Source organism: Lapillicoccus sp., assembly GCF_046595215.1.
Taxonomy (GTDB): Bacteria; Actinomycetota; Actinomycetes; order Actinomycetales; family Dermatophilaceae; genus Lapillicoccus.
This window is the reverse complement of record NZ_JBKJPP010000129.1, coordinates 1-48,251: the sequence shown is the minus strand read 5'-3', so window position 1 is coordinate 48,251 and position 48,251 is coordinate 1. Positions and strand designations below refer to the sequence as shown.

At 70.2% G+C, this 48,251-nt stretch carries 50 protein-coding genes, 1 pseudogene and 1 other annotated feature; of the genes and pseudogenes, 20 read left to right on the top strand and 31 right to left on the bottom strand.

All coding sequences use genetic code 11. The features are described from left to right. Positions 1 to 48 precede the first annotated feature (48 nt). The 3 genes from ACLL9L_RS11360 to ACLL9L_RS11350 all read left to right on the top strand — a co-directional run bounded on the left by ACLL9L_RS11360 (position 49) and on the right by ACLL9L_RS11350 (position 3,202). Positions 49 to 1,338, top strand: a complete 1,290-nt coding sequence (locus ACLL9L_RS11360; protein WP_411284770.1) for a thymidine phosphorylase — start codon at positions 49 to 51, stop codon at positions 1,336 to 1,338. A 303-nt stretch (positions 1,339 to 1,641) separates the two neighbouring features. Beyond that, positions 1,642 to 2,010, top strand: coding sequence for a cupin domain-containing protein (locus ACLL9L_RS11355; RefSeq protein ID WP_411284769.1), 369 nt, complete (start codon positions 1,642 to 1,644; stop codon positions 2,008 to 2,010). Positions 2,011 to 2,038: 28 nt separating this feature from the next. After that, the gene (locus ACLL9L_RS11350; RefSeq protein WP_411284768.1) at positions 2,039 to 3,202 is read left to right on the top strand and encodes an adenosine deaminase; all 1,164 of its coding nucleotides are present in this window, start codon (positions 2,039 to 2,041) and stop codon (positions 3,200 to 3,202) included. Here ACLL9L_RS11350 and ACLL9L_RS11345 read toward each other — a convergent pair. Beyond that, on the bottom strand, positions 3,195 to 4,010 hold the full coding sequence (locus ACLL9L_RS11345; RefSeq protein WP_411284767.1) for an RDD family protein: 816 nt from the start codon (positions 4,008 to 4,010) through the stop codon (positions 3,195 to 3,197). The two genes, ACLL9L_RS11350 and ACLL9L_RS11345, sit on opposite strands and share 8 nt — an antisense overlap. Positions 4,011 to 4,106: 96 nt before the next feature. Here ACLL9L_RS11345 and ACLL9L_RS11340 point away from each other — a divergent pair, with 96 nt between their 5' ends. Then, a complete protein-coding gene (locus ACLL9L_RS11340; RefSeq protein ID WP_411284766.1) occupies positions 4,107 to 5,105 on the top strand; it encodes a stage II sporulation protein M in 999 nt (332 codons plus the stop codon). A gap of 3 nt (positions 5,106 to 5,108) precedes the next feature. Here the strand turns inward: ACLL9L_RS11340 and ACLL9L_RS11335 are convergent, their stop codons facing one another. The 6 genes from ACLL9L_RS11335 to ACLL9L_RS11310 form a co-directional block, all read right to left on the bottom strand. Next, positions 5,109 to 5,801 (bottom strand): aspartate/glutamate racemase family protein, encoded by a 693-nt coding sequence (locus tag ACLL9L_RS11335; protein WP_411284765.1) that lies wholly within the window; start codon positions 5,799 to 5,801, stop codon positions 5,109 to 5,111. Between the two features lie 4 nt (positions 5,802 to 5,805). Continuing rightward, positions 5,806 to 7,098: a DUF58 domain-containing protein gene (locus ACLL9L_RS11330; RefSeq protein ID WP_411284764.1), complete on the bottom strand. Its 1,293-nt coding sequence runs from the start codon at positions 7,096 to 7,098 to the stop codon at positions 5,806 to 5,808. 127 nt (positions 7,099 to 7,225) lie between these two features. Next, positions 7,226 to 8,257 (bottom strand): AAA family ATPase, encoded by a 1,032-nt coding sequence (locus ACLL9L_RS11325; protein ID WP_411284763.1) that lies wholly within the window; start codon positions 8,255 to 8,257, stop codon positions 7,226 to 7,228. Beyond that, complete coding sequence (locus ACLL9L_RS11320) at positions 8,254 to 9,465, bottom strand: DUF4350 domain-containing protein (protein ID WP_411284762.1); 1,212 nt, start codon at positions 9,463 to 9,465, stop codon at positions 8,254 to 8,256. The genes ACLL9L_RS11325 and ACLL9L_RS11320 overlap by 4 nt, the downstream gene beginning before the upstream one ends. After that, entirely contained in the window at positions 9,462 to 10,364 is a 903-nt protein-coding gene (locus ACLL9L_RS11315) for a DUF4129 domain-containing protein (RefSeq protein ID WP_411284761.1), read from the bottom strand. The genes ACLL9L_RS11320 and ACLL9L_RS11315 overlap by 4 nt, the downstream gene beginning before the upstream one ends. Beyond that, a complete protein-coding gene (locus ACLL9L_RS11310; protein ID WP_411284760.1) occupies positions 10,361 to 11,521 on the bottom strand; it encodes a hypothetical protein in 1,161 nt (386 codons plus the stop codon). Before ACLL9L_RS11310 ends, ACLL9L_RS11315 begins: the two co-directional genes overlap by 4 nt. Positions 11,522 to 11,718: 197 nt before the next feature. On the opposite strand from ACLL9L_RS11310, the gene ACLL9L_RS11305 reads away from it, so the two are divergent. Further along, on the top strand, positions 11,719 to 11,880 hold the full coding sequence (locus ACLL9L_RS11305) for a hypothetical protein (protein ID WP_411284759.1): 162 nt from the start codon (positions 11,719 to 11,721) through the stop codon (positions 11,878 to 11,880). A gap of 54 nt (positions 11,881 to 11,934) precedes the next feature. Beyond that, positions 11,935 to 12,441, top strand: a complete 507-nt coding sequence (locus ACLL9L_RS11300) for a DinB family protein (RefSeq protein ID WP_411284758.1) — start codon at positions 11,935 to 11,937, stop codon at positions 12,439 to 12,441. Between the two features lie 384 nt (positions 12,442 to 12,825). Here the strand turns inward: ACLL9L_RS11300 and ACLL9L_RS11295 are convergent, their stop codons facing one another. From ACLL9L_RS11295 to deoC, 5 genes are all read right to left on the bottom strand, one after another. After that, positions 12,826 to 13,257 carry a hypothetical protein gene (locus ACLL9L_RS11295; protein ID WP_411284757.1) on the bottom strand — a complete coding sequence of 144 codons (432 nt, stop codon included), beginning with the start codon at positions 13,255 to 13,257 and terminating at the stop codon, positions 12,826 to 12,828. 152 nt (positions 13,258 to 13,409) lie between these two features. After that, entirely contained in the window at positions 13,410 to 14,021 is a 612-nt protein-coding gene (locus ACLL9L_RS11290; protein WP_411284756.1) for a uridine kinase, read from the bottom strand. Continuing rightward, the gene (locus ACLL9L_RS11285) at positions 14,018 to 14,950 is read right to left on the bottom strand and encodes an aldehyde dehydrogenase family protein (RefSeq protein WP_411284755.1); all 933 of its coding nucleotides are present in this window, start codon (positions 14,948 to 14,950) and stop codon (positions 14,018 to 14,020) included. The genes ACLL9L_RS11290 and ACLL9L_RS11285 overlap by 4 nt, the downstream gene beginning before the upstream one ends. Further along, positions 14,947 to 16,407 (bottom strand): aldehyde dehydrogenase family protein, encoded by a 1,461-nt coding sequence (locus tag ACLL9L_RS11280; protein WP_411284754.1) that lies wholly within the window; start codon positions 16,405 to 16,407, stop codon positions 14,947 to 14,949. Before ACLL9L_RS11280 ends, ACLL9L_RS11285 begins: the two co-directional genes overlap by 4 nt. Positions 16,408 to 16,419: 12 nt before the next feature. Then, positions 16,420 to 17,412 (bottom strand): deoxyribose-phosphate aldolase, encoded by a 993-nt coding sequence (deoC, locus tag ACLL9L_RS11275; protein ID WP_411284753.1) that lies wholly within the window; start codon positions 17,410 to 17,412, stop codon positions 16,420 to 16,422. A 124-nt stretch (positions 17,413 to 17,536) separates the two neighbouring features. On the opposite strand from deoC, the gene ACLL9L_RS11270 reads away from it, so the two are divergent. From ACLL9L_RS11270 to ACLL9L_RS11250, 5 genes are all read left to right on the top strand, one after another. Beyond that, positions 17,537 to 18,154, top strand: coding sequence for a PH domain-containing protein (locus ACLL9L_RS11270; protein ID WP_411284752.1), 618 nt, complete (start codon positions 17,537 to 17,539; stop codon positions 18,152 to 18,154). A gap of 660 nt (positions 18,155 to 18,814) precedes the next feature. Next, positions 18,815 to 19,063, top strand: coding sequence for a transposase family protein (locus ACLL9L_RS11265; RefSeq protein WP_411284751.1), 249 nt, complete (start codon positions 18,815 to 18,817; stop codon positions 19,061 to 19,063). 228 nt (positions 19,064 to 19,291) lie between these two features. Next, positions 19,292 to 19,498, top strand: coding sequence for a hypothetical protein (locus ACLL9L_RS11260; RefSeq protein ID WP_411284750.1), 207 nt, complete (start codon positions 19,292 to 19,294; stop codon positions 19,496 to 19,498). 939 nt (positions 19,499 to 20,437) lie between these two features. Next, positions 20,438 to 21,142 (top strand): hypothetical protein, encoded by a 705-nt coding sequence (locus ACLL9L_RS11255; protein ID WP_411284749.1) that lies wholly within the window; start codon positions 20,438 to 20,440, stop codon positions 21,140 to 21,142. A gap of 98 nt (positions 21,143 to 21,240) precedes the next feature. Beyond that, entirely contained in the window at positions 21,241 to 21,741 is a 501-nt protein-coding gene (locus ACLL9L_RS11250) for a signal peptidase I (RefSeq protein WP_411284748.1), read from the top strand. 86 nt (positions 21,742 to 21,827) lie between these two features. Here ACLL9L_RS11250 and ACLL9L_RS11245 read toward each other — a convergent pair. After that, positions 21,828 to 23,098 (bottom strand): IS3 family transposase gene (locus tag ACLL9L_RS11245; RefSeq protein ID WP_411284747.1). Its coding sequence is split into 2 segments (ribosomal slippage): positions 21,828 to 22,816 and positions 22,816 to 23,098, totalling 1,272 coding nucleotides; the frame shifts between segments, so codons are not numbered across the junction. Beyond that, positions 22,686 to 22,817 (bottom strand) — a sequence feature (AL1L pseudoknot). Its footprint overlaps the gene before it by 132 nt. Before the next feature lie 707 nt (positions 23,099 to 23,805). On the opposite strand from ACLL9L_RS11245, the gene ACLL9L_RS11240 reads away from it, so the two are divergent. Further along, entirely contained in the window at positions 23,806 to 25,350 is a 1,545-nt protein-coding gene (locus ACLL9L_RS11240; RefSeq protein WP_411284746.1) for a sensor histidine kinase, read from the top strand. Between the two features lie 23 nt (positions 25,351 to 25,373). Beyond that, positions 25,374 to 26,111 carry a response regulator gene (locus ACLL9L_RS11235; RefSeq protein ID WP_411284745.1) on the top strand — a complete coding sequence of 246 codons (738 nt, stop codon included), beginning with the start codon at positions 25,374 to 25,376 and terminating at the stop codon, positions 26,109 to 26,111. An 810-nt stretch (positions 26,112 to 26,921) separates the two neighbouring features. Here the strand turns inward: ACLL9L_RS11235 and ACLL9L_RS11230 are convergent. The 6 genes from ACLL9L_RS11230 to ACLL9L_RS11205 all read right to left on the bottom strand — a co-directional run bounded on the left by ACLL9L_RS11230 (position 26,922) and on the right by ACLL9L_RS11205 (position 31,898). Then, positions 26,922 to 27,116: a contact-dependent growth inhibition system immunity protein gene (locus ACLL9L_RS11230; protein WP_411284771.1), complete on the bottom strand. Its 195-nt coding sequence runs from the start codon at positions 27,114 to 27,116 to the stop codon at positions 26,922 to 26,924. A gap of 1 nt (position 27,117) precedes the next feature. After that, positions 27,118 to 27,384 (bottom strand): putative T7SS-secreted protein, encoded by a 267-nt coding sequence (locus ACLL9L_RS11225; RefSeq protein WP_411284744.1) that lies wholly within the window; start codon positions 27,382 to 27,384, stop codon positions 27,118 to 27,120. Between the two features lie 899 nt (positions 27,385 to 28,283). Continuing rightward, positions 28,284 to 28,673 carry a type II toxin-antitoxin system VapC family toxin gene (locus tag ACLL9L_RS11220; protein ID WP_411284743.1) on the bottom strand — a complete coding sequence of 130 codons (390 nt, stop codon included), beginning with the start codon at positions 28,671 to 28,673 and terminating at the stop codon, positions 28,284 to 28,286. 3 nt (positions 28,674 to 28,676) lie between these two features. Continuing rightward, a complete protein-coding gene (locus ACLL9L_RS11215; protein ID WP_411284742.1) occupies positions 28,677 to 28,910 on the bottom strand; it encodes a type II toxin-antitoxin system VapB family antitoxin in 234 nt (77 codons plus the stop codon). A 583-nt stretch (positions 28,911 to 29,493) separates the two neighbouring features. After that, positions 29,494 to 30,624 carry an alkaline phosphatase family protein gene (locus ACLL9L_RS11210; protein ID WP_411284741.1) on the bottom strand — a complete coding sequence of 377 codons (1,131 nt, stop codon included), beginning with the start codon at positions 30,622 to 30,624 and terminating at the stop codon, positions 29,494 to 29,496. Beyond that, positions 30,621 to 31,898: an alkaline phosphatase family protein gene (locus ACLL9L_RS11205; RefSeq protein ID WP_411284740.1), complete on the bottom strand. Its 1,278-nt coding sequence runs from the start codon at positions 31,896 to 31,898 to the stop codon at positions 30,621 to 30,623. Before ACLL9L_RS11205 ends, ACLL9L_RS11210 begins: the two co-directional genes overlap by 4 nt. A gap of 346 nt (positions 31,899 to 32,244) precedes the next feature. Between ACLL9L_RS11205 and ACLL9L_RS11200 the strand changes: the two genes are divergently transcribed. After that, entirely contained in the window at positions 32,245 to 32,520 is a 276-nt protein-coding gene (locus ACLL9L_RS11200; RefSeq protein ID WP_411284739.1) for an alkaline phosphatase family protein, read from the top strand. Positions 32,521 to 32,581: 61 nt separating this feature from the next. On the opposite strand, the gene ACLL9L_RS11195 is transcribed toward ACLL9L_RS11200, so the two are convergent. The 8 genes and pseudogenes from ACLL9L_RS11195 to ACLL9L_RS11160 all read right to left on the bottom strand — a co-directional run bounded on the left by ACLL9L_RS11195 (position 32,582) and on the right by ACLL9L_RS11160 (position 40,057). Then, on the bottom strand, positions 32,582 to 32,884 hold the full coding sequence (locus ACLL9L_RS11195) for a hypothetical protein (protein ID WP_411284738.1): 303 nt from the start codon (positions 32,882 to 32,884) through the stop codon (positions 32,582 to 32,584). Positions 32,885 to 32,953: 69 nt separating this feature from the next. Further along, positions 32,954 to 33,199, bottom strand: a pseudogene (locus ACLL9L_RS11190) (putative T7SS-secreted protein); the annotation flags it as partial. Positions 33,200 to 33,413: 214 nt separating this feature from the next. Then, a complete protein-coding gene (locus tag ACLL9L_RS11185) occupies positions 33,414 to 35,120 on the bottom strand; it encodes a phospho-sugar mutase (RefSeq protein ID WP_411284737.1) in 1,707 nt (568 codons plus the stop codon). A gap of 10 nt (positions 35,121 to 35,130) precedes the next feature. Next, positions 35,131 to 35,979 carry a purine-nucleoside phosphorylase gene (locus tag ACLL9L_RS11180; protein WP_411284736.1) on the bottom strand — a complete coding sequence of 283 codons (849 nt, stop codon included), beginning with the start codon at positions 35,977 to 35,979 and terminating at the stop codon, positions 35,131 to 35,133. Between the two features lie 9 nt (positions 35,980 to 35,988). After that, the gene (locus ACLL9L_RS11175; RefSeq protein WP_411284735.1) at positions 35,989 to 37,155 is read right to left on the bottom strand and encodes an ABC transporter ATP-binding protein; all 1,167 of its coding nucleotides are present in this window, start codon (positions 37,153 to 37,155) and stop codon (positions 35,989 to 35,991) included. Further along, entirely contained in the window at positions 37,142 to 38,023 is an 882-nt protein-coding gene (locus ACLL9L_RS11170) for an ABC transporter permease (RefSeq protein ID WP_411284734.1), read from the bottom strand. Before ACLL9L_RS11170 ends, ACLL9L_RS11175 begins: the two co-directional genes overlap by 14 nt. Further along, a complete protein-coding gene (locus ACLL9L_RS11165) occupies positions 38,020 to 38,859 on the bottom strand; it encodes an ABC transporter permease (RefSeq protein ID WP_411284733.1) in 840 nt (279 codons plus the stop codon). Before ACLL9L_RS11165 ends, ACLL9L_RS11170 begins: the two co-directional genes overlap by 4 nt. A gap of 40 nt (positions 38,860 to 38,899) precedes the next feature. After that, positions 38,900 to 40,057, bottom strand: coding sequence for an ABC transporter substrate-binding protein (locus tag ACLL9L_RS11160; RefSeq protein ID WP_411284732.1), 1,158 nt, complete (start codon positions 40,055 to 40,057; stop codon positions 38,900 to 38,902). 215 nt (positions 40,058 to 40,272) lie between these two features. Between ACLL9L_RS11160 and ACLL9L_RS11155 the strand changes: the two genes are divergently transcribed. Further along, positions 40,273 to 41,652: an NAD(P)H-quinone dehydrogenase gene (locus tag ACLL9L_RS11155; RefSeq protein WP_411284731.1), complete on the top strand. Its 1,380-nt coding sequence runs from the start codon at positions 40,273 to 40,275 to the stop codon at positions 41,650 to 41,652. A 38-nt stretch (positions 41,653 to 41,690) separates the two neighbouring features. On the opposite strand, the gene ACLL9L_RS11150 is transcribed toward ACLL9L_RS11155, so the two are convergent. Continuing rightward, positions 41,691 to 41,978 carry a hypothetical protein gene (locus ACLL9L_RS11150; protein WP_411284730.1) on the bottom strand — a complete coding sequence of 96 codons (288 nt, stop codon included), beginning with the start codon at positions 41,976 to 41,978 and terminating at the stop codon, positions 41,691 to 41,693. Between the two features lie 174 nt (positions 41,979 to 42,152). Between ACLL9L_RS11150 and ACLL9L_RS11145 the strand changes: the two genes are divergently transcribed. Then, positions 42,153 to 42,476, top strand: a complete 324-nt coding sequence (locus ACLL9L_RS11145; protein WP_411284729.1) for an antitoxin — start codon at positions 42,153 to 42,155, stop codon at positions 42,474 to 42,476. A 93-nt stretch (positions 42,477 to 42,569) separates the two neighbouring features. Here ACLL9L_RS11145 and ACLL9L_RS11140 read toward each other — a convergent pair whose 3' ends face one another. Then, positions 42,570 to 44,348: an acetyl/propionyl/methylcrotonyl-CoA carboxylase subunit alpha gene (locus ACLL9L_RS11140; protein WP_411284728.1), complete on the bottom strand. Its 1,779-nt coding sequence runs from the start codon at positions 44,346 to 44,348 to the stop codon at positions 42,570 to 42,572. Between the two features lie 151 nt (positions 44,349 to 44,499). On the opposite strand from ACLL9L_RS11140, the gene ACLL9L_RS11135 reads away from it, so the two are divergent. The 4 genes from ACLL9L_RS11135 to ACLL9L_RS11120 all read left to right on the top strand — a co-directional run bounded on the left by ACLL9L_RS11135 (position 44,500) and on the right by ACLL9L_RS11120 (position 46,949). Continuing rightward, positions 44,500 to 45,345 (top strand): aldo/keto reductase, encoded by an 846-nt coding sequence (locus tag ACLL9L_RS11135; RefSeq protein WP_411284727.1) that lies wholly within the window; start codon positions 44,500 to 44,502, stop codon positions 45,343 to 45,345. Between the two features lie 75 nt (positions 45,346 to 45,420). Beyond that, the gene (locus tag ACLL9L_RS11130; RefSeq protein WP_411284726.1) at positions 45,421 to 45,681 is read left to right on the top strand and encodes a type II toxin-antitoxin system Phd/YefM family antitoxin; all 261 of its coding nucleotides are present in this window, start codon (positions 45,421 to 45,423) and stop codon (positions 45,679 to 45,681) included. After that, positions 45,678 to 46,079 carry a type II toxin-antitoxin system VapC family toxin gene (locus ACLL9L_RS11125; RefSeq protein ID WP_411284725.1) on the top strand — a complete coding sequence of 134 codons (402 nt, stop codon included), beginning with the start codon at positions 45,678 to 45,680 and terminating at the stop codon, positions 46,077 to 46,079. The genes ACLL9L_RS11130 and ACLL9L_RS11125 overlap by 4 nt, the downstream gene beginning before the upstream one ends. A 21-nt stretch (positions 46,080 to 46,100) precedes the next feature. Continuing rightward, positions 46,101 to 46,949, top strand: a complete 849-nt coding sequence (locus ACLL9L_RS11120; protein WP_411284724.1) for a tryptophan 2,3-dioxygenase — start codon at positions 46,101 to 46,103, stop codon at positions 46,947 to 46,949. 104 nt (positions 46,950 to 47,053) lie between these two features. On the opposite strand, the gene ACLL9L_RS11115 is transcribed toward ACLL9L_RS11120, so the two are convergent. Further along, a complete protein-coding gene (locus tag ACLL9L_RS11115) occupies positions 47,054 to 47,524 on the bottom strand; it encodes a SufE family protein (RefSeq protein WP_411284723.1) in 471 nt (156 codons plus the stop codon). A 13-nt stretch (positions 47,525 to 47,537) separates the two neighbouring features. Further along, positions 47,538 to 48,251 (bottom strand): sulfurtransferase (locus ACLL9L_RS11110; protein ID WP_411284722.1); only part of this gene is annotated, 714 nt, incomplete at its 5' end.

Here is a 48,251-nt window from a genome sequence, read left to right as displayed (position 1 = left end):
CCGACTGACGCCGTTGGCGACATCGGAGACGTCGGCCATCATGGGACCATGAGCGAAGCCTTTGATGCCGTCGACGTCATCGTCTCCAAGCGGGAGCGCGGTGAGCTGTCGGACGCGCAGATCGACTGGGTCGTCGACGCCTACACGCGAGGCGTCGTCGCCGACGAGCAGATGTCGGCGCTCGCCATGGCCATCCTCCTCAACGGGATGAGTCGTCGCGAGATCGCGCGCTGGACGGCGGCCATGATCGCCTCCGGCGAGCGGATGGACTTCTCCTCCCTGTCGCGCCCGACCGCTGACAAGCACTCGACGGGCGGCGTCGGCGACAAGATCACCCTCCCGCTCGTCCCGCTCGTCGCCGCCTGCGGGGTCGCGGTGCCGCAGCTGTCGGGGCGCGGCCTCGGGCACACCGGCGGGACCCTCGACAAGCTCGAGTCCATCCCTGGGTGGCGCGCCACCCTGAGCACCACCGAGATGGTCGCCCAGCTCGAAGACGTCGGGGCGGTCATCTGCGCCGCGGGGGACAGGCTGGCGCCGGCGGACAAGAAGCTCTACGCGCTGCGCGACGTCACCGGCACGGTCGAGGCGATCCCGCTCATCGCGAGCTCGATCATGAGCAAGAAGATCGCCGAGGGCACCGGGTCGCTCGTCCTCGACGTCAAGGTCGGCTCGGGCGCCTTCATGAAGGACGTCCACCAGGCCCGTGAGCTGGCCGAGACGATGGTGGCGCTCGGCACCGACGCGGGTGTCACGACGGTTGCGCTGCTCACGAACATGCAGACCCCGCTCGGTCTGACAGCCGGCAACGCCCTCGAGGTGCGGGAGTCGGTCGAGGTCCTCGCCGGCGGGGGCCCCGAGGACGTCGTCGAACTGACCCTCACCCTGGCCCGCGAGATGCTGGCCGCCGTCGGGCGCACCGGGGTCGACCCCGCCGAGGCACTGCGGGACGGTCGGGCGATGGACGTCTGGAAGCAGATGATCCGCGCCCAGGGCGGCGATCCCGACGCCGCGCTGCCCGTGGCCCGGCATACCCATGAGGTCCGCGTTCCCGCCGACGGCGTGCTGACCCAGCTCGACGCGCTCAAGGTCGGGGTCGCCGCCTGGCGGCTCGGAGCCGGTCGGGCCCGCAAGGAGGACCCGGTGCAGGCCGGCGCCGGGATCGAGATGCACGCCAAGCCGGGCGCCTCGGTCCGTGCGGGCGAGCGGTTGCTGACCCTGCACACCGACACGCCCGACAAGTTCGACCGGGCGATCGAGGCCCTCGACGGGGCGTTCTACATCGCCCCGGACGGCTCGCGTCCCGACCTCCTCCCGCTGGTCATCGACCGGATCGAGTGACCGGTGCCGGTGAGGACTGCGGGGCCGACCAGACGTGGAGCGAGACCGGCTGGAGGAGTCGTGGGGCCGGAGGGCTGACGGGGGTGTCCCGCGCACTATGCGCTGCCCACCACGGTGGGCAGGGCATAGTGCGTGAGCTGGGTCAGTTGGGTGAACGCCCCTGGCACCCCCTGCGCTGCCCACCACAGGGGGCACGGGCATAGTGCCCGAGTGGGGCGGTTGCGACCCAGGCATGGAGGGCGCGGTCGGGCACGGTTGAGGGCGTGGTCGGGCGAGGGGACCGGGCCTCGTTAGTCTGGCTGCGTGCCCCTCCTCATCTCCACGCCCACTCGCATCCCGATCCCCGGCGGCAAGGTCATCGACGAGCACGTGGGGGCGGTCAACACCCCCACGACCGGCCTCGACACCTCGGTCTCCGTCGCCCACATGGTGGCGCCGCCCGGCTGGAGTGAGCCCTTCCAGACCCCCGAGTTCGGCGAGATCACCCTCGTTGTGAAGGGCACGGTAGTCGTGGAGCACGACGGCGGCCGACTCGAGGTCCACGCCGGCCAGTCGGTCATCACGACCGGCGGTGAGCGGATCCGCTACTCGTGCGGAGCGGACGGCGCCGAGTACGTCGCAGTCTGTCTGCCCGCCTTCAGCCCGGACACCGTGCACCGCGACGCCGAGTGAGATGACGACCGTGAGTGAGATGACGACCATGAGCCCCGCCCCGACCGGGCCCCCGACGGACGACACCCTGCGACGCGCGCCCAAGGCGGTGCTCCACGACCACCTCGACGGCGGACTTCGCCCCCAGACGATCCTCGAGATCGCGGATACTGTTGGATACCGAGGGCTTCCGGCGCACGACGCCAACGCCCTCGGTGTCTGGTTTCGTAACAGCGCGGACTCGGGGTCGCTGCCGCGCTACCTCGAGACCTTTGACCAGACCCTCGCCGTCATGCAGACCGAGGAGGGACTCTTCCGCGTCGCCAGCGAGAGCGTGCAGGACCTGGCTGCGGACGGCGTCGTCTATGCCGAGAGCCGCTACGCCCCGGAGCAGCACCTCGTCACGGGTCTGGGCCTCGAGCAGGTCATCGAGGCGGTCAACGCCGGTCTGCGCGAGGGCGAGCGCCTGGCGGCCGAGGCCGGGTCACCGATCCGGGTCACCGGGCTGCTCACGGCAATGCGGCACGCCGCGAAGAGCCGGGAGATCGCCGAGCTCGCCGTGCGCTACCGCGACGAGGGGGTGTCCGGCTTCGACATCGCCGGCGCCGAGGCGGGCCACCCGCCCACCCGGCACCTCGACGCGTTCGAGTACCTCCGCCGCGAGAATGCCCACTTCACCATCCACGCGGGCGAGGCGTTCGGGCTGAAGAGCATCTGGGAGGCCATCCAGTGGTGCGGCGCCGACCGGCTCGGCCATGGGGTGCGCATCGTCGACGACGTCACCATCGCCGGTCTGCCCTTCACCGAGTGGGTCGATCACGCCGCCGCGTCGGGCACGACCTTCGACGACGTCGACCTGGGCACCGTCCACCTCGGTCTGCTCGCGGCCTACGTCCGCGACACCCGCATTCCGCTCGAGATGTGCCCGAGCAGCAACCTTCAGACCGGGGCAGCGCAATCCATTGCGCTGCACCCCATCTCGCTGCTCAAGCGGCTCCGCTTCCGGGTGACCCTCAACACCGACAACCGGCTGATGAGCGGCACGACGATGACCCGTGAGGCGTCCGGGCTCGTCGCGGACGCGGGCTGGACGCTCGAGGACCTCAGGTGGGTGACGATCAACGCCCTCAAGTCGTCGTTCCTTCCTTTCGACCAGCGGCTCGCCCTCATCGACGAGGTGGTCAAGCCCGGGTATGCCGATCTCCTCAGGTGAGGTGGTCGGGCACGGCCAGCCGCCGGCGCAGCGCGGCGTCCCGGGCCATCCGCTCCGCGTCCCGACGCCGACGGTCGGCGACCACCGCCGCCAGGACGTACTCCGGGTGGTTGCCCGGGGGCGGCGGCGGTGAGACGTAGAGGCTGACCTCGTCGAGCAGGTGGCGGCCCATCTCCTCGCGCGCTCGTGGCGTCATGGTGAAGGCCGCCGGGAGGAAGGTGCGCACCGCCATGGCCAGCTGGTCGGGGATCTGGCTGATGTCGGCGGACACCGCCCAGGTCGCGAGGTGCGGCGGCATCGCCACGGGTGCGGGCAGCCGGGCCAGGACCCGGTCGCGCACGACGTAGGTGCCGGCCACCACGTCCCCGAGGCGCTTGCCCCTCGGGTTGATCGTGGAGGTGATGACGGCGGGGATGCCCCAGAAGAGATAGACCTCCACGACCCCGAGCAGACCCCGAGCGAGCGCGTGGCGGAACGTGATCGGCCCGGCGTCGTCTCGTACCGTGCGCAGGCCGGCGGCCAGCTTGCCGACGCTGCGGCCGCGGGTCAGGGTCTCGACGGTGACGGGGTAGGCGACCCAGGCGAGGACGAAGCAGACGAGCAGGACCGCGGTGTGGAGCGCGTCGTCGAGCTGGCCGGAGAGCGACTCGCCGGCGTAGACCACCACCCACGTCACGAGCCAGACGATGACGTAGTCCAGCAGTCCGGAGAGGATCCTCGGCCCGATGGAGGCCGGCGGCAGGTCGAGGGCCACGGCCTCGCCGGTGACGAGGTCGTCCTCGCCGACACCTATCGTCGCGCTGCTCATCCCCACCCCTTCCCTCGACCGACCACGCTCCGGAGCCTAGCTCCACGGCATACCGAGCTCCACGGCATACCGAGCTCCACGGCATACAGTGACGGCGTGGATCTCGACGCCTATGTCCTAGCGCACCAGCACGAGTGGGCGCGCCTGGACGAGCTGTCGGGCCGGCGTGGGCGGCTCAGCGGCGCGGAGGGCGACGAGCTGCTCGACCTCTACCAGCGGGTCGCGACGCACCTGTCCGAGATCCGGTCCCGCTCTCCCGAGCCGACGCTCGTGGCCCACCTGTCCTCGTTGCTCGCCAGGGCGCGGCTGCGCTCGGTCGGCACGCGGACGCTCAGCTGGGACGACGTCGTCCGGTTCTTCACCGACACCTTCCCGGCGGCGCTCTACCGCACCCGGCGATGGTGGATCGCGACGATGGTCGCCAACCTCGTCCTGGCCTGGGTCATGGGGTGGTGGTTCGTCGCCAACCCGCAGTTCGAGTCCGCCCTCATCTCCCCGCAGGAGGTCGACCGGCTCGTCAACAGCGACTTCGCGAGCTACTACAGCGAGTACGCGGCGGGCAGCTTCGCCTTCAAGGTCTGGACGAACAATGCCTGGATCACGGCCCTCTGCATCGCGCTCGGGGTGCTCGGGCTGCCGGTGATCTACCTCCTCTTCACGAACATCGTCAACCTCTCCCTGATCGGGGGTCTGATGTGGGCCCACGACCGGGCCGGCCTGTTCTTCGGACTGATCCTGCCGCACGGGCTGCTCGAGCTGACAGCCGTCTTCGTCGCGGCGGGCGTCGGCCTCAAGATCTTCTGGGGCTGGATCGAGCCGGGCCCGCGCACCCGGATGGACGCCATCGCGCAGGAGGGCCGGGCGGCGATGTCGGTCGCGATGGGGCTGGCCCTCGTCCTGCTCGTGACAGGCATCATCGAGGCCTTCGTCACGCCCTCGCCGCTGCCCACGTGGGCCCGGGTCGGGGTCGGGTTCGTGGCCGAGGGCGCCTTCTTCGCCTACGTCTTCACGGTGGGCCGGTGGGCGGTGCAGCGCGGCGAGACCGGTGACGTCGCACGCCGCGACCAGGGTGACCTCGCCCCGGTCGTCGGCTGAGGTTCAGCCTCCCGTGGCGAGGGTCAGCGCGGCCTCGACGTGGATGCGTGTCGTCGCGAAGAGCGGCACACAGGCGTCGGCCGGGCCGATGAGCAGCTCGATCTCGGTGCAGCCGAGGATGACACCCTCGGCGCCGGCGGCGACGAGCCGCTCGATCACCTCGACGTAGGTGCGCCGCGACTGCTCCCGCACGACGCCGACACAGAGCTCCTCGTAGATGATCCGGTGCACCTCGGCGCGGTCGCTGGCGTGGGGGACGAGGACCTCGAGGCCGTGCGACTCCAGTCGGTCGCGATAGAAGTCCTGCTCCATCGTGTAGGCCGTGGCCAGCAGTCCCACCGTGACCACCCCGGCCGCACGGACGACCTCGGCGGTGGCGTCCCCGAGGTGCACCAGCGGGATGCTGACGGCAGCCTGCACCTGGTCGGCGACCTTGTGCATCGTGTTGGTGCAGATCAGCAGCAGCTCGGCGCCGCCGGCCTCGAGCCCTTGCGCTGCCCGGGCGAGGAGCTCCCCGGCGTCGGCCCAGCGGCCCTCGGCCTGCAGGTGCTCGATCTCGGCGAAGTCCACCGAGTGCAGCAGGCAGCGCGCCGAGTGCAGGCCACCTGAGCGCTGCCTGGTCAGCTCGTTGGCAAGGCGGTAGTACTGCGCGCTCGACTCCCAGCTCATGCCGCCGAGCATCCCGATCAGCTTCACCCGGTCACAGTAGGCCCTGGCTCTTGAGCAGGAGGTAGTGGTCGGCGAGCCGGGGCGGCAGGTCCTCGGGAGGGGCGTCGACCACGGTCACGCCGAGCCGCCCGAGGACGGCGGCCGTGCGTTGGCGCAGGGCGAGCGTTCGCTCGGCGGCCGCCGCGTCGAACACCTCGGCCGTCGTGCCCCGCCGCGCCGCCATGGCGGTCAGGGCGGGGTCGCTCACGGACGCGAGGACGACGCGGTGGTGGGTGGTCAAGGTCGCGAGCGTCGGCAGCAGCGACTCCTCGATGGCGGCCGGCTCCAGAGCCGTGAGCAGGACGACGAGGGCGCGGCGCCGGCTGGTGTCGGCGATGGCGGCCGCGAGGGTCGGCCAGGACGCCTCGAGCAGCGCCGGCTCGAGGGGGGCCATCGCCTGCACGAGGTCGCCCAGCAGTGTCGTGCGGCTGGCGGCGGTGACCCGGGCCCGCACCCAGCGGTCGCCCGCGATGAGGTCGACCCGGTCGCCGGCGCGGGACGCGAGCGCCGCCAGCAGCAGGGCGGCGTCCATCTCGCTGTCGAGCCGGGGCATGTCCTCGACCCGGCCGGCGGACGTGCGGGACGTGTCGAGGACGAGGATGACGCGCCGGTCGCGTTCGGGCTGCCAGGTCCGTACGACGGCGTGCTGGCGCCGGGCCGTGGCGCGCCAGTCGATGGACCGCACGTCGTCACCCTCGACGTAGTCGCGCAACGAGTCGAACTCGGTGCCCTGGCCCCTTACCCGCACGGCGGAGCGGCCGTCCAGCTGGCGCAGGGCCGCCAGCCGGGACGGCAGGTGCTTGCGACTGTGGAAAGGGGGCAGGGCCCGGATCGCGCCACCGACATCGACCGACCGCTGCCGGGCGCCCAGTCCGAGGGGCCCGTAGCTGCGTACCGTCACCCGGTCCGCCAGCCGGTCACCGCGCCGGGTGGGGGACAGCGCCGTGGTGAGGCGACGGCGCTCACCTGCCTCGATGCGGACCCGGTGCCGGTCGGTGGCTGCGCCCGCAGAGGGCTGCCACGCGTCACGGACGACCCCCCGCAGGGTCCGACGTCCCGAGTTCGTCACGAGCAGGGCGGTCGAGCCCGTCGCGCCGAGTCGCACCTGGGCGCTGGTCTCACGCTCGAGGACGAGGCGCCTCGGGCTGACCGCGAGGAGGAGGTCGAGCGCCGTCAGGGCGAGGCAGAGTCCAACCCAGGCCAGGACGGTCTGGCGGGTCGGTTGCAGGACCACCGCGACGAGGCCGGCGAGCAGCAGCAGCGGCAGCCGCCCGCTCACCGCCACGGGAGCACCCCCGGGCCACGGCGTGTATCCGGCAGGTCGGCTGCCGGGGCGACCGGAGTGCCGGACGCAAGGTGGTGGTGGGGTCCCGGGGGGAGGTTGAGGAGGTGGGGGGAGGGCATCGGGGACCTCAGCGGGGCACCGGAACCGAGCCGATGGAGCTGGCCAGGACCGACGCGACGTTGACTCCCTCGAGCTCGGCCTCCGGGCGCAGCGTGAGCCGGTGGGCGAGGGTGGCCTGGGCGAGGGCCTTGACGTCGTCGGGGGTGACGAAGGCGCGTCCGTTCATCCAGGCCCAGGCGCGGGCCGTCGCGAGCAGCGCCGTCGCACCCCGGGGGCTGACCCCCAGCGAGAGCGAGGGCGCGCCCCGCGTCGCGCGGGCGATGTCGACGATGTAGCCGGCCACCTCCGGGGCGACGCCGACCCGCTTGACCGCCTCGACACCGGCCGTGAGGTCGTCGGGGCCGGCGACGGCGCGGATGCCGGCGGCGTCGAGGTCGCGGGGGTCGAAGCCGCGGGCGTGCCGTTGCACCACCTCGAGCTCGTCGTCGCGGCCCGGCACCTGCAGCACGACCTTGAGCAGAAAGCGGTCGAGTTGCGCCTCGGGCAGCGGATAGGTGCCGTCGTACTCCACGGGGTTCTGGGTCGCGGCGACCATGAAGGGCTGGGGCAGGAGCCGGGCCCGGCCCTCGACCGAGACCTGACGCTCCTCCATCGCCTCCAGGAGGGAGGCCTGCGTCTTGGGGGGAGTGCGGTTGATCTCGTCGGCCAGCAGGAGGTTGGTGAAGACCGGCCCCTCGCGGAAGGCGAAGTCCGACGTCTTCGCGTCGAAGATCAGCGAGCCGGTGATGTCACCCGGCATGAGGTCGGGAGTGAACTGCACCCGCTTGGTGTCGATGGCCAGGGCCTTCGCGAGGGTGCGCACGAGGAGGGTCTTGGCGACGCCGGGGACGCCCTCCAGGAGGATGTGGCCTCGGGACAGCAGGCAGATGATGATGCCCGAGACGGCCGCGTCCTGGCCCACGACCGCCTTGCCCACCTCGCTCCGGACGGCGAGCAGCGCCTGTCGGGCACGGTCCGACTGCGAGTCGGCGTCCGCAGACGGCTGCTGGCCGACCGGGGGCTGCTGGCCGACCGGGGGCTGGGGCATCGGGTCGGTCATGTGCGGCGTACCTCTTTCTCCAAGGCCGCGAGCTGGGCGGCGAGACCGAGCAGGTGCCTGTCGGCGGACGGGGGTGGACCGTGCAGGAGGAGGTCGACCTCCTCGGGGCGGCGGCCACTGGCGGCGGCCACGGCGAGCATCAGCGTCTCGGGGGAACCGGTGACCGGCAACCCGAGGTAGCCCGCCGCCCGGCGTCGCGTCGCGTCCTGCAGCACGAGGGCAGCCCGGCTGGCGTCCCTCGCGCGGCGGTAGATCCGGCCGCGGCTCTCGGTGGTCTCGACGGCGCGGACCACCACGGGGAGCGGTTCTCGCACCAGCCGGCCCAGGCGCCGGCCCCGCCAGAGGAGTACGAACAGCACGGCGATTGTCACGAGCAGGAGCCCGGGTCCGAGCCACGGCGGCAGGAGGTCGGAGGCCCGGGAACGGTCGGTCACCGGGACGTCCGATATCGACGGCACATACCAGACGAGACGGGGAGACTGCCCGAGGGTGCGCAGCACGATGGCGGCGTTGTCGGCGTCGTCGAACTCCTCGTTGGTGAGGGCGCTCGTGCTGCCGAACAGGACCAGAGGTGCGTGACGTGACGAGGCTGGCAGGGCGAGGTAGACCGAGTGGCCGTCATGCGTGAGGCAGGCGGCGGCCGGCAACGAGGCGAGCAGCCGGAACTCGCTCTGGGAGTGGGAGACCCGCTCTCCGGCGCGCACGTCGGTGGTCGTGCAACCAGTGCCGGTGGTGGCGAAGTCGTCGGAGCTGCGCCGACGTTGCTTGACGTCGATGTCGGGGCTGAGGTAGCGCACCACCCACGGGTCGGGGTTGACGACGACCAGGCGTCTGGCCCCGAGGGTGGCTGTGGCCAGGCGGTCGATCGTCTCCTCGGCGAGGTCGCCGGTGGTGGCCACGAGGACCGTGGTCCCGGCGTCCGCCCCGGCCCGCTCGAGCTCGGTCTGGCCTCGGGCCACGGTCACCGCGACACCGTGATCGGCGAGGACCCGCGCCAGGGCCTGGGCTCCGGTGGGGGAGGGGTTGCGTGGGTCGAGAGCCTCTCTGGTGGCCGGACCCGGCGACTGCCAGGTCATCACGACGGCGATGAGGGCCACCACGGCTGCGATGACGACCCACCTCAGCCGGCGACGTCGCGTCGCCGGCCCCGTGTGCGCCGCCTCCGCTTCGTCGACCGTCGATCGGTCCCACAGCGTCGTCGTCGTCATCCGCGGGTCCCGGTGGTCCACAGCGACTGCGCGGCGTCCGGATCGGGGTCCACCGGGGAGTCCCCGACGCGAGCAGCCCGCGACGACGTAGCGGGCGCCGACGCAGCCAGCAGCGACGCCGAGGGCGTCCGGATCAGCTCGGGTCGCGCCCGTCGCAGGGTCTCCTCGGTCGAGCGCACGCTCTCGGCGTCCGCGCGAGCCGCGCGCCGCCCACCGTAGGCCACGGCGTCGAACAGGTCCGTCGAGGCGTGCACGGCGCTGGTGTGGGCCGGGAACACGGCGGCCAGCTGGTCCCCGATCTCGTGAGCGGTCAGCGCCGGGGCGTCGGTCAGGAGTGTCCGGTCGTCGGCGTCCCGGGCGATGGCGCGGGTGTAGTCGAGCACAGCATCGTCCCAACGGTTCTCGGCCATCGCGGCCGCTCCCCGGACGCGCAGCTGCTGCGCGGTGAGGGCGGAGCTGCCGAGCACGGTCCGACGATCCTTGACCGTGGCGGCCTCGACCCGGACCTTGGTCAGGAGGTAGCCGATGCCGACGGCGGCGGCAACGACCACGAGCGCGATGACGAACGGCGGCAGGCTCACCCCACCCGTCCCCTGGCCGTCCTGCAGGTCGGCGAGCCGCTGGCCGAGCCAGCGCATGAGCCGTTCGAAGAGCGAGCGCGTGTCGCGGTAGCCATCCTTGGCGAGCTCGTCGGCGGCCCACCGGCGTGCCTCGTCGCCGGACGGGTCGAGGTCCGCCGGGACGGCCGTGCCCGACACGGACATGGCGTTGAGGGCGGTCCCGACCCGGGCGCCGAGCTCGGCTCCGAGGGCGTTCCCCGAGACGTTTTCGAAGGCGTTCCCGAAGACATTCGCGAGGGCGTTCGATAGGGCGTTCGCTGGGGCCGACAGTGCCCTCACCGCGGGCCTCCCAGGCGCGTGCTGGCCGCCCGAAGCAGGACGAGGTCGAACCCCTCCTTGCGCATCCGTTGGTCGATGTAGAGCAGCGTGCTGGCACCCGCGACGAACGGGATGACGACCGAGGCGGCCAGGACGGTCGAGAGGTTGATGGCCAGCCCCCCGACGAGGTCGTCCACGGACGGCGTGAGGTCGGCCGTGAGCCGCAGCAGCGCGCCGACGAGGTTGAGGGGCAGGTCGATGACGACGAAGACAACGAGGGCGAGGGCTGCGACGACGAACGCCGTGCCGCTGACCCGCCAGAACGATCCCGCCGACAGGGCCCAGCCGCGACGCAGGGCACTGCGGACCCCGAGCCTCTCGAGCACGAGGGCCGGCGCGGCCAGGGCCGTGCGGGTCGCGACGAACACCGACCAGGCCACGACAGCCAGGCCGAGCGCCACCCCCACGACGACCAGCAAAAGGCCCGGGGCGTCGGCGAGACCGGCCACGAGGATGACGAGGAGGACGACGGGAAGGGCAAGGGCTGAGATGACGAGCAGCTGCAGGCCGATGAGGGGGAGCAGCCGAGGTCGGGCGGTTGCCCAGAGCTCCCCGAGCTGCGGCCGACGACCGAGGGTGGCTTCCGCGACGGAGTGGGCGAGCAGTCCGGAGAGGAGCGAGGCAGCCAGCCCGACCCCGACGGCCGTGAGAAGGGTCGTGGCGCTCGTCGCGTCGATGAGCGAGTCGAGGCCCAGGGCGGAGTACCACGACCCGCTCAGGGCCAACCCGGAGACCAGGAGCGAAGGGACGATGGCGATCGCGAGGACGACCAGCGCGAGACCCCATACCGGGCCGGGGTTGCGCCGGAAGTGCTTGACCGCTGCGTCGAGCAGGTCGCCGGTGGACATCGGGCGCAGGGAGATGATCCCCGGTTTGTGGGCGGTGGCCGCGAGCACGTGGCTCGCCGCCCGACTTACCGACGGGCGGCGCTGGTATGCCGTGGTGCCGGCGTCTGCGCCCGGCGCGGCGAGGGCACCGGGGAAGGACTCACCCGGCATACCCGCAGCGCCGTGGGGTGGGGCCTGCGGGTGGTCGAGCCCGCCGGGCGGCAGGTAGGTCGGGCGACGCTGACGTGGCTCCTCGCCGGGCGCGCCGGGAGGTGGGCCGAACCCGCTCACGGCCGACACTCCCGAGTCCACCGTGCCGACACGACCCCCCCTGACCTCGCTCTCTCTCACCGTGCGGCAAAGGTATCAGCGCGACCGCAGCGCACGACGCCTCGTCCGGTTCATGATGAGCCCTGACCGCCGGACCCCGTGCCGTGGTGGCGCGACAGGCCGCTTCGAGCGGTCACCGCCCGCAGGACTGGGTGCGGGTGGAACATGGTCGCGACACGCCGCTCGTCCACATCAGCAACGAGGACGGCGGTGGCTGGACGACCGTCGCGATCGACCGGCCGACGCGGGAGTGGTCGGTGGCCCAGCGGGACACCCAACGGGACGCGGCGACCGCTGCCCTCAGCGGACCCTACGAGTGAGGACGTGCAGCAGCTACGTGATCGGCTGTGGCACCCGGCTGGTAAGCAGGGCCCATGAATGACGAACGCGTGGACCCTCCGGTCGTGGCTGAAGAGCGGGCGATGCTGCGGGCCTGGCTCGACTGGCACCGCTCGACACTGGCCTTCAGGTGCCAGGGCCTGACCGAGGAACAGTTGCGGCGCCAGTCGATGCCGCCTTCGACGCTGTCGCTGCTCGGATTGGTCCGGCACCTGGCCGAGGTCGAGCGGACATGGTTCCGCCGGGTCATCGCCGGTGAGGACATCCCGCTGGTGTGGTCGGACCGGTTCGACTTCCAGGAGGCCTACGACGCGACGACCGCCGACATGGGCGAGGCGTTCGCGTATTGGGAGGCGGAGGTGACGGCCGCGCGGGTGGTCGAGGGCGCGGCGGAGTCGCTGGACGTCACGGGCTACCAGGACAAGTGGGACGAGTGGGTGTCGCTGCGGTGGGTCTTCATGCAGATGATCCACGAGTACGCCCGGCACAACGGGCACGCCGACTTTCTTCGGGAGGGCGTCGACGGGCAGACCGGGGCCTGATCCCCGGCCCCCGGGCGCCAGACTTCGCCGGCGGTGCTTCCGCTCTGAGGGAGAAGCATCCGACAGACGACCGCCCCCACGGCGATCGAGGCGGCTCACGCCGGTCAGGCACACAGCCGCCACCTTTGCAGCGGTCGCGGTCGTCAGGGCCGAGGTCCACGGTGACAACGGCGGCGTCTCCGCCCCCGAGGTCGCTCGACGCTCGGTGTCTGCAGCCGTCTGCGGTCGGACTGAGTCCGAGCTTGATGCCGACGAGGAGCATGGGCAGCGCGGCCACGACGAAGCTGGGCCGTAGGTCGACCTGCACGAGCAGGCCCATCCCGGCGATGGACGCCGGCTCGAGCGCGACGCGGGGGCCCCGCCCCCACAATCCGGTCGGAGCGGTCACGGTGCGGACTCCGCACCTGCTGTCGCCGAGTCGGTGGGCGACCCGCGCAGCCGCCGGACATCCTGAGACGTTGATCCGGAGCTGGCCGATGAGCGCATCGCCGCGGCCAGACCATCCGCGCTGTGACGCCGCGCCGGCTCGGCCAGCGCTTGCTGGGCAGCGCACTGCGCGACCTGGAGCCAGTCCGGCACGGACCCCGTCGGTGACGCCTGGGCACCGCTCGGATCGACACCACCTGCATCGCCCGTGCACTCCGTCGACGCTGCCAGCGCGGCTGCGCTCCCCCGGCCGGGTGCCGACTTCCAGGACGCCAGGTCGCCGGAGACCTCGCCCAACGCCACGCCGGAGACGGAACCACCGGGCCGGGTCCAAGGCGTTGCTGGGCCGCCCACCTGACCCGCGTCCTCGTGCTCCGGCTGCTGCTCCATGACGACAACGCCAGGACCGAGCACTGACACCCCCTCGGAGGTCGCCGCCGAACGTCGTTGTCCACCTTAGGTGTTCACGTCGTGGCACTATCCACAACGATCAGTCGGGCCCGCCGGACGGGCTGGTGAGGTCGCCATACCGGCCTGCGGGTTCAGCCCCGCGAGAGCCGCTCCTCGGCGCGAGCGGGTGACGTGCGCGTGGCCCCCAGCCGTTCCATCCGGGCGACCACCGCGGGCTCCGCCCGGCACCGGGCCAGGCCGCGCCGCACGAGGATGTGCGGCGCCTTGCGTCGTTCTGACAGGTCGCGGGCGAGCCTGCGGGCGAGGGTGATCCACCGGTTGTGACGGATGCACCAGGCCGAGTGGAGCAGGCCCTCGTCGCGCAGCCGGTGGATGATCTCGGCTCCGAAGATGCCCTCGGCGACCACGAGCTGCCCGACGCCGGCGCGCACCCGGGCGCTCCCCGTGGCCCGGGACGCCCCGATGTCGTAGACGGGCACCTCCGCCCGACCACCCGAGACCAGCGCCCGCAGGGCGTCCACCGCCGAGTCCCCGTCCCACGACCTCGGGTCGTCCCAGTCGACGAGGTGGGTGTGGCCGAGGTCGGTCTTGGGCAGGGACGGGTCGTCCCCGTCGCGGTAGAAGTCGTCGAGCCGCACGACCAGCCACCCGTGGGCACGGTGCAGGCGTGCCGCGAGCCGCGACTTCCCCGAGCCCGACGGTCCGGCGAGGATCACGACCCGGGCCAGGTCGGGGGTGCTCACCGGCCCTTGGGGTGCCAGACGGTCTTGGTCTCGAGGTGGGCCCGGAGCCGGCCGAGGTCGGGCGTCACCGTCCAGTCCGGCTCGACGGCTGCGGCACCGGTGCCGGACGGGCGCAGGACCCGCTTGAGGTTGCCCGCGGCTTCGCGCTCCAGGTCGCCCCAGACCACGCCGTCGGCGCCGGCGGCCCCGGCCAGGTCGATGGCGTTGACGTCGCGGTGCGACGCCAGCCACGGCGCTACCTCGCCCGTGCGCGCGGTGATGATGTTGACGACGCCGCCGGGGACGTCGCTCGTCGCGAGGCTCTCGGCCAGGGTGATCGCCGGGACGGGGCGCTCCTCGCTCGCCAGGACGACTGCGGTGTTGCCCGAGACGATGACCGGGGCGAGGACCGAGACGAGGCCGAGCAGCGACGACGCCTGGGGCGCGAGCACCGCCACGACGCCGGTCGGCTCCGGGGCTGAGATGTTGAAGTACGGTCCGGCGACGGGGTTGAGGCCGCCGAGGACCTGGGCGATCTTGTCGGACCACCCTGCATACCAGACCCAGCGGTCGATGGCCGCGGCGACAGAGGCGCGGGCCCGGGCCGGGGTGAGCCCCTCGGCGGCGGCGACCTCGGAGGCGAACTGGTCGAAGCGGCCCTCCATCACCTCGGCGACGCGGTAGAGCACCTGACCCCGGTTGTATGCCGTGGCGCCGGCCCAGCCGGCGAGGGCACCCCGGGCGACGACGACGGCGTCGCGGGCGTCCTTGCGCGAGCCCTGGGCGGCATTGGCCAGGAATCGCCCCCGGGTGTCGGAGACGACGTAGGAGCGCCCGGACTCGCTGCGGGGGAAGGCCCCGCCGATGTAGAGCTTGACGGTCCTGCGCACGTCGAGGCGCGCGTCGGTGCCGGACCGCGTCGAGGTGGCGCGGGTCGAGGTGGGAGTCACTGTCCGGCTCCGGTCGTGACATAGGACTCGAGTCCGTGGAGGCCGCCCTCGCGGCCGTATCCGGACTCCTTGTAGCCGCCGAACGGCGACGTCGGGTCGAACTTGTTGAAGGTATTGGCCCAGACGACGCCGGCCCGCAGCTGGTCTGCCATCCACAGGATCCGCGAGCCCTTGTCGCTCCACACCCCGGCGCTGAGACCGTAGGGCGTGTTGTTGGCCTTCGCCACCGCCTCCTGTGGGGTCCGGAAGGTCAGCACCGACAGGACCGGCCCGAAGACCTCCTCCTGCGCGATCCGGTGGGTCTGGGCGACGTTCGTGAAGACCGTTGGGGGGAACCAGAATCCGCGGCCCGGCAGGTCGCAGGGCGGGCTCCAGCGCTCGGCGCCCTCGGCCTCACCGATGTCGGACAGCTCACGGATGCGGGCCAGCTGGGCTGCCGAGTTGATCGCTCCGAGGTCGGTGTTCTTGTCCATCGGATCCCCGACCCGGATGGTGGCGAGGCGGCGCTTGAGCTTGCTGACGACCTCGTCGTGCGCCGACTCCTGCACCAGCAAACGGGATCCGGCGCAACAGACGTGGCCCTGGTTGAAGAAGATGCCGTTGACGATGCCCTCGACGGCCTGGTCGATCGGGGCGTCGTCGAAGACGATGTTGGCCGCTTTGCCGCCCAGCTCGAGGGTGGCCCGTGTGCGGGTGCCGGCAATGGACCTCGCGATGGCCCGGCCGACGTCGGTCGACCCCGTGAAGGCGACCTTGTCGATGCCGGCGTGCTCCACGAGCGCCCGGCCGGTCTCGCCCGCGCCGGTGACGATGTTGACGACGCCCGGTGGGAGGTCGGCCTGCTGGCACACCTCGGCGAAGAGCAACGCGGTCAGCGGCGTCGTCTCGGCCGGCTTGAGGACGACGGTGTTGCCGCACGCGAGCGCCGGGGCGATCTTCCAGGCCAGCATGAGCAGCGGGAAGTTCCACGGGATCACCTGCCCGACGACGCCCACCGGTCGCGGCGGCCCGCCCCCGGCGGGTGCCAGCCCGGCATACTCCAGCTTGTCGGCCCATCCCGCGTGGTAGAAGAAATGCGCTGCTGCCAGGGGGATGTCGACGTCGCGGGACTCCTTGATCGGCTTGCCGTTGTCGAGGGTCTCGAGCACCGCAAACTCGCGGGCGCGTTCCTGCATGATGCGGGCGATGCGGAAGAGGTACTTGCCACGGTCGGTCCCGGACATCCGGCCCCACACCCCGCGGTATGCCGTGCGGGCGGCCCTGACCGCGCGGTCGACGTCGGCGGCGCTCGCCTGGGTGATGTCGGCGAGGACCTCCTCGGTGGCGGGGCTGATGGTCTTGAAGCTCGTCCCGGCGCTGCCCTCGACGAACTGGCCGCCGATGAACAGACCGTAGGAGGAGTGGATGTCGACGACGGTCCGCGACTCGGGAGCGGGGGCGTACTCGAACGTGGCCATGGTGGTGGTTCCTCAGTCGATCGTGACGTAGTCAGGGCCGGAGTAGGCACCGGTAGTGAGCTTGTGCCGTTGCAGCAGCAGGTCGTTGAGCAGGCCCGACGCCCCGAAGCGGAACCAGTCGGGGTCGAGCCACGCGTCGCCGGCGACCTCGTTGACCATGACGAGGTACTTCAATGCGTCCTTGGTCGTGCGGATGCCACCGGCCGGCTTGACGCCGACCTGGGTGCCGGTGAGCTCCTGCCAGTCGCGGACCGCCTCGAGCATGATCATCGTGACCGGCAGCGTCGCGGCGGGGGCGATCTTGCCGGTGGACGTCTTGATGAAGTCACCCCCCGCCAGCATCGAGAGGTGGGACGCGCGGCGGACGTTGTCGTAGGTCACGAGCTCGCCGGTCTCCATGATGACCTTGAGGTGCGCGTCGGGGGCGTCGTCGCGGCGGCACGCCTGCTTGACGGCGACGATCTGGTCGAAGACGCGCAGGTAGTCACCGCAGAGGAAGGCCCCCCGGTCGATGACCATGTCGATCTCGTCAGCGCCGGCGGCGACGGCGGCGCGGGTGTCGGCGAGCTTGACCGGCATACTCGCGCGTCCTGAGGGGAAGGCCGTGGCGACGGCGGCCACGTGGATCCCGCTGTCTCCCAACGCTTGTCTGGCAGTCCCGACCATGTCGCCGTAGACACAGACCGCAGCGGGACGAGGGGTGGTCGGGTCGTGCGGGTCGGGGACGAGCGCCTTGGCGCAGAGCGACCTGATCTTGCCGGGCGTGTCGGAGCCCTCAAGCGTCGTGAGGTCGATCATCGAGATCGCCATGTCGATGGCCCAGGCCTTGGCGGTCGTCTTGATCGAGCGGGTGCCGAGAGACGCGGCCCGGCCCTCGCACCCGACCTGGTCGACCCCCGGGAGTCCGTGGAGCCAGGTCGTCAACGCCCTGTTCGTGAGGCGCCCGACGCCGAGGAGGTCGCGGGCGAGCGCCGCGGCGTCGCCCTTGACGGCTGGTGAGGTCACCACGGGAGTCTACGGGCAACGGCGCGGGGGACGGGTGCTGCTCCGGGGCCGTCGGTGCGTGAGAAGATGGCCCATCCGGCCCGGTGAACCCGGGCGTGTCAGCCGTTCTGGAGACGTCCACCGCATGGCCCGTTCTGCTCCCGCGCCAGAGGCTCTGCGCACCCTGCGCCAGCGGGGGTCCATCGCCCTGGGGACCGTCGCCATTGTCGCCTGCGTCGGCATGGCCCTCGCCTCGATCGTCAGCGGTGAGCCGTCGTTGGTCCTCATCGGTCTGATGCTCCTCGGTGCGGCCATGGGCTGGGTCCTGCTCGTGCGCCCGTGCGTCGTCATCACCCTGCACGGGATCCACCTCGACAACCCGATCCGCCGGACCGTCATCCCGTGGTCGCAGGTGCAGGACGTCTCGGCGCGCTGGAACCTCGAGGTCTACTCCGGTGACCACGCCTACCCCGCGTGGGCCATCGCCTCGCACATCGAACGGCCGGCAAGCCAGGGCATGCTGGGTTTCGGCGCCCTGGGGCGCGCGTCGCAGCAGGATGTCGCGCCTGCGCCGAAGGAAGGCACGACGGTCGGCAGCGCCTCCAGACTGCTCGAGTCGGCCATGGACGAGTGGCGCGAGCTCGCAGCCGAGGGACGCCCTGAGGCACAGACCGGGGGGACGCTGACCCGGACCTGGCAGCCGCTCGACATCGCGGCGCTGGCAGTGCCGATCCTGCTCGTCGTCGTCGGCATCCTCCGCTGACCCGCCTCTGGAGAACAGCACCGATGCGCAACCAGTGTGAGGGATACGATCGTTGACGTGAGCAGCTCCGACGAATTGCTCTCTCCCGGTGTGAACAGGTCCATCGTCTCGGCCTACCTGCATGACCGTCGTCAAGCGACGCTGCCGACACTGATGCGGCTCCTCAAAAGCGGCAGGTTGCGAGCTGCGCATATAGCTGGTGCCCTACGACGATCATGACGACGTCCTGGGCGAACTGGAGCAGCATCGCCCCTCAGCGGAGCGCGAGGCGTGGGATCGCCATCAGGTGGCCGGGTGGCGAAGGATCGCGACGCCGTCCCCGGCGCGCTGCGAGAGCGGAAGAGAGCCACGGCGAAGGCGTGAACGGCGCGCACTTTGACCCGCTGATGATCGTCCAGGCGCTCAACCATCGCGGCGTCGAGTATGTCGTCGACGGAGGCTACGCCGGCGAACTGCACGCACGCCGCGGAGCCTCCGACCCGCGACATCGACGTCACTCCGCGAGCCACGCCGGCGAACCTCGGACGGCTCTCCCAGGCGCTCACCGATCCTGACGCGCCGATCCGCAAGCGGGGGGCTCCCCGGGGCCTCGGCAAAGCCGGCTTGTAGGGCGCTGACCAGCGGTTTGTGGTGGGGCGGGTGTGACGGACGTGGCGTGAGGTGCTGTCGAGCGAGCGTGGGAGTCGCGGTGACGATGGAGATCTCACTCAACCCTCGACACCGCGGTCCCACGCCGCCGTGCCACCTTGTCTCATCCCTGGACTGTCTCGTTCGCTGCCGAGCGAGGTGTTCGCTGCCGTCCCCGACCCGCGGGACCCGCGCGGGGTCCGCCACCCCCTCTCGAGGGTGCTCGTGATCGCCCAGGCCGCCGTCGCTGCGGGCGCCCGGACCCTACTGGGGGATCAGTGAGTGGGCGGCCGCTACCAACCGAGAAGCGTTGACCCGCCTCGGGATCGACGCCCACGTGAACCTGCCGTCGGAGTCCACGATCAGGCGCACTCTCGCCGCGGTCGACGGCGACGACCTCGACGAACGGATGGCAGTCTGGATGGCCACCGGGTCGGGCACCTCGCCGGGCGCACCGTTCTCGCCGTCGACGGAAAGTCCCTGCGTGGCGGGACACCCAAGGGCGCGGTCATGCCTCACCTGCTGGCCGCGCTGCACCACGGCAACGGCGTCCTGGCGGGACAGCGCGCTGTCGCCACGAAGAGCAATGAGATCCCCGCCCTCCCGCTGCTGCTGGCCGGGTTCGACCTGGAGCAGGTCGTGGTCACCGCGGACGCCCTGCACTGCCAACGCGGCACCGCGACCTACATCACCAGCGTGGAGGGCACTACGTGCTGACCGTCAAGAACAACCAGCGTCGCGACCTGGATCCAAGGACACTGGTTGCGGCCCAAGTCGTCCAGGTCCGCCGCACCCCGAACCCTCAACGGCCACAGGACAACTGAAATCGTGTACGCGATCTGTTCCCTCCCACCGTGAGCACCAGCCACGGACGCCGGGTGGCGGTCTTCGTCGAAGACGACGTCGCGGACGCAGTGCAGGACGTTCTCGATGGGAGGTCGCGGGGGACCTGGGTCCACGGCAAAGGCCTTGAGCTGGGCACGCAGCCGAGGCGCTGGGGAAGTCGAGCCAGGTCGAGGCGGGTCCGACGCACCGTCAAGAGCGTGACCCAGCTACGCACCGATTCCGGACCACACGTCATGGCCACCTGCGCGACACCGCCATCAGCCTCCTGCGCCTGACCGGCTGGACCAGCATCGCCGCCGGCCCACGACATCACACCCGCGACAGCCAACGACCCGTCGAGCCCCTCGCCACCCCATGAACCGACTTTGCCGAGGCTACGGTCACACCTCTCGTATAGCCCGACGGGCAGCGTTCCAACGGCGTTGCCGTGGTCGTCGTCCTCACTGGCTGACGGGACTCTGTAGGTGTCCGTTTCCTTGGTAGCCAGCTGGTTGGATGCCATCAGTCCTGTCGTTCATCATTGACCGAGGCGCCCGCGACCTAGCCTTGGCACGCCGTAGGGCAGCAACTCCGGGCTATCCGCGCCATCCCGGGCTTTGCCAGCAGCGTCGGGTCGCTGGTGCTTAAGCGTCCGTTCTCGACGCGGCCGGCGAGCTGGCGGACGATTCATCTGCCCAACGGGATCATCAATTTTTGCACTGAGGTTCATCAATTTTGGTGATGATCGCGATGACTCGGCCAAGGATCGTTCTCTTTGGCGGAGGCGCTCGCAGCCGCACCGGCATTACATGTTTAGGAAGCAGACTCCTCATGGCACGTTCCCGCAAGTTCCTTGCCGGCGCAGTCGGCGTGGCGGCTCTCGCGCTCGCCGCCGCTGGCGTAGGCACCACAGGTGCCTACTTCAGCGACTCTCACCCAGGGTCGATCAACGCGTCGACTGGTGCCGTCATAGTCAACCCAACTAGCAGCCTGGATTTGAACTTCACCAAGTTGCTTCCAGGGGAGTTCACGAAGCAGGCCGTGTCCTACACGGCAGCCGGCAGCGGTACCGAAGACATCTGGCTCGTATTCCCGACGCTTCCGACGAGCGATACGGCCTTCCTCAACGGGCAAAAGGGAACTCTCGGCGAGAAGCCCGCTCTGGGTCGCTACGGCCACTTCGCCGTCATGCAGGGCAACAACACGTTGTTCACCTCGTACAACCTGACGACCGCTGCCAATCCCGGTGGCACCGACTCTTGCGGAGTTGACACCAACGGCCACGGCGGAAACGCCGAACAGGCTACCAGCGCTACCACCGGCTACCCCCCCTACTGCCCCGTCCCGAACGCCATCAAGCTCGGCGACAACCTGAGCTATGGCCAAACAGGAGCTGCCGATATCACCTTCGGCTACACCAAGTTGCTCCGGGCTGACACGGCCCAGAACCAGGGACCGGTGGTAATTGCCCCGTTCAGGCTTGTGGCGACGCAACACGGCATCCTACCGAATGACGTGAACAACGTCACGCGCTAGGTATCGAACAGTTTCGTTTCGCATCTAGTCCGCCGACCGGTGGTGGGCCGCGGAATAACGTGGCCCACCACCGGTTCGTGGTGAGGGGAATGTCAGCTATGTCGGTCGTCCGCAAGACCAGCCTGTTGCTCGTGACGGTGTTGATCGCGGCGATGGCGACCGCCGGGGTCCTGGCCTGGACCGGCGGCTATCACCTCTACATCGTGAATACCGGATCTATGGCCCCCGCCCTCGTGGCTGGTGACGCAGTGCTGGACGGCCCGCCGAAGGGCGCGTACCGGCCGGGCGAGATCATCACGTTCCGCCACTCGAGCCTGACCACTGATCTGGTGACCCACCGCGTTGCCGAGCTTGAACCGGGGCTCATCCATACCAAGGGCGATGCGAACCGTACTCCAGACGCTTGGGACATCCGCCCCGACCAGGTCCAGGGCGTTGTCGCCATGCGACTACCCGGCCTGGGATACGTCCTGATCTTCCTCAAGAAGCCCATCGGCATCGCCTCCATCTTCGTTGGCGGGCTGGCACTCTTGTTGATCTGGCGACTGGTCGTTCCCGCCAAGAATGCCACCAAGGAATCCGACGCCCTCGTATCTTGACTGGTGAACCCAACGCAGCACGAGGCGGTTTGAAGCCTCCCCCCGCAGGGCGGCTCCGAAGGGCCAACTGAAGCGCCCCGGGTTTGCTAGACGGTCAGTTCTGCCGCGAGCGGCTGCTCGGCGGCGTGGTTGTGACGGTAGTACTCAGCCTCGGCCTCTGCTGGAGTGGCGTACTTTAAGGACGAGTGGATCCTTGTGTGGTTGAACCAGTCGACCCAGCCGAGTGTCGCGAGCTCGAGGTCGTCCGCGCCGCGCCAGGGCCCCTCCCAGTAGACGAGTTCGGCCTTGTAGAGCCCGTTGACCGTCTCGGCCAGGGCGTTGTCATCGCTGTCCGCGACAGTCACGATGGAGGCCTGCAGGCCTGCCTCGACGAGCCGGTCGGTGTACCGGATCGAGGTGTACCGCGACCCGGCGTCGAAGTGGTACACGAGACCGTTCACGTCGTGCCCGGCGCGGCCGCGGTGCCACAACGCCATGTCCAACGCGTCCAGCGGCAGATCGGTCTTCATCGACCGAGCCGTTCGCCATCCCACGATCATCCGGGAGAAGACGTCAATCGCGAACGCGACGTACACGAACCCGGCGAAGGTGGCCACGTTGGTGAAGTCGAGCACCCACAGCTCGTTCGGGCGGGTTGCGGTGAAGTCCCGCTTGACCAGGTCCGCAGGGCGTGCCGCGGCGGCGTCGCGGATCGTGGTCCGGACCCTGCGATCACGCCGAACCCCTTTAAGGCCAGCAGCCTTCATCAACCGCTCCACCGTGCACCGCGCGACTGGGGACCCCTCCACGGTGACGCCCTCCCGGCGCAGCTGGTGGTAGACCTTCCGGGCCCCGTACAACCCGCCCCGGGAGGCCTGGTGGACCCGGCACACCTCGTCCAGGACCAGCTCGTCACGGACTGCCCGCGCCGAGCGGGCCCGGGAACGAGCCGCGTAGTAGGTGGACGGGGCGATCGGGCAGCCGTGCTCGGTGAGCACCCTGCCGATCGGCACGACCCCGAACCTCTCGTGGTGGGCCTCGATGAACGCGGTCACCACGGCAGTCGCGGGTCGAGCTCCCGCGCGAAGAAAGACGATGCCGCGAGCAGGATCTCGTTGGCCCGCTTCAGCTCACGGACCTCGGCCTGCAGCTTGCGGATCGAGGCGGCGTCCCCGGTGGTGGTCCCCGGCCGGCGGCCGTCATCGATCTCGGCCCGCCGGACCCAGCCGCGCAACGTGTCGGGCACGACCCCAACCTTGGGCGCGATCCGCTTCGCCGCGCCGTTCATCGACAACGAGGGATCCTCGCTCATCGCCTCCGCGACCAACCGCTGCGCCCGGTCACGCAGCTCATCCGGGTACTTCCTCGGTGCTGGCATAACTCCACCCTTCCGTGGAATTAGACCCTCCACCAAACCCGGGGCGCTTCAGACCCACGACAACCCGTCCGTCAGCTGCCCCAGCACATCCTCGTACGACCCCTCCGAGGACAGCACCATCCCGATCGAGAAGTGCGCCATCACTAACTGAACGATATCGAGGTCAGCCTCGCCTGGGAAGACCTCTGGACCACCCCCACCACCAGACCACCCCGGCCACAACGGCCCCAAGGAAACACCTCAACGTGGAAGAGCCGGACAGACCGGCCGATACCGCACGCCACGGACCGCACCCGCCGCAGAATTTCCCTCGAGACCAGCCCTCAGACCTTCAGGAGTGACCGTCGGTGGATTCACGCCAACCTCGGTTGAACCAACCCTTCGCGAGTCCAATTTTCATGCCCCACACAGGCATTCGCGTGTTACGACCCGCCCGATAGCGTCACCGACTGGTGGGTCCAGGCTGATAACCGTCGGCGACCTGCTGTGGTGATGGCGGCTTCTGGGTGATACCGCGGATTGAGGATGTTCCCCGATGATGATTGCTACGCTGTGAAGGCTCAGCATGGTTTGGGCCATCGATCCGGGGGATACATGCCTGTCATCATTCGACCATCTGTTACTCACCGTGGAGAGTCTCTGACGCTCCGTAACACGGATTCTCGATAGTGGTACAGGGGTCGTCCATCGAGAGCCGACGGAGGCTGTTGGTCGTCGCAGTCCTGGCCGTCCTCATGGTTGCGGCCGCCAGCGCGCTGCCGTTGCTGGTCACGCCGGCCAACGTGGAGCAGATCGAGTCGGTGCTGAGACACCTGCAGACCGCCATCCTGTTCGGCGCGGCGAGTCTCGGATTGCTGAGCGGACGCTGGTCGGCCCGCACTTCCGTCGGATTCGCCTGCGGGGCACTGCTCGTCCTTGCCTTAGCCGCTGCCGTATCCGCGACATCAGCAGGGAAAGCCGGGTGGTTCCCTGTGATGACCACGGCTGGCGCTGCGCTTGCTGTCCTGCTTCTAATCGTTGCCGCCGCCGTTCCCGAGGTGCACGATGCAACGTCGCTGCGGGGACTGCTCACCCGGGAGAGCGGCCCCGTTGCTTTGCTCGCGCTGTTGGCGCTCGCTCCCGTCGTGAGGGCTCTACTCGTGGCGGGGATGGCCATGCCCGCGTCCGTTCGGATAGTGCTTAGCGGACTGGTCGCCGCCGGCTGGCTGTTCGCGGGCGCACAGGTGTTCAGGCTTGATCGAGCTCGGCTGGCGTGGCTGCCAGACGTCCTGGTGGTTCTCGCGGTGGCGGCAATCGTCCGCGCGTTCGGCAGGGGGGCCTGGTCAGGGTCCCAGCTGGTCGCCTTGGGGCTGGAAGCCCTCGCCGGCACTTTCGCATTCTTCGGCGCCGCCATGTCCGCGCGGGCGGCCCTTGTCAGCACGACCGCGGGCATGACGAGCATGCTTCAGGATCTGAGCGCGATGCAGGACGAGGACCGCCGACGCCTCGCCGAGGAGAGCGAACGACTCCACGAGATTCGCTCACTGCTCGCCGGTCTGCGCGCAGCAACGGGCAGTCTTCGCAAGTACGAGGACAGCCTCGACCCCGGTGTACGGCGCCGGCTCGAGGACGCTGTGGGTGCCGAGCTGACCCGGCTGAACCATCTCGTCGACCCAGACGTGCCGGAGGTCGCCGAGGAGCGCGTGCTCGACCTCGAGTCTGCCGTGAAATCCGTGGTGGTGGCCGAACGTGAGCAAGGGCTGGTCGTCACCACTGACATCTCGGAGGTCCACATCCGAGGACAGGCCGCCGAGATCGCGACGCTGGTCTCGGATTTGCTCGTGAACGCGCGCGTACACGCGCCCGGCTCCGTCGTGCGGGTGAGCTCGCGGGTCCAGGGTGACGTGGCCACCCTCGAGGTGCGTGACTGGGGACCCGGGTTGTCGGCGAGTGAAGCCGCTCACGTGTTTGAACGGTCCTTCCGCGGGGCCAGACCCATCGCCCTAGGCGTTCCGGGGTCCGGGCTCGGGTTGCACAACGCGCGTCAGCTCGCACGGCGTATGCACGGCGACCTGCGATTGCGCGTTCCCGCGGGGGGAGGGGCGTGCTTCGTCGCCACATTCCCCCTCGCGCGGAAGGAGGTCGACCGCGCGCCGTCGTCCCGGCAGGTGCTCCAGGCGCCCGAGCCAGACTGGTCTGCCGACCAGTCCGATGTCGTCGAAACGGTCCGTTGCGTCGACCTACGGCCCAACTTGCTCCGCGCGACGCCGTGATGATTGCTCCGCGCGAAGCCGTGATGAGAACCACCGATCCAGTCGGGCAAGCAATCCCAGGTCTGCGGCTGGCCGAGGACAGTGCCGCGGCCGACCTCGACCGGGGGGCGGTCACCGTCCTCGTCGTCGAAGACCATGCTCTGCTGGCCCAGAGCCTCGTTATCGCGCTGGACGCGCAGGGCTGCACCGCGCAGGTCGCCGACCTCGTCGACCGTGCCACGTTGCTCCAGCAGGTGCGCACGCAGCGACCTGCCGTGGTCCTGCTCGACCTGGACCTTGGTGCGCTCGGCGACGGCGTGGCCCTGGTGCAGCCGCTGACCGCGCTCGGCGCGCGCGTGCTCGTGGTCAGCGGCACCACCGATCGGGTGCGACTGGCCGAGACCGTGGAAAAGGGGGCGGTCGGGCTCCTGGCCAAGACGGCGCCGTTCGAGCAGTTGCTGTCCACCGTCCTCGATGTCGTAGCGCAGCGGGTGGTTCTGAGCACTGCACGTCGCTATGACCTGATGGCAGAGCTTCGAGTTGCTCGGGCAGCCCGCAGCCGGGACCTCGCGCCCTTCCAGTCCCTGACGCCCAGAGAGCGGACGGTGCTGGCCGGCTTGGCGCACGGCCAGCGAGCCGAGACCATCGCCGCCACCGCGGTGGTGTCGGAGGCAACGGTGCGCAGCCAGATTCGTAGCGTCCTGGCCAAGCTCGGTGTCAATTCCCAGCTGGAAGCGGTGGCCCTCGCATGGACGGTTGGCTGGTTCGCCGGGACGCACTGATCCTTGCGGCGCCGATCGCTCCGCGCTGATGAACCCTTGCACGTATATCAATTCGCGCAAGGCGACTTCATCAATCTCGGCGATGTGCGCAGCGTCCGCGCGAAGGATCGTTCACCTCGACGGAGGCACACGCAGCCGCATCACGGGGGGTCCCCGAAGGTCTCCCCTTCTCCCACGACGGTGCATCACTTGCCAACGTTGGCACCTGGTACCTCACCTGTACGTTCGGTGAGCTCGACATCAGCTTCATGGCGACCGGGACCCAGGGCTACGACGACCGAATGCGCACGGCCCTCGGTGAGGACACGGTAACCGTTGAGCATCGTCGCGTCTGGTCGCCGGACGAGATCGGTCAGGCCGGTGTCGAGGGTCGGAGCTCCAGCTCGAGCTGGGCCAGGAACTGTCGCAAGGTGAGTCCCTCGGACTGGGTGATGGAGCCGGGCCTGTAGTCGTCGTTGACCGCCGCGTCGAGATCGACGTCGGCCAGGTCCGGGCGAGAAGGTTGACGAGCTCGTCGTGGGCGAGGCGGACCTCGTGCTCGTTGGCGGTGACGACGAAGTCCGCGACCGCGTCCCAGCTGGACTCGTAGTCATCGACCCAACCGCAGTGCAGGTAGTTGCTGAGGAGGCCCTTGAGGCCCGGCTCAGCGCGAGCCTTCGCGACGTCGGCCCTCAGGACCTGTGCACGGTGCCGGGAGATCGCGTCCGACCGTTCTGCGGAGGCGAAGTTGACAGGTCGCAGCTCGACCTCGAGGCGGGTGAGGAATCCGGTCGCCGTCGAGTTGTCCCCCGGCGGGTAGTAGCTGCAGTCTTATTCGTCGAGCACCTGCAGCAGTTGAGTTTCCGTCATCCCCTCCAGCAGGAGATTGGACACCTGGGCGTGCGCGCCGTCGGTGATCTCCGAGCAGCTCTCGGTCACGAAGGCCCTGACCGCGGCCCAGACGTCATGGTGTTGAATGGGCCAGTCGTCGTGCAGATAGGTGCCGAGGAGGTTTGTCCAGTGGATGTCAGGTCCTCGTCAGCTCGCGCGCCGGTGCCAGGCTTGCCGAGTAGCTGTCGAGAGCCGTGGCTGCTGCGGTGAAGGCGTCCGCTGTGGTGCGCCAGCGGCCGGGCTCGACCTGGATGACGTCGAGGAAGCCGGTGCTGGCCTGACCGCGCCGGTTCGTCACCTCGATCCGGGACAGGGTGTCAACGGTGCCGTCGAGCAGGCCGGCCTGCCCACGCAACGTGTCGGCAGCGAGGGCGAACCCGTGCAGGTCCCCCGGGACCAGCACCTCTGGCGGCGCTGGAGGCGAGGTCGGACTCGAGCTGGGCGCTCATCCCTGAGCGCCGGGGTGGCCGATGCGGACCCAAGTGCTGGCCGGTGCCCACGGTGATGATCGATGGGGTGATGATCGAGGCTGCCTCCTGCGGCAGAGTCGGGGGCGTGCAGGACATCAGCTGTTTATCGTCGCCCCGGGCGGCGTGCTCGTTGTCGACGTAGCCCTGCGAACACGGGTCCAGACGCCGAGACATCGTGTCGCCGTAACCCACGAGGTGACTCAGCCCGATGTCCCACCGTGCGCAGAAGTCACGCAGGGTCACCTCGAGCCGCCCGTACCCAACGGCCGAGATGATCTGTGGCAGGGTCACGATGGCCGCGTCCTTCGCCGCGGGAGTGATCTCCATGACGGCGGACGCAGCACGGACCAGCTCGTCCGTCACCACGGCATACGTCAGGCCGGCGCAGTCACTGTCGAACACGAAGCCAATGACAGCAGATCAGAAAGGGTCCGCTCCAAGGTAGTCCACAGCTGGCCATCGGGGATCCGCACTCCCGCGGGGTCTTACCGCTGACCGGGTCAGTGGCTGGTCCTGACGACCAGCGCCGGCGAAGGTCCCGTTCGCCCCGGGCAAGCCCGAGAGCCCTCGATCAACACCACGATCACTCCGCCGTTCGGGGCTGGCACCCGTCGCCACAAGCTGAATGGCTCGCAGGCACGTGGACCGGAGGGGCTGGGCCCTTCGTAGAGGCGGAAAGCCTCTGCATGGGTCTCGCGTTCAGCACGATGGGTTTGAGCAGGCCGTCGCTACAGGTCGGCCGCGTCGACGACGAGCGTCATGCCGCCCTGGGTCGAAAGTGCGCGCGAACCTCGGACCCGTTCCACTGCAGGGTCAGTCTGAACCCTTTTGGCTATTCACCGACCGGCCAGTAAACGACCTCGATCTCGGCCGTCGGGAAGTCCTTGGGGTTGCCGCTCACGAGGACAGCGCCGGCCACCAACGTGGTGGCCGCCACGAGGCAGTCGGCTTGCCACAGGGTGACTCCGCGGGACGCGTGCTCCCGCCTCCACTCACCCGCCTGCCATCCGGCGCGTCCGTCGACCGGGAGCACCACCAAGCCAGCGAACAGCTGGCGCGCGGCATCGTGCTCGGTGTCCCGCAGTCCCCGCACGATCTCCTCGACGTTGATCGCGGTTGTGGCGGGTGTGTCACCCCGACCATGCAGAGCCTCGACCCGCTCGACGGCCGGCCGTCCCCTCAGGTAGTCGATCAGGACGGTGGAGTCCAGAACATAGAGCACGAGTCACCCAGCGCGTCGCGAGTCGCTGTGACGCTGCTCGCGGACCCAGGCTGCAGGGTCGGCGTCCCACTCGTGGGCCTCGCCGACGAGTGCGCCTGCCGCCGACCGCAGCGCCCGCCACCGCTGTTCCTGGCGTACCGAGCGCTCGATTGCCGTCCGCACAAAGGCGCTGCGCCCGCGGGCGCCGGCCAACTGGTCCACCTCAGCCACAAGCGCGTCGTCCAACTCTATGTGCATTCTCATGTGCCTAACATAACACATAACTGATAACACCTGACTTGGGAGCCGGGTGAGGCAGCAAGGAGGCCGGGGCATCCCGCAGGCTCGTGCGCATGATCGACCACGGGTTGAGCTCGCTCCCGAGACGGCGCGCACCATGCCTCGGAAGCAGATGAAACACCGGACGCACGGTCAGAGCTGGGTGAGCTGCTCCAGGTGGACGCGGATCGCGGCCAGCCGCCCGGACGCCCGGACGCGGTATGCCGTGCCGTTGCCGGGCGTCCGGCTCGCCCACCCCCTCGATGACCTCGAGATGGACCTTGATCTTGATCTTGGGCTCGGTGCCGGACCATGGCACAACGATCCGGGACGCGTCGGCGAGGAAGAGCCGGAGGTCGTCGGTCGGGGGCAGGTCGCGCCGTGGCCGAGCCACCGTTCTGAGGCTAGTCCTTGTTGCGAAGGCGCACCTCGACCTCACGCCGCCGATCAACCAGGCGCGCCGTCAACCACCTGAATGGTTACCCTTCATGACGATTCCCTGTGGCCGCTTGAGTCCGCGGACCGGCGATGGGCTTGGATGGCGCTCCTCGTCGAGGACCGCTCATCGTTGCCAGCCGCTGTTGTAGACGTCGAGCCCGAACCGGTTGAGTCCCGAGCTCCCGGCGTACCCCAGGTGTGGCGAACGGAAGATGTCCTCGACGGACGCCAGCAGCGAGTAGTGGTTGTAGCTGGTGGTGCTCCACGTGTTCGGGGCGACGTAGCGGGACAGCACGAGCGCGCCGACCCGTCCGCCACCCAGACCGGTGATGCCGGGAAGGGGTGAGTTGGGTCCGGGTCCTTCACCGCAGCAGGCCGAGGCGTCGGACTGGGGGCCGTCGGACTCATCGGCGGTGATGATGAGGGCGCCGTCGGCCCGGAACGCCGGGGAGGCGAGGATCTTGGGGACCCAGATCTTGAGCCAGTTGTCGACGCTGACCAGACCGCCGGGCTGGCCGTCCACGCATGGTGCGTCGTGTCCGTCGTGACACAGGTTGGGGGTGATGTAGCTCAGGTTCGGTGTGGTGGTGGCGGCCGCCAGGTCGGTGTTCAGCTGGTTGAGGTCGACGACGTGCTGACCGCACGCCGGAGAGTTGATGATGCTGGCGAAGTACATGAAGGGGTTGTGGCGTATGGCGTACTGGTCGCCGACAGTGGCCTTCTGCGTGGGGTCGGGGGTGTTGATGGCGGGGTGGCGACAGGGGATGCCCATGTCCTCCATGTAGCCCTTCCATGACAGGCGCTGCTCGGTGAGCTGGTCGGTGATGTTGGGGACCGACGCGGGGAAGACGCAGCCGTCACCTGTGGCCTGACCCGGGCTCGAAGTGCCGGTTCGGGCGAACGAGGAGTAGATCTGGCAGTCGCCCTGCATCTGGGGGTTGGGTCCCTGCCCGGAGACTTGAGCGACGTAGTTGGGCTGGGAGTTGTGTGCTGTGCCGTAGTACGTGTTGAGCAGCACACCCTTGGTGCGGAGCGTCTGGGCGAGGTAGGGGGCTGCCGATCCTGGCCCCCATGTCGCGTCGTAGCCCTTGTTCTCGATGTTGATGACGAAGACATGCTTGATGGGCGGCACGTAGGCACCGTTGCCGGTTGCTGCTTCGGTGGTCGTCGGCTGCCCGGACGCGGAACCGACGAACAGGAGGGCGGCGGCCAGCAGGGTGATCGTCGTGGCGCGAAGGGCAGAACGGGGGTTCACGGGATGCTCCATCCGGCCGCGGCGGCCTTGGTCTTGAGGGAGGACCACTCCGACTCCTCGGGGCCAGCGAGCGGCCCCGGCGCGCATGCGGTGGCAACGAAGGGCGGGATCAGATAGGCCGGTGCCTCCGTGTTCGCAGCAGAGGAGAAGTCGAGGACCTCGGCGAGGTTGCGCGCGGCTGTATCCCGCGGGGTCAGTGCCGACAGGCCCCAACGCCACTCGATGGCCTTGAGGACGGACGTGTGGTCGTAGGTGTTGTGGGCAACCTGCCCCCGACGGGCCCGGGGGGAAATGACGACGGTGGGGACCCGGAAGCCGCGGAGGGCGGTGGTCGGGCTGACGTCCGGAGCGGTCGTGGGCGCGACGTGGTCGTAGAAGCCGCCCCACTCGTCGTAGGTGATCACGAGCATGGTCCGCGACCAGTTGGGGCTGGTGGTCACCGACTGGTAGACCTCGTTGAGGAACTCTTCGCCCGCGCGGATATCGGCGTGCGGATGGTCGTCGGCGGAGGAGCCGGACGCTTCGTCGAGGAACCGGGGATCGATGACACTCACACTTGGCAGCTGCCCTGTTGCAGCGTCGGTGAGGAAGGAGGTGAACGGCCTCGAGATCGGCAGGTACTTCGCGCCCCACAGAGCGAGGAAGGGAACGTCCGAGTAGTAGTAGCGGGCGCTGACCGAGGCCGCCGCCAGGCGGTCCCAGATCGTGGGTAGCGTTGAGGTTGTCGTCGAGTTGTGGGTCCTGTCGGTCTGGGCCGAGTGCAGGTAGAAACGGTTGGGGTAGGTCTCGGCCATTACCGCTGAGAAGTACCGGTCGCAGACCGTCCACTGCGGAGCGGCCCGGCCGAGGAAGCCCAGGTCGGGCTTCTCGAAGTACCCGATGGGGAGGATGTCGTCCTCGCCGGCGCGCAACCAGCCGTCGGCGCGGCCGTTGTTGAACTGGATTCGGCCGCCCTCGTAGGAGTGGTCGGGATCGTTGTGACCGCAGCTCGCGTAGTTAGTCAGGTGGTGCGTGGCTTGGTGGGCTCCATATCGGTCGGTGTAGCTCAGGCCGGCTTGCCTCCCGTCCGCCCCCGGAAGCCAGCCGAGGAAGTGGTCGAATGAGCGGTTCTCCATCATCACCACGACGACATGGTCGACCCCGCAGGTCGCCGGATTTGGCAATGCGGACGCTGATGCTGCCGGGTCGCGGGTCAGGAGAGGGCTCGCGGTCAACGCTCCAGCGCCCCCAACTACGGCCGCTGCGCTGAGGAACTGACGTCTGGTGACACTCATGTGTCGCAACGCTATTGGTGGCTGGCATGGAAAGGCCCTCTCCAATGACATGTTCACCCGCCATTCACTGAGCGACGCGGGGCCCCGCTTCCACCTATCCCGACGATCGACGACGCCGCGCAAGCCAAGTGTGCCGCTGGAGTCCTTTCTGAGTTCATCACGCTCCGAGGTTCTTCGCAGGTGGCGCGATGGACTGCTGCGCGTCACCCCTCGGCGTGAAGGACACTGCCATGCCACGTACCGCTCCGCGCCTTGTCGGCGCTGTCGCCGTCACTTCCTGCCTGGTGATGGCCGCCACCGCCGTCGCCGCGGCACATGACGTTCACGCCCCCATTCCAGCAAGCACGTGCTCCGGCTCTCCGTGGACGGCCTGCAGCAGGACGGCCTCGACTGGGTCGTCCGGGCTCAACCCCGTTTCGCGTTGGCCAGGCTGGTCGCCGGTGGGACGAGCTACATCCGGGCCCAGACCCCGGTTCCGTCCGTCTCCTTCCCCGGCCTCCTGGTTCAGGTCACCGGCGGCAACCCGACGTCGACCGGGGTCTACTACGACGTCAGTGACAACCGGGCGCTCCTTCCCGCAGGGACGACGTCATGCACCGGGGGTGGGGGATTCCGAGACTGAGTGCGTGAGTCCAACCCGTCAACGCAACACCTCTTGATGAAGAGGTGTCTGCGATGGGTCATCACGCTCTTGCGTACGAGGTCCGCCGAAGGTTCTGGCGCGAGATCAGGGCCGGGGTCGATCTCGGCGACACGGCCTCGGTAGCCGGTGTCCAAGGCCGTGAGTGCGCGGTGGTGGTGGCCAGCACGGCGGCGGGGGTGCCGGGCGCCGGCCCGCGGAGGGCCCCCCCGGCGGCGATGGCGTTCATCTGCTCGAAGCGGGCGCCGATCCGCATCCTGTCAAGGACGCCCAGGACCCCATTGGTGGGATCGGTGCCGGGCACCGACGCGGGGACCCTGGACAGCTCGGCGGCTGTCGCGAGCATCGACTCTCAGCGTCCATGGAGCGCCCGAGCCTGCCGGGCCAGCACGCGCGCCGGTGCAAGGCTCGCCACCTAGCCGTCGAGGGCGACGGCCGCAGCGGTGAAGGCGTCGGCTGCCGTGCGCCACCGGCCCGGCTCGACCTGGATGACCTGGCGGAAGCCGGTGCTGGCCCGGCCGCGCCAGTTCGTCACCTCGATCCGCGACAAGCTGTCACCGGTGCCCTCGAGCAGATCCGCATGTCCGCGCAACGTGCCACCAGCGAGGTCGAACCCGGCGGGGTCACCCGGGATCAGGACCTCGGGTGCCGCCCCGGAGGCGAGATCGGCCTCGAGCTGCGTTCATCCTCGGCCACCGGGGCGACCAACCCTGAGCCCCTCCTGTCCCCTGCCGTGAGTGGTCATCTGGGGCGCGTCAAACGTGGGGGCAGGGTCTCCATGGCAGGCCCCAGGCCGGCGCCTTCACTTGTCAGGCCGACATCTTCGCGGATGAGGCGCTCTCGAGAGGTGTCGTGTACCTGCCTCCGGCCGACCGTCAGAGCCGGGTGAGCTGCCGCATGTCGGCCCTGATCGCTGACAACCGCTCGTGCGCCGTATGCCGGGACGTCGCGAGGGCGTCCGGCTCGCCCACCCCCTCGATGACCTCGAGATAGACCTTGATCTTGGGCTCGGTGCCGGACGGTCGCACGACGATCCGGGACGCGTCGGCGAGGAAGAGCCGCAGGCCGTCGGTCGGGGGCAGCCCGCCGTCGCCCCGGCCGAGGTCGTCGAGGCGCTCGACGCGGATGCCTGCCACCGTCGTCGGCGGGTCGCCCCGGAGCCGGTCCATGACCGGCGGGATCTGGGTCAGGTCGGTGACCCGCACCGCGAACGAGTCGGTCGCATGGACGCCGTGCAGGACCGCGAGGTCGTCAAGCACGTCGAGCAGCGTGCGTCCCTGCGCCTTGAGACCGGCCGCCATCTCCGCCAGGAACAGCGCCGCGCTCACGCCGTCCTTGTCGCGCACGACCTGCGGCGCCACGCAATATCCCAGCGCCTCCTCGTATCCGTAGACGAGGCCGGGCACCCGGGCGATCCACTTGAACCCGGTGAGGGTCTCCTCGTGGCGCACCCCTGCCGCCGCCGCCATCGCCGCGAGCAGCCGGGACGAGACGATGGAGCTCGCGACGACGCCGCCGTCCGGGACGCCACGGGCCAGGACGTGCGCCCCGAGGAGGGCGCCGACCTCGTCGCCGCGCAGCATCCGCCAGTCGTCCCCGTCGACGACCGCGGCGGCGCACCGGTCGGCGTCCGGGTCGTTGGCGATGACGAGGTCCGGGTGGACCTCGCGGGCCAGCGCCAGCGCCGCGTCGATGGCGCCGGGCTCCTCCGGGTTGGGGAAGCCCACGGTCGGGAAGTCGGGGTCAGGTTGCGCCTGGTTCGAGACGACCTGTGGCGCAACGAAACCCGCCTGAACGAAAGCCTTCAGCACCGTGTCGTTGCCGACGCCGTGCAAGGACGTGTGGACGATCGAGAGGTCCCGCGGGCCGCCCTCCGCGACGAGCCGGCATACGGCCTCGACGTAGTCCGCCCAGAGGTCGTCGCCCAACGTCTCCCACCCGTCGACGGCGAGAGGCACGTCCGCGACGGCGTGGACGGACGCGATGTGGGCAGCGATCTGCGCGTCGGTCGGTGGCACGATCTGGCTGCCGTCGCCGAGGTAGACCTTGTAGCCGTTGTCCTGCGGCGGGTTGTGGCTCGCCGTCACCATGACGCCCGCGTCGGCGCCGAGGTGGCGGATCGCGAAGGCCAGCACCGGGGTCGGCAGCGGCCGGGGCAGGACGACGGCGCGTGCACCGGCGGCGACGACGACGGCTGCGGTGTCGCGGGCGAAGACGTCGGAGTTGTGGCGCGCGTCGTAGCCGACGACGACCGTCGGCTTCGCAACATTGCCCTCGTCACGCAGGTATGCCGTGAGGCCGGCTGTCGCGCGGATGACCACCGCGCGGTTCATCCGGTGCGGCCCGGCACCCAGGGCCCCGCGCAGCCCGGCGGTGCCGAACTCGAGCAGGCCGGCGAAGCGGTCGGCGAGGTCGGCGACCGCGGCTCCAGCGGTCGCTGCGTCACTGCCCCCGGCAGCTGCGAGGACGGCCGTGAGCTCGGCGCGGGTGGCCGGATCCGGGTCGTCGGCGATCCAGCCCCGCACCTCGCGGCGGAGGTCGCCGGTGAGGGTGGGACCCGATGACGTCGTCGGTGTGGTCATCGCGGGGTCCTCAGCGGGAGGCGATGCGGGTGACGACGTCCGCGAGAAGCCGGCCGCAGCGTCCGGCAGCCGCCTGGCCGGCCTCGAGGACCTCACGGTGTGAGAGGGGGTGGTCGGAGATGCCGGCAGCGGGGTTCGTCACCAGCGAGACGCCCAGCACCTCCAGGCCCGACTGGCGGGCGGCGATCGCCTCGAGGGTCGTCGACATCCCCACGAGGTCGCCGCCGAGGACCTTGGCCATCCGCACCTCGGCCGGGGTCTCGTAGTGCGGTCCCCGGAACTGGACGTAGACCCCCTCGTCGAGGGTGCCGTCGACCTGCCGGGCGAGGGCGCGCAGCCGGGTGGAGTAGAGGTCGGTCAGGTCGACGAAGTTCGCGCCCTCGATCGGTGAGGCGGCCGTGAGGTTGAGGTGGTCGCTGATGAGGACCGGCGTGCCCGGGGACCACGCCGGGTTCAGCCCGCCGCAGCCGTTGGTGAGGACGATCACGCTGCACCCGGCTGCCTTCGCGGTCCGGACGGCGTGGACGACGGCGCGCACGCCGCGACCCTCGTAGTAGTGGGTCCGCGTGCCGTAGACGAGCGCCCGACGGCCGGTGTCCCCGATGGCGATCGAACGCATGGTCCCCGCGTGGCCTGCTACGGCCGCCCGGTGGAACCCCGGCACCTCCGCGTTGTCGAGGGTGGCCAGGGTCTCGCCAATGAGGTCGCCGGTCCGGCCCCACCCGGAGCCGAGGACGAGCGCCACGTCGTGGCGGGCAGCTCCGGTGCGTTCGGCGATGACGGCGGCCGCCGCGTCGGCCACCTCGAACGGGTCGGTGCCCGGGTCGTCGAGGTCGAGGGTCGGCGTCGGCTCGCTCACGCCCGCAGCCTAGACCGCGTCGGCGTCGGGGAGGGTCGAGGTGGGCTGCGAGCGCTCGACGGCCAGGGCGGGGGTCGCGCGGGGGGTGATCCGGACCCGGTCGCCGGGGGCGTAGCCCGCCACGCTCGCGTTGTCGATCTGGGCGACGACGCGGTCCCCGCCGCTGGTCGTGAGGTGCACGCGACCCGTGGCGCCGAGGAAGCTCGCCGAGACGATGATGCCGTGCCCCGCGGGGTCGGCCTCGACGGCGATGGCCTCCGGCCGCACGAGCACCGTGGCCGGTCCTTGCTCGACAGACCCGGGCAGCACGGGGAGGCGGGCGCCGAGGACCTCGGCCCAGCCGTCGTGGACCTCGGCGTCGAGGCGGTTGGTCAGCCCGACGAAGTCGGCGACGAAGGCGGTCGCGGGGCAGTTGTAGAGGTCAGCGGGTGCGGCGAGCTGCTCGAGGTTGCCCGCCCGCATCACGCCGACGCGATCGGCGACGGCGAGGGCCTCCTCCTGGTCATGGGTGACGAACAGGGTGGTCGTGCCCACCTCGAGCTGGATCCGCCGGATCTCGTCCCGCAGCTGGACCCGGACCTTGGCGTCGAGGGCGGACAGCGGTTCGTCGAGGAGCAGGACCTGGGGCTCCACGGCGAGGGCCCGGGCCAGGGCCACCCGCTGCTGCTGCCCGCCGGAGAGCTGGTGGGCGTAGCGGTCGGCCTGCGACGAGAGGCCGACGAGCTCGAGCATCTCCCCGGCCCGGGCGCGGCGCGTGCCGCCCGCCCGGCGCCTCATCTCCAGCCCGAACTCGACGTTCTGGCGCGCGGTCAGGTGGGGAAAGAGGCTGTAGGCCTGGAAGACCATCCCCATGTCGCGCTTGTTGGTCGGCGTGGACGTGAGGTCGACGCCGTCCACCGAGACGCGCCCCGAGGTCGCGTCCTCGAGGCCGGCGAGGATGCGCAGCGCAGTCGTCTTGCCGCACCCGGACGGGCCGAGGAGGGCGACGAGCTCACCCGGCTCGAGCCGCAGGGTAAGGCCGTCGAGCGCGCGGACGGGCCCGTAGTGGCGGTGCAGGTCGGTCAGCTCCACGCGGACCCCCCGGGCTCCGACTGCCCGGGTCGGCCGGTCTGCCGGAGCGGACCGGTCACGCGGCGTGCTCGGGTCGGGTTGCGGCGCCCGGCTACTGGTGGACATCTAGGCTCCTGGGGGAGGGGGAGGGGGAGGGGCGGCCCCAGGGCAGGCGCAGTCCGCGCCGCGGACCACCCCGCTGGCGCGAGCCGACGAAGGACAGCCCGAAGAGCAACAGGGCCGCGAGGGTGAGGAAGGCGAACGAGACCGCGACGGCCATCTGCGAGTCGCGCTTGCCGATGGTGTTGATCGCGGTCTGGAGGTTGGTGCGGCTGAGCAGCGACGCGATGGTGAACTCCCCGAGCACGACGGCGACGGCGAGGAACGATGCGGACAGCACCGCGGTGCGCACGTTGGGCAGGATGATCCGCCACATCACCGTGAACCAGCTCGCGCCGAGCGAGCGGGCGGCCTCGGCGAGGGTCGTCACGTCGATGGCCGAGAGGCCGGCGTCCAGGGCCCGGTAGGCGTAGGGCAGGACGAGGACGACATAGGCGAAGCCGAGCAGGACCGAGGACTCACCGAGGAAGTAGGTCACCCACGCGTAGACCGGGACGAGCCCGACGACCAGGACGATGGCGGGGATCGTCAGGGGCAGGAGGCAGATGAACTCGATGGTGCGCCTCAGCCGCGGCAGGCGCAGGCGCACCCACGTCATCGTCGGGACGAGGAGCACGAGCATGAGCAGAACCGTGAGGATCGTCAGCCCGAGGGACGCGATGAGCCCGTCCTTGAGGTCGGAGTAGTCGGCGTCGATGGTGGGGAAGTCCACGAGCTTGCGCCACGTGTCGAGGGTGCGCCCCCCGCCCGGGGCGCGGGTCGTGAACTCGACCATGGCGTAGAGGGGCAGGGCGAAGATCACGCCGAGGACGCCCACGGTGACCCGGCGCAGGACGGCCTGTTTGCGCCGGCGCGCTCCGGCGACCCCGCTCATCGGCTGAGCCATCGTGAGGTGCGCCGGTCGAGCACGACGTAGAGGGACATGACGACTGCCACCACCACCACCATGGCGAGGGCCATCGCCTTGCCGACGTTCTCCTGGCCGAGGATCACCTCGGAGCTCAGCGCCCCGCCGATCTGGAGGGGGAGGATGGGCGAGCCCTGCGAGACCAGTGCCGCCGCGGTGGCGTAGGCGCTGAACGCGTTGGTGAAGAGCAGCAGCACCGCCCCGAGGAACGACGGCGCGAGGATCGGGCCGGCAACCTTGCGCCAGTAGGCCCACGTGCCTCCGCCGAGCGTCTCGGTGGCCTCGCGCCACTGGGGTCGGATCCCCTCCACGGCGGGCAGGAAGACGATGACCATCAACGGGATCTGGAAGTACAGGTAGACCAGCATCAGGCCCTTGTCCCAGTCGTAGAGCCAGGTGGTGCTCGCCAGGTTGACGCCGAACCGCTGGACCCAGATCGTGACGAAGCCGCTGAACCCGAGGGTCGCGATGAAGGCGAAGGCCAGTGTCACGCCCCCGAGCTGGGCGAGCACCCCGCACGCCGCGGTGACCACCCGCTTGAGCAGGCTCTGCGGCCCGGCGGTCGAGACGGCATACGCGAGCAGTGCTCCGATCAGGGCGCCCAGGACCGCCGTGACCGCCGAGAGCACGACGGAGTGCATGAGGGCGGAGACGACCTGCGGCTGGCCGAGGGCGGAGAGGTTCGCCAGGGTCGGGCGGCCGGAGCCGTCAGCGAACGCCCCGACGATCACGACGAGCGTGGGGATGAGCAGGAAGACCGTCGCGTAGGCAAGGAAGGGCACGACGCCGAGGAGCGCGCCCACCGGTCGTCGGCCGGTGGACGGACTCCCCGTCGTCGCGGCGTCAGCCAACCGCCTTGGCCCAGTTCTCACCGAGGTAGGTCTTGGCGGTCTCGCTCTGCGCGCTGGTGAGGAAGACGGGCGTGCCGTCGGCCTTGGGCAGGGCCGCGTATGCCGTGGCGTCGATGGTGCTGGACTTCACCATGGCCTCCTCACGCGCGGGACGAGCGCCTCCCTTGAGCCACAGGTTCTGGCCCTCGTCGGAGTAGAGGTACTCCTGCCACAGCCGCGCGGCCGCCGGGTGCGGCGCGTCGACGTTGATGGCCTGGACGTAGTAACCGCCGACGACCGCGTCCTTCGGGACGACGGTCTTCCAGTCGAGCTTGCCCTTGAGCTTGGTCCCCTGGGCGACGTTGAGGTAGTCCCAGTCCAGGACCACCGGCGTCTGGCCGGCCTCGATCGTCGCCGGCGTCGGGTCCACGGGCAGGAAGTTGCCGGCCGCCTTGAGCTGCGTGAAGAAGGTGACGCCCTTGCTGATGTCGTCCGCCGAGCCCCCCGAGCCGAGCGCGGCCATGACCACGCCGCTGAACGCCGCCCCGGCCTTGGTCGGGTCGCCGTTGAGGGCGACCTTGCCCTGGTATTCCGGCTTGAGCAGGTCCGCGACCGACGTCGGCGCCGGGACCTTGCTGGCGTCGTAGCCGATGCTCATGTAGCCGCCGTAGTCGTTGACCCAGGTGCCGTTCGCGTCCTTGAGCCTGGCGGGGACGTCTGCGAAGGTCGAGACCTTGTACTTCGCGAACATCGCCGTGTTGGCGGCCGCGACGGCCTGGCCGACGTCGAAGACGTCCGGGGCCTTGGACTGGCCCTTGAGGTTCTTGGCGGCCGTGATCTCCTCGGCGCTCGACGCATCGGGCTGGGCGCTGTCGACCTTGAGGCCGTACTTCGCCTCGAAGCCCTTGATGATCTCACCGTAGTTCGCCCAGTCCGGGGGCAGGGCGATGACGTTGAGCGTGCCCTCCTTCTTGGCGGCGGCCACGAGCGCGTCCATCCCCCCGGCCTCCTGTGCCGAGGTGGCGGTCGCGATGCTGGTTCCCGATGTGCCGCCCCCGCTGCCCGCGCCGGCGTCGGTGGTCTTCGCCGGTGGCGAGCACGACGCCAGGGTCACCGCCGTGACGGCGAGCAGGACGATCGTGGCACCGGTGTGGGGACGGACTCTGTTCACTTCTACCTCCATCAAGGGCGGCCCGGTCGGGCCGTCGCTTCGGTGAGACTCTGGTGTACCCGCCTGAACGTCGCGGGGCGCTCCAGCGTATGACGGGTGGCTACACCGTGTCCGGCCGATGGATCTCGAACGGGGAACGATGTGGCACCCCCCCTGACCGCCCGTCGAGAAGCGTGGTGGCGAGCACCCGGCATACCGGATGGTTGGATGGTCCCGTGATCGCTCGCACCTCCTCAGTCGTCGTCCTCGGTGGTGGCCCCGGCGGTTACGAGGCAGCGCTCGTCGCGGCCCGGATGGGGGCCACGGTCACGGTGGTCGAGCGCGACGGGCTCGGAGGGGCCTGCGTCCTGACCGACTGCGTACCAAGCAAGACCCTCATCTCCACGGCCGCCTTCATGTCGAACCTCTCCTCGGGCGCGACGCTCGGCGTGGACCTCGGCGCCGGGACTGCCACGGCGGACCTGACCTGCGTGAACCGACGGATCCTGCGGCTCGCTGGCGCCCAGAGTGACGACATCAGGGCGCGCCTCGACGGCGACGGCGTCCGCATCCTGCGCGGGACCGGGACGCTGCTCGGACCGGGGCGGGTCCGCGCGGACCTCGAGGCCGGGGGCAGCGAGGAGCTGGACGCCGACGTGGTGCTCGTCGCCACCGGCGCCAGGCCGCGGGTCCTGCCGACGGCCGTGCCCGACGGCGAGCGCATCCTGACGTGGAAACAGATCTACGGCCTCACCGAGATCCCCGAGCGGCTCGTCGTCGTCGGCTCGGGGGTGACCGGTGCCGAGCTGGCCCACGCCTACGTGGGACTCGGCGCCGAGGTCGTCCTCGTGTCGTCGCGTGACCGGGTCCTGCCCGGTGAGGACGCCGACGCCGCGACGGTCATCGAGGAGGTCTTCCGCCGCGACGGCATGCAGGTCCTCAACCGCTCCAGGATGGCGAGCGTCGAGCGCGTGGGTGACGCGGTGCGGGTGCACCTGGTGGACGGTCGCACCGTCGACGGCTCCCACGCCCTGCTGGCCGTCGGCTCGGTGCCCCAGACGTCGGCAATCGGCTTGCAGGAGAGCGGTGTCCAGCTCTCGGAGTCAGGACACATCGAGGTCGACGGGGTCTCCCGCACGTCCGTGCGCGGCGTGTATGCCGCGGGCGACTGCACCGGGGTCCTCCCGCTCGCGTCGGTGGCCGCGATGCAGGGCCGCATCGCGGTCTGGCACTCCCTCGGCGACGCGGTCTCCCCGCTCGCGCTCAACGTCGTCTCCGCCAACATCTTCACCTCCCCCGAGATCGCCACGGTCGGCATCTCCCAGCACGACATCGACGAGGCAAGGGTGGACGCCAGGGCCGTCATGCTGCCGCTGTCCACCAACCCCCGCGCCAAGATGGACAGCTTCGAGGACGGGTTCGTCAAGGTCTTCTCCCGTCAGGGGGCCGGGACCGTGCTGGGCGGTGTGGTCGTCGCGCCGCGCGCCTCCGAGCTGATCTTTCCGGTGGCGCTCGCAGTGCAGAACCACCTCACCGTCGACCAGCTCGCGAGCACCTTCACGGTGTATCCGTCGATGAGCGGCTCGATCGCCGAGGCAGCGCGTCGCCTGCACTGACCGGGCAGCCTCCGTCGGGGTCCATCGGGTCGGTCGGTCTAGCGATGTCCGGGGTCGGGGGTGTCGCGCTCCGTGGCACGGCGCTCGGTGGTGTCAAGTTCGGTGGCATTGAGGTGGTTGCGGCGCAGGTCCGGGTCGGTGTCCTCGGTGAACGGTTCCAGCTGCTCCTCGCGGGCCCACCGCTCGCGCCGGTTCCTCGAGACGGACGCCCGCAGTCGCCTCCAGAGCGGCCAGGCGAGCGCCGCGACGACGAGCAGGACGAGGAGGTTGACGAAGCTGAAGCCGCCCGACTGCGGCACGGTGTCGGCGGTGAGCATCAAGAGCATGATCCGAGTCTAGGTCGGGCCTGGCGTCCTCTTCATGACGATCGGTGGCCGGTCGGCCACCGGCCCGGCGCCCCGCCTGACTGCGCGTGCCCGGGTAGGGTCGAGCGCAGACGTCAGCGCCGGCACGTGCCGGCGCGAGCTCCACGTCTCGACGAGAGGGAAGGGCAACCCCACATGAGCAGCACCGGTGGCCTGTTCGACAAGGTCAAGAACTTCATCCAGGGCAACCCCGACAAGGCCCAGCAGGGTCTCGACAAGCTGGGCGATGTCGTCAACCAGCGGACGGGCGGCAAGTACGCGGACCAGATCGACAAGGCGGGCGACAAGGTCGGCGAGCGGCTCGGGCTGCCCGCCGACGAGACCGTGCCCGCGCCGGGTGAGCCCACGCCGGCCCCCATGCCGGGGCCGCCGCCCCCTTCGCCGGCCCCCGCTCCGGTGCCCGGTCCACCGCCTGCACCAGCCCCGTCGCCGGTGCAGCCTCCCGCTCCGGCGCCGTGACCCCCGGCCCTGACCGGGGCTGACCGGCACATCCAGAGGCAGACGAGAGGGGCCCGGCGCTCGCCGGGCCCCTCCTGCACGTCAGGACGCGCGTCAGCCCGCGTCCTTGATCTCGGCCAGGACGGTGCCGCTCGTGACGGTCTCGCCGACCTCGGCGCTGAGCCCGGTGATGACGCCGGCCTTGTGCGCGTTGATCGGCTGCTCCATCTTCATCGCCTCGAGGACGATGACGGTCTGCCCGGCGTCGACCTGCTGGCCCTCCTCGACGGCGATCTTGACGATCGTCCCCTGCATCGGGGCGGTGAGGGCGTCGCCGGATGCGGCGGCGGTGGTCGTGCCCGCGCCGGAACGACGCGGCGCCTTCTTCTTCGCGGCACCACCGCCCCCGCCCAGGGACAGGCCACCGGCGACCACGACCTCTAGGCGCTTGCCGCCGACCTCGACGACGATCGTCTGGCGCGCCCCGGGCTCGGCGGGTGCGGCAGCCGACCCGCCGGCATACGGCTCGATCGTGTTGTCGAACTCCGTCTCGATCCACCTGGTGTGGATGGAGAACGGGGTGCTCGGGTCAGCGGGCGCGAAGGCGGGGTCGCTGACCACGAGGCGGTGGAACGGCAGGACCGTCGGCATGCCGTCGACCTCGAACTCGGCCAGCGCACGACGCGAGCGCTCGAGCGCCTCCTGGCGGGTGCGGCCGGTGACGATGAGCTTGGCGAGCATCGAGTCGAAGGCGCCGCCGATGACGTCCCCCTCGACGACGCCGGAGTCGACGCGCACGCCGGGCCCCGACGGGGTGACGTAGCGGCTCACTGTGCCGGGCGCCGGGAGGAAGCCGCGGCCGGCGTCCTCGCCGTTGATGCGGAACTCGAACGAGTGCGCGTGCGGCACGGGGTCCTCGAAGCCGAGGGCCTCCCCGGCCGCGATCCGGAACTGCTCACGGACGAGGTCGATGCCGGTGACCTCCTCGGTCACCGGGTGCTCGACCTGCAGGCGGGTGTTGACCTCGAGGAAGGAGATGTCCCCCTCCGGGCCGATGAGGAACTCGCAGGTCCCGGCGCCGGTGTAGCCCGCCTCCGTGAGGATCGCCTTGGACGCCCGGACGAGCTCGGCGTGCTGCTCCTTCGTGACGAACGGGGCCGGCGCCTCCTCGACGAGCTTCTGGTTGCGGCGCTGGAGCGAGCAGTCCCGCGTGGAGACGACGACGACGGTGCCGTGCTCGTCGGCCAGGCACTGGGTCTCGACGTGGCGCGGCCGGTCGAGGAAGCGCTCGACGAAGCACTCCCCGCGGCCGAAGGCTGTCACGGCCTCGCGGACGGCCGACTCGAACAGCTCGGGGATCTCCTCCATGGTGCGGGCGACCTTGAGGCCACGCCCGCCCCCGCCGTATGCCGCCTTGATGGCGACGGGCAGTCCGTGCTCCGTCGCGAACGCGATGATCTCGTCGGGCCCCTCGACGGGGTCGTTGGTGCCGGGCACGAGGGGGGCCCCCGCCTTCGTGGCGATGTGGCGGGCCTTGACCTTGTCACCGAGCGCGTCGATGGCGGCGGGCCCGGGGCCGATCCAGGTCAGCCCGGCGTCCATGACGGCCTGAGCGAAGCCGGCGTTCTCGGCGAGGAACCCGTAGCCCGGGTGCACGGCGTCGGCACCCGACTGCCTCGCCACCGCGAGGAGCTTGTCCTGGTCGAGGTAGCTCTCGCCGGGGGTGGCGCCCCCCAGGGCGTAGGCCTCGTCGGCGACCTTGACGTGCAGGGCGTCGCGGTCGGGGTCGGCGTACACGGCGACTGAGCCGATGCCGGCGTCCGTGCAGGCACGGGCGATACGGACGGCGATCTCGCCGCGGTTGGCGATCAGCACCTTCGAGATCTGCGACATGGCTCGGAGCCTAACGGGTGGGGGAGCCCGCCCGGGCTTGACTCTTCTCACAGGCGAGAGCCGTAAACGCCTCATGGTCGGCAGCTGTTCCCGACCGTCTCGGGGGGTGACCCGCGCTGAGGACGGCCAGCCCGCGGCATACAGTCGGCGGATGACTTCTGTGCCCCATCTCCCCCTGTCCACCAGCTCGGGTGCGATCGACATCCCGCAACTCGGCTTCGGCGTCTGGCAGGTGCCTGACGACGAGGTCGAGCCCGCCGTCGGTACGGCCCTCGAGGCTGGCTACCGGCACATCGACACGGCACGCGCCTACGAGAACGAGGCCGGTGTCGGCCGGGCCCTCACCGCGAGCGACCTTGGCACCGACGACATCTTCGTCACGACCAAGCTGTGGAACACCGACCAGGGCCACGACAGCACCCTGCGGGCCTTCGACGGCTCGATGGAGAGGCTGGGTCTCGAGGTCCTCGACCTCTATCTCATCCACTGGCCCACCCCGGCCAAGGACGCCTTCGTCGAGACCTGGAAGGCCTTCCAGAAGCTGCGCGACGACGGCCGCATCAAGGCCATCGGCGTCTGCAACTTTCAGGTCAACCACCTCGAGCGCCTGCAGGCCGAGACCGGCGAGCTGCCGTCGATCAACCAGATCGAGCTGCACCCCTACCTCGTGCAGCAGGAGCTGAGGGACTTCCACGCGAAGCACGACATCCTCACCGAGGCGTGGAGCCCGCTGGCGTCCGGCGGCGACGTGCTCAAAGACCAGGTCGTCCTCACCGTTGCCGAGGCCCACGGCGTCACGCCGGCCCAGGCGATCATCCGCTGGCACCTGCAGCTGGGAAACGTCGTCATCCCCAAGTCGGTGACACCGCGCCGGATTGCCGAGAACATCGACGTCTTCGGTTTCGAGCTGACCGACGAGGAGGTCGCCTCGATCACCGCGCTCGACAGGGGCCACCGCACCGGTCCCGACCCGGACGAGTTCAACCTCGGCGCCTGATCGTCAGCGGTGCAGCTCAGCAGGTGTCGCATTGTGCTACGCCTGCTGAGCCACACCCGCTGAAAGGACCCCCGGATGGAGACCATCTCGCATCGCGAGCTGCGCAACCGCAGCGCTGAGATCCTCCGCCGGGTCGGTGCGGGAGAGTCCTACGTCGTGACGAACAACGGGCGTCCGGTGGCGATCCTGTCCCCGGTGCCGCAGAGTCGTCTGGAAGAGCTCCTCGCGGTCGGGATCGCCCGGCCCGCAACGAGATCGGAGCTGCCGTCGCTCGACAGGGTGCACGCTCCCATGGACAGCACGGTCGCCCTCGACGAACTGAAGGGCGAACGGTGATTGTCCACTATGTCGACTCCTCGGCCTGGGCCAAACTCCTGGTGGAGGAGCAGGAGTCGGCGGCGCTCGACCGATTCGTGCGCACGGCGCTGAAGGCGGGCGACGCGTTCGGCTCCAGCGAGCTGCTCACCACGGAGCTGCACCGGCTTGCGACGCGTCTCGGTGTCCAGCAGGCCGACGTGACGGCGGTCCTCGCGGTCGTCGTCCTCACCGTGCCGACGAGGCAGGTCTTCCGGGTGGCTGGCCTGCTGGCAGGCGAGGTCCGCTCCCTCGATGCCCTCCACGTCGCGAGCGCGCTGGACTGTGGTGCGGGCTCCTTCATCTCCTACGACGTGCGTCAGCTCGCCGCCGCGGCGTCTGCGGGTCTGCCGACCCTGTCGCCGGGTGCCGCCGCCTGACCGGCCACTAGCGTGGTCGCCATGGCCACCAACCAGCGCGACCTCGAGCCGGGGGTCCAGCGCGACTTCAGCCGCAGCATGACCTACGGCGACTATCTCGACCTCGACCGGCTGCTGAGCGCCCAGCACCCGCGCAGCGAGCCGGCCCAGCACGACGAGCTCCTCTTCATCATCCAGCACCAGACCTCCGAGCTGTGGCTCAAGCTGATGATCCACGAGCTACGTTCTGCCAGAAGCCTGTTGATCAGCGACGAGCTGTCGCCGGCACTGAAACGGCTGGCCCGGGTCAAGCGGATCCTCGAGGTGCTCACCGACCAGTGGTCGGTCCTGGCCACCCTCACGCCGAGCGAGTACGCGCAGATCCGGCCGTTCCTCGCGACGAGCTCGGGCTTCCAGTCGTGGCAGTACCGCGCCGTCGAGTTCCTCCTGGGCAACAAGAACGCCGAGATGATCGCCGTCTTCGACCACGACCCGCCCGCCCGCGGGCTGCTCGCTGGGCTCCTCGGGGAGCCGAGCCTCTACGACGTGTTCCTGCACTACCTCTCACGGCACGGGTATGCCGTGCCCGCCGAGCTGCTCGAGCGGGACTGGACCACGCCGCATACGGTCAATGACCAGCTGGTCCAGGTCCTCAGCGGGGTCTACGCCGCCCCGTCGGAGCACTGGGGCGTCTACGAGACCTGCGAGGAGCTCGTCGACCTCGAGGACAGCTTCCAGCTGTGGCGTTTCCGCCACCTCAAGGTCGTCGAGCGGGTCATCGGCCACAAACGGGGCACGGGCGGCTCGAGTGGTGTCGAGTTCTTGCGCCGGGCGCTCGACCTCACCTTCTTCCCCGAGCTGTACGCCGTGCGCGCCGAGATCGGTCGCTGATCCCGCCCCCTCCTGCTGCTTGCGTCCGGCAAGGTGGGTCGCCAGGGCCACCGAGGTGCCGGACGCAGCAGCAGGGGGGGTCGCAGCGGGAGGGGTATGCCGGTTCAGGCGGCCGTCTTGAGGCGCACCTGGCGCTTGATCCGGGTGAGCATCGCCACCATGCCGCGCAGCCGCAGCGGCGACACGGCCTCGGCCAGCCCGAAGCGGTAGGGCGCGTCGTCCGGCACGGCCAGCACCTGGCCGGCGCTCAGCCCGTCGAGCCCGGCGTGGAGGATCCCGGCGAAGCCCCGGGTCGTCGGGGCCTCGGGCGGCGCCTGGAAGTGGAGGCTGACCACCCGCTCGAGCGGGCTCGCCCCGTCGGCGACCTCGACGACGAGGAAGAGGGGCGACTGGCACTCGTCGACGCGTTCGAGCAGCTCGGCGTGCCCGGCATATCGCTCGGGCAGCGCCGGCAGCTCGTCGCTGAACTCGAGGAGCAGCTGGAGCCGGTCCCGCGCCGTCACCGAGGCGAAGTCCTCGGCGATCTCGGCGAGGGACTCGGGCAGGGCGGTGCGGTCGTCGGAGGTCACAGACACCAGTGTGGACCTGTTACTTCTCGACGGGGACACGGACCGCGTTGCCCCACTCGGTCCACGAGCCGTCGTAGTTACGGACGTGCTCGAACCCCAGCAGGTGGGTGAGGACGAACCACGTGTGCGAGGAGCGCTCGCCGATCCGGCAGTAGGCGACGACGTCGTCGGAGGGCGAGAGGCCCTGCTCCTGCTGGTAGATCGCCTCGAGGTCGGCGCGGGACTTGAAGGTGCCGTCCTCGTTGGCCGCCCGGGCCCACGGGACCGACTTCGCGCCGGGGATGTGGCCGCCGCGGACGGCGCCCTCTTGCGGGTAGTCGGGCATGTGCAGCAGCTCGCCGGAGAACTCGCCGGGGGAGCGGACGTCGACGAGCGGCTTGCCGAGGTGGGCGAGCACCTCGTCCTTGAAGGTCCGGATCGGGGCGTCGTCCCGCTCGACGACCGGGTAGTCGACCGGCGACGGCGCCGGGACCTCACGGGTCATCTCGCGCTCCTCGGCAACCCACTTGGCCCGGCCGCCGTCGAGCAGGCGGACGTCCTCGTGGCCGAAGAGGGTGAAGACCCAGAGGGCGTAGGCCGCCCACCAGTTGCTCTTGTCGCCGTAGATCACGACCGTCGTGTCGCGGCCGATGCCCCGGCGGGCGAGGACCTGGGCGAAGTGCTCGCCGTCGACGTAGTCACGGGTCAGCGGGTCGTTGAGGTCGAGGTGCCAGTCGATCTTGACCGACCCGGG

Coding starts and splice junctions, on each gene's coding strand:
- ACLL9L_RS11360 (WP_411284770.1), top strand. CDS start 49: ATGAGCGAAGCCTTTGATGCCGTCGACGTCATCGTCTCCAAGCGGGAG.
- ACLL9L_RS11350 (WP_411284768.1), top strand. CDS start 2,039: ATGAGCCCCGCCCCGACCGGGCCCCCGACGGACGACACCCTGCGACGC.
- ACLL9L_RS11345 (WP_411284767.1), bottom strand. CDS start 4,010: ATGAGCAGCGCGACGATAGGTGTCGGCGAGGACGACCTCGTCACCGGC.
- ACLL9L_RS11325 (WP_411284763.1), bottom strand. CDS start 8,257: ATGACCGACCCGATGCCCCAGCCCCCGGTCGGCCAGCAGCCCCCGGTC.
- ACLL9L_RS11320 (WP_411284762.1), bottom strand. CDS start 9,465: ATGACGACGACGACGCTGTGGGACCGATCGACGGTCGACGAAGCGGAG.
- ACLL9L_RS11300 (WP_411284758.1), top strand. CDS start 11,935: ATGAATGACGAACGCGTGGACCCTCCGGTCGTGGCTGAAGAGCGGGCG.
- ACLL9L_RS11295 (WP_411284757.1), bottom strand. CDS start 13,257: ATGGAGCAGCAGCCGGAGCACGAGGACGCGGGTCAGGTGGGCGGCCCA.
- ACLL9L_RS11280 (WP_411284754.1), bottom strand. CDS start 16,407: ATGGCCACGTTCGAGTACGCCCCCGCTCCCGAGTCGCGGACCGTCGTC.
- ACLL9L_RS11270 (WP_411284752.1), top strand. CDS start 17,537: ATGGCCCGTTCTGCTCCCGCGCCAGAGGCTCTGCGCACCCTGCGCCAG.
- ACLL9L_RS11260 (WP_411284750.1), top strand. CDS start 19,292: ATGCCTCACCTGCTGGCCGCGCTGCACCACGGCAACGGCGTCCTGGCG.
- ACLL9L_RS11255 (WP_411284749.1), top strand. CDS start 20,438: ATGGCACGTTCCCGCAAGTTCCTTGCCGGCGCAGTCGGCGTGGCGGCT.
- ACLL9L_RS11250 (WP_411284748.1), top strand. CDS start 21,241: ATGTCGGTCGTCCGCAAGACCAGCCTGTTGCTCGTGACGGTGTTGATC.
- ACLL9L_RS11235 (WP_411284745.1), top strand. CDS start 25,374: ATGAGAACCACCGATCCAGTCGGGCAAGCAATCCCAGGTCTGCGGCTG.
- ACLL9L_RS11215 (WP_411284742.1), bottom strand. CDS start 28,910: ATGCACATAGAGTTGGACGACGCGCTTGTGGCTGAGGTGGACCAGTTG.
- ACLL9L_RS11205 (WP_411284740.1), bottom strand. CDS start 31,898: ATGAGTGTCACCAGACGTCAGTTCCTCAGCGCAGCGGCCGTAGTTGGG.
- ACLL9L_RS11195 (WP_411284738.1), bottom strand. CDS start 32,884: ATGCTCGCGACAGCCGCCGAGCTGTCCAGGGTCCCCGCGTCGGTGCCC.
- ACLL9L_RS11185 (WP_411284737.1), bottom strand. CDS start 35,120: ATGACCACACCGACGACGTCATCGGGTCCCACCCTCACCGGCGACCTC.
- ACLL9L_RS11175 (WP_411284735.1), bottom strand. CDS start 37,155: ATGTCCACCAGTAGCCGGGCGCCGCAACCCGACCCGAGCACGCCGCGT.
- ACLL9L_RS11170 (WP_411284734.1), bottom strand. CDS start 38,023: ATGAGCGGGGTCGCCGGAGCGCGCCGGCGCAAACAGGCCGTCCTGCGC.
- ACLL9L_RS11150 (WP_411284730.1), bottom strand. CDS start 41,978: ATGCTCTTGATGCTCACCGCCGACACCGTGCCGCAGTCGGGCGGCTTC.
- ACLL9L_RS11145 (WP_411284729.1), top strand. CDS start 42,153: ATGAGCAGCACCGGTGGCCTGTTCGACAAGGTCAAGAACTTCATCCAG.
- ACLL9L_RS11140 (WP_411284728.1), bottom strand. CDS start 44,348: ATGTCGCAGATCTCGAAGGTGCTGATCGCCAACCGCGGCGAGATCGCC.
- ACLL9L_RS11135 (WP_411284727.1), top strand. CDS start 44,500: ATGACTTCTGTGCCCCATCTCCCCCTGTCCACCAGCTCGGGTGCGATC.
- ACLL9L_RS11130 (WP_411284726.1), top strand. CDS start 45,421: ATGGAGACCATCTCGCATCGCGAGCTGCGCAACCGCAGCGCTGAGATC.
- ACLL9L_RS11120 (WP_411284724.1), top strand. CDS start 46,101: ATGGCCACCAACCAGCGCGACCTCGAGCCGGGGGTCCAGCGCGACTTC.